Genomic DNA, 55,433 nt, shown 5'->3' with positions numbered 1-55,433 from the left:
ACTGTAGACGTCTGTACGAGGAACTATTTTTGGACGCGGGTTCGACTCCCGCCAGCTCCACCAAGTTACAAATAAACGCCTTTTACTGGGCGTTTTTATTATACTGATAATGTCTAGGTCTTATTTAGGTCTTAAAAAAAGACATAAAATATTAAAAAAGGTCATTTTACTGGCCTAATTTATTAAATATAGCATTAAGGTAATTAACACAAATTTCACGTTGTTCTGGAAACATATGCGTATAAGTGTCAAGAGTTTCAGTAACACTAGAATGTCCTAATCTTGATGAGATTAATTTAATATTCATATTTCCATTGATAAGCAAAGATGCGTGAGAATGTCGAAAGCCATGAAGTGTTATGTGTTTTAAGTTGGCTGCTAACATAGCTTTATCCGCAACTCTTCGTATAGTGGTTTCTGAGAGAGGTTTATATGATCCAAAAATAAACCAGTTGTCATTGAAGCCGTATTTTTTCTCTTCTTTCAATTTTCTCTTATTGAGAATTTCTATTATATTTTTAGATAAATCAATTACTCGGATTGAAGCTTCATTTTTAGGGCTTTTTAGTATGTATCCGCCTTTTAATGCTTTACGGCTTAGAGATTGATTTATATTTATAGACTTTCCGTTGTATTTGTCCCATGTAAGGGCGAACACTTCACCAGGACGGCAACCTGTATAATACATGAAGTTAAAGAAGTCAGAATATGCTTCTGGTACAAATTTAATAAATAAATTAAACTCTTCGATTGTGAAATAATTTTCTTCATCTTTATCTGCTGAAACTTCAATTTTTTTTCTCTTGAAATTACCTTGTACTTTAGCTGGATTTTTCAGTAAACCGTAATAAGTAACACCATATTCAAGTATAGTAGTTAACAAAGTGTGTAATTCCATTAGATAACTCTTTTTGAATTTTGCCATGACTTTAATATCTGGTTTGCCTTTCTGCTTAATGGTTTCTTTAACATATTCTTTAGAATACATCGTATCTTGCCATTGTCTAATAGTTAACGGTGTAATATTTTCAATCATTAAATCTTTGAAATAAGGTTCTATGTGTCCCTTTATTTTACTCATCTTGGTTACTAAGGTTGTCTCTTCATTGTTATTGATCATATCATTTTTGTACATAGTTAATAAAGTAGAAAATTTTACTCCACTTGCTGTTGTTTGGTTTAAATGGTTGGCAATAAAATCTTCTTCAGCTTTTTTAGCCAATTTGATAGTATCATAACGTTTGCTATTCTTTTGCCGTCTTTGTCCCGTGATGGTTGTGTAGTAGTATCTGAATCTGTATTTTTCGACTTCTTTATAAAGTGGCTTGCCTTCCTTGTCAAGTTTACCGGTTTTTACTTTTACTTTTACTTTCTCGATCATACGAAACCCTCCTTGTTAAATTCATATAAATTTGATACAATTTGGGTACAATAAAAAACTAGTTCGCAAAACAAATTTTTATTGTACCAGCGATATTAGTAGTATCGCAGATTCACTCCTTGTTAGCAGCATGGAGTGATTTTTAAATTTGCAAAATAAATGATTATAAATATAATTTTACATATATTACCTATTTTATAAAATGACCTAATGCAATAGAATATAATAGTGACGTCACGAGTATTTATAGTTGCCACAAACCCCAGAATGGAGAAACTATGAATCACTGTGTAGAAATTAAGTATATCGTTAACGAATTTTGTCATCAGATAACCGTCAATTATAGTAAACTAACTGTTGAAATAATAACAAATAGGGTTCTTTCTGATGCTGAGAAGGAATTTATAAGTAATGCTATCTCGAGATATTTCTTGGAGAACTGAAAAGTTCTCCTTTTCATGTTACCAATGGATTCGGCTAACTTCTACAACGCCTATAAATCTTATGTTATGTACTTTCATTGCCTCCTCAGTGAAATACAAATCTTCAATGTCAGGATCTTTAGCTTTTAATATTAGAAGGTCTTTTTCTTTTTTTACTTGTCTGATAATAGCATCATCATTATCTATTAATACAACTGCAATATCACCATCTTTTGCATAATTTTGCTTCCTAGCAATTACAATGTGCTGTATCCCCTTGAAAGGCATCATCGTATTGCTATTATCCAATAACGCAAAGTAATCGGTTGGTTTTGTTAAGTCTGACGGAAAGTCCTCTGTACCTATGATATTCGTATCATTCATAATGGGAAAATCACTCGATATATTTTTATATACTGGTAATTTAGTTGCCAATAAATCTTGTTTTTCATCTGTCAAATCTGATCTATAAATATCGAAATAGTCTGCGATAGTTTGTAATTTATCTACTCTTGGATATTTTTTACCAGAAAGCCATTCAGATATAGTAGTCTTGCTGACTCCAATGGCATGAGCAAGGTCATTTTGGCTTTTTTTATTTTTCATTAACTGATATCTTAAATTTTTTGCAAATACTTCTCTTGAATTTTCCATATAGCACCTCGCTTATATATTTTATATCACTTTAAGCAAATTAAATCAATGGTAATTAGTAAAAAATTACAACTTTAAGTTGACAATAAACTTTAAGCGAACTATAATGATGCTAGGAGGTGAGTTAATGATAAAAAATGCTCCAACATTTACATTGAAAGCTTGTCGAGTAAATAAGAATTTAACGATAGCACAAGTATCGAAATTCATGGGAGTTTCTGAGAAAACAGTTTGGAATTGGGAAAATTACAATACTATCCCTAATGGCAGCGAGTTGCGGAGACTGAGTGAATTATTCGGCATTAAAGAAGATCTTATTTTTTTAGGCGATAAGTTCGCTTTAAGCAAACACTTCGAGTTAGATATGCACAGCTTGCAAGTTTGAAAGGAGGTGTAATAATGCCACAGAAATCGAGGATACACACTGCATCGGAAAAATTGACAGTGCTCAATTTACTTGAGCAATCAACGGCTACTTTCCAAATACTTTTTGACTGCGGGCCGTGTAAAGCGTTGGAACTTAAAAAAAAGTAAAGCAGAAAATCATCGAGAGTGGGAAGCTGCTGCCATGTGAAGACAAAGTACCAACAGCAGCAGCTATAAAATATCTGATGATTGATGAAAATCGCATTCGAAAATTGGCAGCTATCGAAGCGGCCGAGCAACAAAAAAGAGATACCGCAGCCGTGGAAAGCTAGTATCTCAAAGTTGATAACATGTCATTATTATCAACTAAAGTATATCAATTAGAGCCGTAAAAGGCAAGGAGGATCTCATGCAAGAAAATAAAACACTCGATCAGTTAAATGCTGAAGGAAGAGAGTTTATCCAGGAGTCACTTAAGAATATAAAAGCAAACACATACAAAGGTATTATAAATGGTCATGCTGCAATGCGTGAAATAGTAGATGTGATTGATAAATATGATTTATCATTCAATCAAGCGCGGCGGTTGCTTATTGATACAGCTGACTTTCTAGGTGGCTGTAAGATGAAAACAAAGAAAAAAACTGTTTCTGATAATCAAAAACAGTTTGAAAATGGTGAAATCACTCTAAATGAATATAGAAAGAAGTGTGGTTTATCACCAATTGCTGAAGGTGACAAAAAACTCGAATTAATTAAAACAGAGTAATTTTGTAACAATAAGGCACTTTGGATTGTTCATCACCTAATCTTTTCATACCTTGATATTTCAATTTCATTGCATCACAGACAGATGGAATTAGTTCTGTTAATTCATCGTTGTCTATATGGATGTGAAAGTAATCATTCAATGTATGCACAAGTTCAAGCGAATTAATTTCATTATGTTTTTCACCAGCAAAAATAATATCGTATTTATGCATTAATTTCACAGCATCCTCGTCAGTTATTGCGCATTTACTAGCTTCTGATAATTCGATGAACACATCATGCAAGTCCATGATTTTATCATTCATATTTTCACCCCCTTTCCCAAATAAATTATAGCATTATTAAAAGGTGAAAGGTAGATAAACATAGCAAAGAAAGGAGCAGATGCTATGGACACTTATTTAACAAACAAGATATACAAGAGCGTTGCAGAGTTAAGCGTGCGAGAGCCAGTGAAATCATGATAGCAGTTAAAGAAGAATACGACATTGATGAATCTAGACTACCTAGAAGACACTGCATCCCGTCAAGTTACTTAGAAAAGTATTTGAAAAGCGCAGTACGCAAAAAAAGAGACGCTCTAACCGACAAAAGTGTAGCGTCTCAAGGTTGATAACTCTAACAAATTATCAACTAAAGTATATCAATTAGAGCCGTAAAAGGCAAGGAGTGTATGAATGGAAATCGCCATAGGATTGATTGCTCTAACATTTATTTGCTTAGCAAATTGTTTGATGCCTAATTATAAGGATATTCCATCTAATAGAAAACAGTTTGAAATTAGTTTTCTGTTAGCGGTGACAGGAATTATTCTGTTTGGGGTGTTTCTTGTAAGTATGTGTCTGAATCTTTAGAAATTCTAGCTATATCACCAATATGAATTTCTTTATCTAATTCATTATCAATCAAATTTAATTATTATAGCAATCTAGCAACGTATTATGTGACTTTATTGATTTATTCGGTCATTACAACAATTAAGCCTAAAAAGGCAAGGGGGTAAGTATGTTCATAGTATCATTAATAACATTCCTAATAGTTGGATTAAGCATATGGTTTGTAAAAAAGTTTACACCAGAGATTAAAAGCTGGTATCCATATTATGCAATTACAATCGGTATTCTTTTTCTAATTGTTGTAAGTATCACCTCAAAATGATTTTAACACAGCCATAAAAAGCAAGGAGGAATAGAATGGTCAAAACTGATGCGCGCTTTAATGACATCATACTTAATAAAACTTTGATGTCAATTGCAGAAGCGTTTGTAGTATTGAATGCTGATTGTCAAGCCGGCAGGCTTATAAAGAACCCCAATAAAAAGGAACTCTTTAGATTAAAAGCAGAAACAGCAAAGTCTATTATAAACAGTTATATAGACCATCTGAGTGAAGCTGAAATTGAGTAACTAACAAACTAACCTTATAAGGTAAGGAAGGAATGAAATGAGAGATAAATTAAAAAAACATATGGCAAATACATAGAATCTAAGTTAGCACTTATCATTTCGATAATCACACTATTGATTGTATTGACTAAAGATTTTCTGTTTTAAAAGAATTGCGTCAAGTAATTATCATAAAAATTTATGAAATTTTAATAATGAAGCCTTTAAGGCATGAAGGGAAGGAATATTATGGAACAGTTAAATACTGAAAAAATATTAAAAGACATGGAGGCCATCAAACACTCACTATCATTGATGGCTAAATGCGTGGATTCGATTACACTGGATCGCGCTGTTGATAAACTAAATGATGCGATTGAGCTTGTAAGCATCTACACAGAGGATAAGGATAATGATTGAGTTTAAACGTAAACCAATCGTCAAGAATTGGATCATTTTTGGGCTTACTATCTATTCATTAGGCACTACCGTGATGGTCGCATCTTGTAACCAAACTATTGAAACGCAGACATCACAAATCAGTTACTTACATAATCAGAATATGCAGCTGGCGCAGGAGCTCGATCAGCTGAAGCATAACGGTGAAATAATCGTGCCGGTAGATAAGCCTGCATTTGCAGAGCCACAGAAACAGCTTGTATCGCTCGGCATGTTTGATGTTACCGCTTATTGCCATTGCTCAATCTGCTGTGGCAGAGAGGGGCAATTAACGGCCTCAGGCACCTACCCAACAGCAGGTCGCACAATCGGAGTCGATCCTGAGATATTGCCCTATGGTACCGAGGTTGTTATTAACGAACATACATACATAGCCGAGGATACCGGCGGTGCGATGCAAGGCAAACATATTGATATTTTTATGGACAGTCACGAGGAAGCGTTGCAATTTGGTAGACAGTTGTTAGAGGTATTCAATTATGAGTAGGGTGGTGATTTACCATGATTGATATTATCAATCTTTCAGATTGGAAAAAGATGAAAGAGATTAAAGAAGTTTATGAAAGATACGATAAGCATATCAGCAAAGATGGCAGGGAGTTCAGGCTCTTGGTTGAGCAATACAACGAGGGATACTTTAACCATTTGCATGATGATTTCATCGCTCATGATAATGTTAAAGGATATAAATTGACGTCTGATCCGAAAGAAATTGAACGATCCTTAAACGATTACAAAAAAAGAGGTATCAATCAGTTGATTAAGTATTGCCGAGGGATGAGGGCAAGAGGAGAAAACATTAATTTACAGTTGCTGATCGAGGAAACTGAAGGTGGTATCTGAGGTAGCTTATGGCTGGCAAACCTAAGAAAAAGCTAGATTACGCTGGCTGGTCTGTGGATCTGTTTGACAATGACACCAAGATGGATAAGCTGCTTGATGCACAAGGCTGGAATGGATTCGGAATTTACTTTTATTTATGTCAAAAGGCGTATGGGTCTGAAGGATACTTTTATAAATGGGGCTATGACGATTGTGCATCTACGGCACGTAAGATGGGCGGCGGCATTGGTTCCGGTACAGTCAAAGAGACTGTGGACTACTGCTTACAAATTGGTCTTTTTGATAAAGGGCTGTTTGATAGGTGGGGAGTGCTAACCAGTAAAGGTATCCAACGGCGCTATTGGGCAGTTGCTTCAGAGCGTCGTGACAAAACTGTATATATGGAATATTGGCTTTTGCAAGATGAAGAATGCAAAGGTTGTTTTAAAGTCGCACTTTTTGACAATTATGAGCTTGCGAATGAACATGTTGACCTTGCGAATGATCATGTTAAGAGTCTAAAGGAAAGTAAAGTAAATAAAAGTAAAGTAAAGAAATCAAATGAGCGATTAAAAAATATTTTTGAGACATTTGAAATATCATTTGGAAATCCATTGTCACAGCTCGAATTACAAACTTTACATGATTGGCTGAACACATTTAATGATGAGGTTGTATTACTGGCACTTGAAACAGCCATCAGCAAAAAAGCAAAGTCATTTAAATACATTAACAAAGTATTGGCAGACTGGCAGGCAGCAGGTATTAAGGATGCCGAAAGTGCTAAGCAGCACATGAAAAAGAGACAGAAAGGAACCGTATATCAGAAAACAGCTGTACCTATACCGGATTGGTATAAAGAGCAGCAGCAAGAAATTGAAAGCTCAGACGACGAAGAATTGACTCCTGAACAAGTGGAGCAATTAAAAGCTGAGCTAGCCGAAATGTGGAAAGAAGAACACATAAGTAAGAAAGGAAAATAAAATGAAAATCAAATTGAACTCATCGGTATTTCATGATCCGATGCCATATAACACCATCACAGTGGATAAGGATAAAATCAAATTTCACTCATTCGACGGTGCCGGCATGGGCATCCTTCGAGCCGCAAAGATGAGTAAAGAAGCTGATGAACCGGCATCTTTTACTTTAAGCGCAAAAGATTTTGGGTTTATATCAAAACTCAGTGACTTCACGCTGGAATTCACGGACAACGTGATCAAGGTATCTAATACTAGACTCAAGGCAAAATTTGCCAATGTGATTGATTATCCTGTCTACACGCCAACGCTTAATGACATGGTAGATATTCAAGTCAAATTAGATGATTTGCTTCCAGGTACTCAATTTATTGGAAGTGACTCAACGTATCCACAGCTATCAGGGGTTAACATATTCTCTGATAAGATTGTAGCTTCTGATAGGACTATGTTTTACACTCACACCACTGATACCGGTCTTGATAATCCAATCAATGTGCCAGGAGAAGCATTTAAACATATACTTGATACCGAAACGATGAGGCTTCAGACAAACGGTAAGATGCTTGTATCAAAAACTGCCGGCCGCAGCTTTTATACAGTGTTGATAGAACAAAAGCTGCCAGACGTCAAAATGGATGATGAACCGCTGTTAAAAGCTAAGTTGCCTCGTGATGAGATGATTCAAGCATTGAAACTGATAAAAGAATATTCAAAATATGTAACCATCAGCACTAATAGTAAAGGTATCAAATTGTATGCCGGCGAACAAAGTAACGAACTGGCAATACAGGTCAATGCAGAAATAGAGGGTGAAGCCGCTGACCTATCTTATGATGTTGCTAGATTAATAAAGATTACTTCATTGATGAAAGAAGACGATGTATCGGTGATTTTTGGCGCCCGAATGTTAATCTGCGATGAGGGTATGCGCAATAATCGGTATGTGCTTGCAAGGTATATGATGCCTGTAAAAAAATCAGAAACTAAGGAGGAAAAATAAGATGGATGATTTATTTGAAATGTTAGATGAGGAAGAATTTGAGGTAGTAGAACCAAAGAAAGAAAAACCAAAGAAAGAAACAAGTAAAAAACCGGAAGCGAAGAAAGAACCACAACCGGTAGAAGTGAAAAAGTATAAATACCCATTTACACTGTATTATGCCGCTCAGAACATTGACGTTAGCCATATCTTTGAGGAGGGCAAGGAATATACCGCTGATGAGATTACCAGTGCTATGCTTAACCATCAGTTTTATGAGTTTTCTGGAAAAGTGTCTTATGACTTAATCGAAGCTGATAACGTACTTGTTCCAACCTTTCAGCAGCATAAAAAAGGTTAAACTATGAAAATAGAAAACATAAAGTATAAAAAACTCTTTGTCATTATAGGAACCGGCGGTACCGGCTCCTTACTGGCAAGAGATTTACCGAAGTTGCTTTTAAACACATCAAGTAAAATGGTAATCGTTGACGGAGATCAAGTTGAGCAAAAAAAATATGAAACGCCAAGCATTTCAACCACAAGACATTGGCGAAAACAAGGCGATAGCTCTTGCTAAGAAAATCAATACATTTCATGGCGAATTGTGCGAGGCGATTGATAAGTATGTGACTAGAAATGAACTGATTGAGTTTATCGATCAGCGCAAAGAATTTTATCCGATACTTATAGGCTGCGTTGATAATGATGCCACTCGCATTTTGTTAGAGCAAACCTTCAGGCATTTAAAAAATGCAGTTTACATAGACAGTGCTAATTCAGAGTATGACGGCAATGTCTACGCGGCATTGAATGTTAATCAAGTTACCTACGGTGCGATAAGAAGTGAAACCTATACACTGGAGAATAAAGATCATCCAGCAGAAAAGAGCTGTCAAGAACTTGCTGCCGGCAATATTCAGTATCTAGTGACAAATTTAAAGATGGCCACTTCTTTATTAGAACATTGCAGCTGCATCATGGCGAATGAGCTGAAAGAAGGTGTCACTGTTGTTAAGCAATTTGAGGAAATACATTTCTAAAAATATCAAACTCGGTGAAGGCGGACAAATCTTAAAATTTTTATTTGAACGCTGCTTAGATCAAGAGTTTGCAAAATCATTAATTGATAATTTAAGGCAAGCGGCAATTGATAATGATCTTGATGTGGATGATATGGGATATATCTTTGAAGATTTGGCATTTGCGTACCATTTAGAGCAGTATTTAGATATCGATTATGACATGTGCCCGATTCTGGCACTGATACTCAAGTGCATAGTAAAAGAGCCTGGAATTGTAAATGAGTATTGTAATCCAATTTATTTTTTGGCAGATGTCTACTTTAATCTTAGTGAGGATAAATCTCTATTAAACGCTGCTGAATGGCTTGAAAGCGAGATTGGCGGCGAATATCGAGAGGTGCTTGACATTATCACCAACCCCAGATTGAGCAAAAAGCAAGCAAGAGAAGAAATTGACAGGTTGGCAGATAATCAAAGCGATGCTGAACTGTATTATGTGCATATGAAATATCCGGAATCTGATGGTGGTGAGCATTACAACGAATTTGTGCAGGCAATGGATTTATTTAAGGCTATACAGGTCACTGACGATGACTTTGTCGTATGCTACTTGGACTACATGAGCGGCGAAGGAAACACACTCGTTGACCTTGATAAAGAAGACATGGCACAAATGCTAGATTTGATTAAGAGCATCACCAATGACCCAATAAACAACTATTCCGAATACAACACTATATTTTCGGCATTTGGTGATATAGGAAGTAGATATAGCCTAGTGGACACGATTATGAGTATTAAAAAAAGCGACGTGGAGGTGCTATTTTGAAAGAGATGATAATTAGAATATCAGACATTAACGAGGAAGCGGAAATACTTGAGGTAAACAAAATAAGTAATCAAGAATATTTTTTGAGCGCTCCATTAAAGGAGATAGTAAAAAAGATAAATGATTATACAACTAATCCATATGCAAACAACCATGCTAAACCATATTTACTACACTCAAGCATTATTGGCGCATCAGACGATTTCGGTAGTATTCTGATAAACCAGCCAGAGCATATTCGCATAGTAACATATAAGGATAAAGCTTATAAAATACATTTTCCCAACGCTTTATATATCATGTATCAAAATGCCGGCACTGTTGATAGTATCAAAGCATTTGCCTATAAACAGTTTGATGGGACAAATACAAAATTGTATAGATACCCAATGCCTAACATGCTTGGAAACAATATGATTTGCATTGGATCAGCACCGCGAAAAATCAGTGACTGTGACTATATAAAAGCTTTAGAAAATATAATTTTTACACAGTATACACACAACACGGTCAATGATATAAAGTCATTTAAAAACACTGTTGATTATTTTGCTTACCTGTCAGCAAACGAATTTCCGTATCACTTATTAATCACTGATAACAAGACTCTGAAAGATATCGTAAATGGATAATGAGTTAATCCTATTTGATCGTCTTAATGTCATCCGTGATGTAATCCATTTGCACGGTGAGGATAAATTTTATCTTAGCTTCAGCGCAACCAAAGGGCAAATAATGTATTTGGACGAAGATGAATATGTTGACACCAAATATGCTGTAATCATACCGAAAATAGAATTTGCTCCCAAATACCTATATTATTCAATCGAAAAAGAATTACCTGAATTTTTAGCAAAATATCAGAGTGGTATAAATATTCAGGTTGACACACTTTATCACATGAAACTAAGCATCCATGATATTGACGATCAATATAAGATAGCCAAATGTTTACAGCAAAATGAACTTGCTATTGAAAATGAAAAACGTGCAGTAGAAGAAATTAAAAATTTAAAGAGATTCATGTTAGAGAATATGGTGGTTTAAAGAAGTTGAGGACCAAAAGGTAGGTGAATATGAAAAAGAAAGATTTTGAAAATGCCATTGCCGAGTTTTTACTTGACCAGAAGTGCAGTGAGAAATCAGTAAACACGCTTAAGAAATACGAGCATGGTGTGCGCCGGTTTGTTGATATGCTGCCTGAGGACTTTGAGATTACTAAGTCACACACATTGGCATATAAGGAAATGCTGCTTGGTAGTGGATACAGGCCGGCAACGATCAGCTTGTATATTGTTGTTATGAATAAGTATCTAAAGTGGATCGGTGCGCCGGAGCTGCGTGTTAAGCAGCTGAAGGTGCAGCGCAAGAGCAGCTTGTCCGATGTGCTTACGCCGGAAGAATACAACCGCCTGTTAAGGAAAGCAAAGTCGAGAGATCAATTTGATACTTATCTCATTATGAAAGTGCTGGCAAACACCGGCATTCGCGTTGGCGAGTTGAAATACTTTACAGTTGAAAATTTGAAAAGCAATTATCTCCAGATTGACAACAAAGGAAAAATCCGCACTGTGCCCATCCGTCAGGACTTGGCGCGTGAGCTGAGGAAATACTGCCGGAACAGCAACATCAGAACAGGTACAATCTTCCCCGGCAAAGTCAAGGGTAAGCAAATGGCGGCATCAACCATCTGGCGGCGACTACAAAGGCTGGCCAGTGAGCTTAAGATAAAAAAAAGCAAGATTCACCCGCACAGTTTCCGACATTTGTTTGCCAAGCAGTTTTTAAAAGAAAACAGCAATGGACTTGCAGAGCTTGCTGATTTGCTGGGGCATGAGTCTCTGGAAACAACGAGGATCTATTTGGTATCGACGGATGAAGAAAAAAAGAAGAAATTAGAAGGTCTGAAGTACTGAAAAAACACCCTTGTTTTTATAAAAAGTATTGACGGCTGAAAAAGTGAAAATAAGCCCTGTATCGTGGGCTGAAAGTTAACAATCAAGCATGCAAGATAATTATGAGGTTATTTTGCATGGGAAAACACGGAGGAAATATGAAAAAGGAAACAATTAAAATTGGTGACGAAGTTATAATGAATGAAAAGTATCGAGTAGCAGATAAATATAAAAACACTGTATTCACAGTGCGAAGCGAACCCTTTAATATATGTGGAACTATTTGCGTTTTGCTTGAAGATTATAGTGGTGGCTATGCAATAGACGGATTAACAAAAGTAGAGAGGTAAAAAACATGAAAATTGAACATTTAATAGCAGACAATACTGTATTCCATTGCGATACACCAGAAAAGGCAATGGAGTTTATTAAAAAGGCTCATGAACTTGGGTATCATTGGTTAGGAAGTTGTGATAATGAAACCAATTTTGATTTAAATGGTAATGAGTCATGTTACAAGCTTTGCAATAATTGTGGTAAAAGCACTATATTTGTTGATTGTAAAGAATATTTTGATGCATGCGAAAAGGAAATCATAGAATATAAATTTGATAGAGAAGAAAAGAAAGATAAGCTTACACCACTTGAATACCTCATGCAGTATTGGGGTATTGAGGAAGGTGAAAAGTTTAATATTATTAATGAAGGTTCTAAATTGCCTGATAGTCCTTACTATTTTAAAAATGGTTGTTTATATGATAAGTTAGATAAACTTCATCGTTCAATCTACTATGGTTTTTTAAACGGTTCTTATAAAGTACAAAAAACACCGTGGAAACCTAAAGATCGTGAATTGGTTTGGTCTATTGATTGTGATGGAGATACTTATTCAACAAACTTTTTTGAAACATATAAAAATGATTTAGCAATGCTCAAATGTGGCTGGTATTTCAAAACTAAAGCAGAAGCAGAAGCCAACCGAGAACGAGTGTTAAAAGAGTATTCGGAGGTTCTCGGTGATGAATGAATTGATATATGAATATCAAGTAAACAGTGAGTTACAAAAGGCGGTTTTGACAAATGAAAATAATCATAAATAGGAAATATGGAGGCTTTTGGATCAGTAATATTGCATTAGAAGAATTGATGCAGAGAAAAGGTGAAACAATTTGTTTCTATGAAATGACATTCGATGATTCTGACAAATATACTTATACCAAAACAGATGCAAGTAACAATAATTTATTTGTTGCTGCAATATGCAATGATTTTGGCGATGTGTTCATTCCAGAAAATGACGAGCAATCGGACGAATTTTACAAATACATAATTCGTGGTAACGATTGGAGATGGCGAACGGATACCGATTTAATTAATTTAATAGTAGAAAAAGGCAGTGAATTCGTAAGTAGCCCTCTGTCTAGTTTAGAAATTGTTGAGATACCTGATGATATTGAATGGGAAATTGAAGAATACGACGGCATGGAATGGATTAGCGAGAAACACAGGTCATGGTATTGATACACAATGATGCGTGTGAGAGGCTAGCATGAATTATAAAGATGAAAGAGAGTATCTTGAAAATGAGCTGAGAAGTTATCGAAAAATCATTGATATGTGTTACAGATACGAGCAGGAAATAGAAGAAGCACAAATTGCTAAGTATGGTATATCAAGCGCATCGTATAAAGATGTGATTTACGAAAATGCGGGTGATCCATATAAAGTTAATATAAATGCTTTGAATGAGAGCATTAAGCTTAATACAGTCAGATTGCAAGCGTGGCAGCAGAGAAAAGAGTGGATCGAGGAAAGGTTATCTGTACTTGATGAAAAGGAGTACAAAGTAATCAAATACAAGTATATCGTAAGTGTTAAGGCAACTAATGCGTGGATAGCAAGTGTATTACCTTGCCATGAAAACACGATAAAGCATATTATTGACCGTTCTCTAGAAAAAATGTTAAAGTTTGTAGGTAACCACAAGTGATTTTGATGTATAATCGTAATCGAGGAAGGAAAAACCTACAAGGTTTGATCCTTGCACATAAGAGCCGAACACGGCTCTTTTATTTTTAGGTAGCCAATGCGCTACCTTTTTTATTACCCGGCAACCCCGGTGAAAGGTAAAACAACTATGATAGATAAAAATTTTGTCGAAGAAGTAAGGGCGAGAACTGGCGAACCAGTCTCAATGATATGGAGTACGGTCAGTATGATCTATAACATGTCAGCAAAGACATGCTATGGCATTGACTTTATTTATAACGAGATAATCAACATGCTTGATGATCGTGTTTGCTGGACATCAAGACAAGCTGCTAAGTTATTGTTAGCAGAATCATGAACAAAGATGTGCCTTGTTATAAATGCGATAATCGGAACATTGACTGTCATGGACAATGCCGGCAATACAAGATGTATCACGCTGAAAGATTGAAGATATTAAAGCAGCAGCAAAATCAGGCAGCAGCGGATCACGAGGTATCGAGCAATTGGTGCTATGACAGCAGGAGCAGAAGGATATCTTAATGGCTCAACCATTTGCTAAACGATTTTATAAAAGTAAACGCTGGCAACGTGTTCGTGACTATGTGTATAGCCGTGATAACGGACTATGCCAAGACTGTTTAAAAGCCGGAAGGATAACGCCGGGACTAGAGGTGCATCACTTAATTACATTGACTGCATCTAACATTGATGATGCGGACATCGCATTGAATCCGGATAAGCTAGTCACTCTGTGCTATGAGTGCCACAAAAAAAGACACTGGCATGATAGGAGCGCGTTAACTGCTGGATACAAGTTCGATGCTGACGGTAACATTATAGAGGATACTCCCCCCATTGACAGCTAGTGGGGGTACTTTATGGAGACCGTAGAGAGGAGGTCAAAAAAACCGCGTGAAAAAAACAGAGGAGGGGGGGTTAACAGAGAAAACCCTCAGAGATACAAGAATTAAGAAGAAGAAAACGAAATATGCGAAACTCTTTAAAGATGTAGCAGCAAACAAAAAAGAATTTGTGTTATCTATGATTTCACAGCTTGCATACATCGAAGTAGCGATGGAAGAACTACAAGCTGAAACTAACGAAAATGGTTATGTAGAAAAGTTTGAGCAAGGAAAACAAAGTTTTGTGCGTGAACACCCAGCAGCGAAAAGTTATAATTCTTTTGTTAAGAGTTATACAGCAATTATGAAATCGTTAATTGATATTGTTCCTGAAGCAAAGCAACTTGATGAGCTTCAGGAATTTTTAAAGAAAAAGAAATCATGACATATTTAGAAGAATATGCAAATGCTGTACTAAGTGGGGAAATAAACGCATGTCATAGAATTAAACAAGTGTATGCTCATCTATTAGATAAGCTTCAGCATCCGGAAAAATACAAGCCCTGGATATTTGACATAGAAAGAGCGAATGAACCCATTGAGTTTATTGAAACTTTCTGCAAACAGGCACAAGGTCGAAACAGAGGGAAACCGTTAAAATTAGAATTATTTCAAAAAGCCAAACATCAAGCTGTTTTTGGCTTTATACATGTAGAAACCGGTGAACGCCAATATCAAGAAGTGCTGGATATTCGTGGCCGTAAGAATGGTAAAACTACTGAGTTGGCAGCTGATGCCAATTATATGATACTTGGTGATGGCGAAGGATCACCAGAAGTTTATTTTATCGCTACAAAGTTAGATCAAGCAAAAAAAGGATTTTCAGAAGCTCATAAAATGATCATGCAGTCGGAGATGTTAAAGAAATATCTTCGCAAGCGTCAATCTGACATTTGGTGCGATATGAACTTCGGTACCATGCAAGCACTTGCTAGTAACAGTAATTCATTGGATGGATTAAATGGTCACTTTGTAGTTATTGACGAGTTGGCCGCTATACAAAAACGTGACCTTTACGACTTAATGAAGCAATCAATGTCAGCTCGTTTTCAGCCGTTGCTTAACTGCATTACTACAAATGGATTTGTTCGCAATTCCATTTATGACACTCAATATGCGTATGCGATCAAAGTCCTAGATTCATACGATCAAGGAAAGGTGATAGATGAACGCTTCCTACCATTGATTTATGAACTTGATGACCGGGACGAGTGGGATAAGGAAAGCTGCTGGATAAAAGCAAACCCAGGGCTTGGTACAATCAAGTCAATTGATAAATTAAGAGGATATGTTGAAAAAGCAAAAAGTGATCCAGCATTTAAGGCAACAGTGATGGTTAAAGATTTCAACATGACAGAAACATCTGCAAGCGCATGGTTAACATACAAGACATTAAATAACACGACAAAATTTGACCTTAACAAGATGGCATTTAGATATTGTATCGGTGGCTTTGACGGTTCAGACACCACAGATCTAACTAACGCTAAGGCCTTATGCATGCGGCCAAACGATAATCATTTATATTATGTATCAATGTATTGGCTGCCTGAAGAAACACTGATTCAGCGGAGCAATGAAGATAGCGCCCCGTATGAGTTGTGGGAACGTCAAGGCTATTTAAGGGTTTCAAAAGGTTATAAAATCAGTTTTTATGATGTGCTTGAATGGTATAAAGAGTTACGAGATGTACATGACATATACGTTCTCTATATCGGATACGATCCGTGGCATGTCGATGTATCAGTGTTGGAGGCCTTTAAAAATGAATTTGGTAGAGATGCTATGATACCGGTTCGGCAGGGAGCGAAGACATTAAGCAGTCCGATGAAATCTTTTAAAGCCGATCTTGATGCAAAACTCATTGTTTACAATGACAACCCAATTGACAAGATGTGCCTTGCGAATACAGAAATCAAGACAGATATCAATAACAACATACAGCCAGTTAAAGGACTTGATGTGCGCAAACGCATAGATGGCACAATTGGTTTTTTAAATGCTTATGTCGTTTATGGCGACAAGCGCGATGAATATCTGACATTAATCTAGGAAGGAGGTGAAGCATGGGATTATTTAATAGAATTGCTGAATTTTTTAATAAGTCAGAAACGGTGACACGATTCGAAATGGTGACATCAAACGGAAATGGTTTTTATGCATGGAACGGTAAAATGTATCAATCTGATCTTATACGTGCCTGCATCAGACCAAAGACAAAAGCAGTAGGCAAAGCATTAGCTAAGCATATCCGAACAGATGCTAACGGGGATATAAAAGTCAATCCAGAGCCATATATCAAGATGCTGCTAAAGTATCCAAATCCTTATATGACTTTCCAGCAGATGGTCGAAAAGGTCATGAATCAGTATCAATTAAACAACAATGCCTTTATTTATATCAACAGAGATAGTAACAATTATCCTACGGAGCTTTATCCGATACCAGCCATCAACTGTGAGGCATTATATGACAGTCATGGGTATTTATATCTACGTTGTATGATGATGAACGGGAAAACAGTAACCTATCCATATACGGACATTATTCATCTTAAAAACGACTATAACAACAATGATATTTTTGGTGACAGTCCAATCGAGGTATTGAAACCGCTGATGGAAATTGTTACTACAACTGATCAAGGTATTGTCAAGGCAATCAAAAACAGTGGCATTATTAAGTGGTTGCTAAAATTTAATAACTCGCTGCGGCCAGACGATATAAAAAGAAACACAAAGCAATTTGTTGACGATTATTTGTCCTTTGAAACAGATGCAATGGGAGCAGCCGGCATCGATAACAAGGTTGAGGCAATACAGATTGATCCGAAAGATTATGTACCAAACGCGGCACAGATGGATCGCACGATAAATAGGTTGTATTCTTTTTTTAACATCAATGAGAAAATTATCCAGAATAAATTTACAGAAGATGAATGGACTGCGTACTATGAAGGGTGTATAGAAGCGGATCTGATACAGCTGTCTCAGACATTCACACGAAGACTTTTTACACGCAGAGAAATCGGCACTGGAAATGAAATCGTTTTTGAAGCATCTAACCTACAATACGCATCTATGTCAACAAAATTAAACATGGTGCAAATGGTGGATCGGGGAGCAATGACACCAAACGAATGGCGCGCTGTATTAGGTATGACTCCAACAGAAGGCGGAGACAAGCCAATCAGAAGACTTGACACGCAAGTTGTTAAGGAAGGAGGTGAATAAAGATGGATATTGAAATTAAAGGTGTTATTTGCTCGGATGATGATGTATGGTACTATGAATGGTTTGGTGAAACGTGTACCAGTCCATCAATTGTCAGAAAATTGATTAAACAGGCTTCTGGTGATGATTTGATTGTCAAAATCAATTCCGGTGGCGGTGATGTGTTTTCTGCATCAGAGATATATACCGAATTGCGAAACTATCCTGGTAAAGTGCGTATCCAGGTACAGGGTCTAGCAGCATCAGCAGCATCTGTGATAGCTATGGCCGGGTATTGTGAAATCAGTCCGACAGCACTTATGATGGTGCATAATGTGTCATCATATGCATCGGGTGATTATCGGGTAATGGAGCATGAAAGAGATGCGCTAAAAACAGCAAATAAAACGATAGCTGCCGCTTATGTTGCAAAGACAGGCATGAGCGAAGCTGAAGCTCTTGAAATGATGGATCAGGAAACATGGATTGATGCACAGCGTGCAGTATCGCTTAAACTGGCCGATGAAGTGATGTTTACAGACAAGCATGCTTGGAGTATAACTAACTTTAAAAAGCCAGCATACAGCAACTCGTTAGTGAGCGTACCTGATGAAGTGCTAAATCGTATATTTAAAAACAATCAGCCGGAAGAAGCTGATTTTTTAGTGCAGCATCAGAAGAAAAAAGAAATTGAAGCAAAATTAAACTTATTAAAAATAGGAGGGAAAATCTATGAATAAAGAACAGTATTTAAACAAACGCAAGGAATTAATGAATGAAGCAAGCATGCTTCTTGATGCCGGAAAAACAGTCGAGGCAGAAGCTAAAGTACAAGAAGTAAAAGACTTGGACGGAGAGTTTGAAAATGCATGCAGAGCGGCGGCCAATATTGAAGCACTAAAGGACAATGAAGTTGTCACTAACATTAATAACAAAGGGACAAACCTTTCTGATGGAAAGCCATTTGCTGTGATGCATGAGGATAAGAAAGAAGATGACATCTACACGAATGCATGGGCTAAAACCATGATGAATTTACGCTTGACTGATGATGAGCAGACAAGAATGGATGAAGTTAATAAAAATCTAAACAATGATGTATTAACGACCGGAACACATGCAATCCTGATCCCAGAAACAATTGTTGCTGGCATCTGGAAAGAAGTAGGCGAAGTTTATCCTTTATACGCTGATGTATTAAAAACATCGGTTAAGGGTGCGCTGACTGTACTAAAATCAGAAACATCTTCTTCAGCCGCGTGGTATGATGAAGATACAGAGATTGAGGAAGGAAGCGAAACATTTGGTAAAGCTACGCTTCATGGCTGTGAACTGGCAAGAGATATTACCGTATCATGGAAATTGAAAGAAATGGCCGTTGATGAATTTATTCCATTTATTCAGTCAATGCTGGCTGAAAAGATGGGCGTAGCAGCTGCATATGGTGTGTTTAGTGGCAAAGGCAAAGCGGCATCAGAGTCAAGCGACAAAGACGAACCTAGAGGTATTAAAACCGCCCTGTTGGCACAAACAAATAAACCACAGGTCGTTGAGGTTGAGTCCACAGCAACGCTGACCTATGAAAATATCACCAATATGATTGCGAAGGTTAAAGGTATTTATAAAAAAGGAGCAAAATTTTATGCAACTAGTAACTTTATCTGGGGTACTCTGGCAAATGTAAAGGATACAACAGGCAGACCTTATTTTGTAGCAGATACAACAGCTGGCGGAGTAGGTCGTTTGTTTGGCTTCGTAGTCGAGGAGGACGATTCTGTGGATACATTGTTGTTTGGTAATGCTAACAAGGGATACCACCTTAATATCAATAAGCAAATGACGCTGGATCAGGAAGATCATAAAAAACTACGCACCACGGACTATATCGCCTATGCAATCATGGATGGCGATATTCGCACAGAAAAAGCATTTGCTTACTTGGAATTAAAAAAAGCTTAGCAACAACAGAAACGGCAGAAGTCACCTACATTAAAGGAAGCAATAACCCGGTGACTTTTGTTGTTGCTGAAGGCAATGTTTCTGCCATTAAAAATCACACAGCAACAGTAAATCCAGCAAACTATACTATCGAAAACGGAACAATCAGCTTCACAGTTGAATATCTTGAAACTTTATCAGTAGGTGAAAAGAATTTAACTGTCATCACTGACAAAGGTAATGTACCGCTGAAAATTATTGTGGTGGATACTGAATAATGGATCTGTTGGAAAAAGTAAAGTGTGTTCTGCGGATAAGCTGTGATGATTTTGACGAACCAGACATTAAACCGTTGATGGAGGCGTGCAAACGTGATTTAATTCGTAATGGTATCAAATATGATGATACTGATCCGCTTATCGAACAAGCAGTCAAGACGTATTGCAAAGCGTATTTTGGGAATAACCCAAATTCTGAAAAGTTACAAAAATCATACGACACGCAAGTAGCGTCATTGGCATTATCGAGGAGTGAATATGGAAACAACGATACAATTATTTAACGAAGTTAGTCTATCCTATGATGCGGACGGCAATGCCAATATTGCTGATAGCCGAACTGTTTTTGCTGAAGTATGTTCAATCGGTAGTAATGAATTTTACAAAGCAGCTGTCAACGGCTTAAAGGCATCAAAGATGTTCAGGGTTTTCTTTGCTGATTATCACAACGAAAATATGGTTTTATTTAACCATGAAGTACAAGCCGTTTATAGGACGTATTATGATGAAAAATCAGATAAATACGAACTATATTGTAATGAGGTTTAGCCATGAAAATTGATGTTGATGATTTAAGCAGCTCTGTGATGAGCGAATTAAACAAGTGGTCCGATGATAAAAGTAATAAAATCAATGAGCATGTCAAGAAGCGTGGAAAAGAAATGGTAGAGGCTATAAAAAGTGACGCTCCTAAAAAAACGGGTAAATATGCTAAAGGCTGGAAAGCAAAAGTTACGCTTGGCAAAGACTACGTCAAAATAAAGGGTGCAAATACCACGCGCCCAGAACTTACACACCTTTTGGAGAACGGGCACCGTACTGCTGGTGGTACTAAGATGACGCGTAAATTCCCGCACATCAAAAGAAATGAAGAAAAGTACAATGAACTCTTGTTAGAGGACATAAAGGGGGAATTTGAATGAACCCATTAGAACTAAGCAAGGCATTAGAAACAATCGGATTGCCAGTTGCTTATAACCTATTTAAGCAAAAGCAAACGAAAGACTATTTAATTTACACTTATTCTGCAACCATCAGCGGAAGTGATGAAGGTAGTGAATTGATTGAATACAGTTACACAATCGAACTCTACACAAGGAATAAAGAGGTATCAGTAGAAAACAAGATACTTGATTTGTTGACCGGTGTAGATGTCGAACAATCAGAAACAATTTATTTAGAGAGCGAGAAGCGTTTCCTGACATCCTTCACGTTCTCTTTTTTAATCATAAAGGAGGATTAAAACATGAGCAAACCTAAGAAAAAGGATGTAATACTTGGCAGTGGAAAGCTGTATCACAAAGAATTTACAGGCGTTATACCTGAAAATGAAGAAATTGAAACAGAAGAAAACCTTGTAGGTGCAATTAAAGGTGGTGCCACCGTAACATACACACCAACACTCAACGAAGAAACGAGTGACCTCAACGAAGTAACGGTAGTCATCTTCAACTCTGATGAAGCTATTTTTAAGAGTGGCTTGATGACTTTAATTGGTGATACCTTCAAACTGCTAACTTCGACCGCAAGAGTTTCAGAAAAAGATGGTGTCGAAACGGTGCTGATCGGCGGCGTAGGAAATCACGATGGTAAGACACACCTATTTCATTTTGTTAACAGCAACCCTTTGCGCCCAGTGCGGGCAACTGTGGTAGGTGTTAACCAAAAAGGATTTGAACTAGCGTTTAAGCAAGATGGCGCGACAGTCGTTGATTTAGAGGTAAAAGGTGAAGCGCTTGATGATGCCGGAACTAAAATAAAATTGCAATTAGGCAATAAAGTAGAGGTGGCAGCATAATGGATCGATTTTTTGATTTTACACATAACAACGAGCGGACACTTAAAGTAAAAATCAGTGATAAATATACGCTGCTGTTATTGCCGCCACAACTTAATTTACTTGAAGAATTAGAATCGTTTGATAAAGAAAAAATGAAGATGAGTGACATCAAGCAGCTGGTATTGAAAATTCTAAGAAACAACAAGGGTAAGCGAACAGTGAAAGAAACTGACATTGCGATTTTTTCAATGGACAACTTGTTTGAATTTATTAAATCGTATGTAGAATTTGTTGGTGAGGTAGCCAATGACCCAAACTAAAAATCCCTTATTATCCTACCGATAAGGATAGTGAGGGATATGATATTTCTACACTTAATTTTAAAATTGTCAGCGATTATACTGGACTAAACTTTTTGCAATTATGGGATTTGCGCATTGATGAATTTTTGCTCTACCAGCGTGATGCCTTTATCTATAATCTGGAAAAGACAGAAGCAGGGCAAGAATATTTGGAGAATGCCAAACGGTTAGAAATTGTTGATACAGATTATGAAGCAGTAGAAAGAGCGATAAAGGGAGGTGGTGGCATTGGCGAGTAAGGTTGAAGGTATCACCGTTGTATTGGGTGCTGATACCAACGGTATAACCAAGAGCCTAAAAGACGTTAACAAGGATTTATCCAACACTCAAAGAGAACTGCGTAATGTCCAAAACTTATTAAAACTCGATCCATCAAATACTGAACTTTTAGAGCGTAAGCAAAAGCTATTAGGTGAGCAGGTAGAAACAACAAAATCTAAACTAAATGCACTGACAGATGCACAAAAAAAGATGGTAGCCGAACAGGGCAATGTTGACAGTAAGGAATTCAGAGACCTACAAGATGAAATCGTAAAGACAAAAAGCAAACTTGAAAGCTATGAAAATCAGCTAAAAAACTGTAATGTGACACTTGAGAAGATGGGAGTCCATGTTGAAGCATTCAGCAAAAAGACCGGTGAACTAGGCAATGCCATGTTGCCAGTGACAGCGGCGATGGCCGGCATTGCTGCCGGAAGTATCGCAGCCATGAACGCAGTCGATGAAGGTTTAGACCGTATAATGACTGCGACCGGTGCAACTGGCGAACAAGCAAAACAGCTACAAAATGTCTATGAGAATGTGGCTCAGCAGATACCCGATGACTTTGCTAATATCGGCGGTGCGGTCGGTGAATTAAACACGCGATTAGGATTAAACGGTGATGAACTGGAAAACGCGTCTATACTGGCCTTACAATTTAGTAAAATCAATGGTGTCGATGTAGTCAGCGGTATTCAGTCGGTAACACGAATGATGAAAAATGCCGATATCCCGACTGAGGACTATGGAAAAACCTTAGACATGCTATCAAAGGCAGCGCAGATATCTGGCAAAGATGTTTTATCGCTGGCAGACGGCTATACAAAAAATGGTGCAGCACTCAAAGAATTAGGCTTTGCAAATGATGAAGCTATCGGAATGCTTGCTAAGTGGGAAGTGGAAGGTGTCAATGTCGAGTCAGCTCTTGCCGGCATGAAAAAAGCCGTTGTAAGCTTTACAAATGATGGTAAAGATGCAAAGGCAGAAATCGGTAATGTAGTTAACGAAATCAAATCGTTAGCGGATGCCGGCAATGACGTTGATGCCATATCTTTAGCAATGGAAACATTTGGCAACAAGGCTGGCCCGGAATTAAAAGATGCAATCGCTCAAGGTAAATTTGAGTATCAGGATTTCATTAATGAATTAGTTAACTCTCAAGGCACACTAGAGGGAACTTATGGCATGATAGTTGATGAGGTTGACGATACGCAGCTTGCAATGCAAACGTTTCAGCTTGCGTTGCACGATTTAGGGGAGATTATCGCTAAAACAATCGGACCGATTTTAAAGTCATTAGCAGATAAATTCAAACTGCTCATGGATAGATTTAACAGCATGCCGAAAGGTGCTCAGAAAATCATTATATTAATTGGTGGTATCGTGGCGGCCATCGGCCCCGCATTTATCGCGGTTTCGGGGTTGTCTGGAATGTTTGGCAAGCTGATATCGAATATTACGCCACTTGTTAACAAGCTTTTTCCTAGCCTTGCTGGTGCTATCTCGTTGCCGGCAGCACCGATACTTGCTATCATTGCAGCAATCGGCGCGCTTGTAGCAGCGTTCTTGTATTTGTGGAACACAAACGAAGAGTTCCGAGACAATATCCTTCAGTTATGGGAATTAATAAAACAAAGAATCAGCGAAATTCTCCAGTTCATTCAGGAGAATTTTTCTTTTGTGTTTGATGGTATTAAAGTAATCATCGATACCGCTCTAAAAATAATCATGGATTTAGTTGAGGTGTTCATAGCCTTATTCAGTGGTGACTGGGAAGGCTTGTGGATTGCCTTGCAGCAGCTCGTCGGAGATATAGTGAATGGTATCTGTAACTTGTTTGCTGTAATGTTCGACGGCATTATGGAAATATTCGGGAAGATTGTAGAATGGATCGTCAATAAAATTCAAAATATACTCAATGATATTGTTGGATTTGCATCTGACTTTTTAAATGCCGGTAAAAAGCTTTTTCAAAATGTATGGGAAGGTATGAAGTCAATTTGGAACGATTTAAGCAGTTGGGTATCTGAAAAAGTAAATTGGCTGTTAGATAAGTTGATGTTTTGGCGGTCAGCAAATGATGAGATGGCCGGTGGCTCAGGGTCAAAGAACGGTCGAGATGCTGATGGTAGCCATGCCGCAGGACTATGGAATGTACCGTTTGATGGCTATCGTGCAATCGTACATAAGGGTGAAATGATCGTTCCAGCTAAGCAGGCGGAAGAAATCCGCAACGGATCTGGAAAGGGCGGCATTAGTGTTACTCAAAACATTTACACCGATAAGCTTGATGAAGCCGGCATGGCTCGAAAGACGGCAAGGGAACTTAAGAAACTTGCGTTGGGGGTTTAGAATGTTAAAAAGTGAAAAATTAATTTACACCAATGAGAGAGGGGAATCAGTCGAGATAAGCTGGTTCTCCAACCTCATTTGTAAAAGTTTTACTGATGAATTGTCAGTGACTTATAACACTGTCAAAAATTCAAACCAAGACGGTGAAACACTTGTATCCCAGACGTTTGATACAAGACCGATTAGTGTTGACTGCTTTTATCAAGTCAATTTAAAAACCATCGAATTTGAACGAGAGTTAAAAAGAATATTTAACCCACGCTACACCGGCACTTTAAAGCACATTACAAAAAATTCCGAACGAGAGATAAAAGTAAAACTGGAAACGACACCGGTTATAAAACACAACGGTGGGTATGGCACGGTCATGCTTGATTTTGTGGCGCATGCACCTTTTTGGCAGGATGTACCGCGCACTGAATATCTGGCTTTTGTTGAGGCAACTTTATCTTTTCCAATCACTTTTATTGGTGGCATGAGTTTTGGGTTACGTCGTAACTCACTGGTCAGTAACATTGACAACATCGGCGATGTTGACTGTGGATTTAAAGTAACCTTTAAGGCATCTGGCGGTACCGTCAGCAACCCTTATATCAAAAAGGGTGATAAGTATATCCGCCTTAACTATGAGATGGCAAAAGGTGACTTAATCACTGTTGACATGCTTGGGCAATCACCGGTTATTTATCTAAACGAGCAAAAAGACAGCACTATATTAAAACGTAAGGAAACCGAGTTTTATAACCTTGATGTTGGATTAAATGAAGTTGAATACAATGCAGAAAGGAACGTTACGAACCTTGATGTAATCGTAACGTACAGACCACTTTACTTATGATGTACTTATATAGAAATTTTAAGCTTGTGGAGATTATTGCGGCTTATTTGTCGCTTGAATATGTACTGAAGCATCGCGGTGCCGGCACATTCACGTTAACGCTTAATGATGGTGATGTGGCAAGGTCTTTTTTTCAAAATGACATTTTAATGATTGGTGATGATGCTTTCATTGTTGAAAATATTCATGTATTTAGCGATGATGGTGCTAATACTTATGAGATATCAGGGCTGCATATAAACTCACTGCTTAGCCGCAGAGTAATTAAGGCGGTGACGTTTAAAACAAACGCAAGTTATGAAAGTCAGGTAGAAACACTGCTTAATGATACTTTTATAAATCCGGAAGACATGGACAGAAAGGTTGACGGATTTGTATTTAACGCACAAGGCATAGAAACATCCCCAGCAGTTGAATATACACTGGAGAATATGGAAGTAGCTGAGACGGTCAATACGGCTTTATCAAGGGCAGAATTAGGCTATACGATTGATTATATACCTGAAGAAGAGTTGTACAGCTTTAGACTTATTCAGGGTGAGGATAAGACTGATGATGTAATCTTTTCTGACCGCAACAACAACATCTCCAACAAAGATGTTTATCAACAGCAACAGGACACCAAAAATGTTGGCTACCTTAACAATGATGGCGTGCTAACAAGTAAAGGCGCTGCTGCTGGCATTGAACGACGTGAGTTTATCGTAGAGGGGGCAGACATAACAGTGATTGATGAGCGGCTTGCAGACAGCAAGCCGCTGATAAGTGCCGAGTTTGAGGTTATTGATAATGAACTCTATCAGTATGGCAGGGATTATAAACTTGGTGATGTCGTGACATTTGAAGATTACGAGAGTAATCTGATTGCTCAAAGGCCTTTGTTAGAGGTTTCCTTTTATTGTACTGATACGATAACTAGGACTACTACGTTCGGTGATAGTATTCCGACAATATTTGACAAGCTAAAAAAGAAAGGAAGGTGATGGGATGGAAAAATATTTTCCATTTGATGCACAACTCAATGACGGCGTACCCGATCGGCTCTATTATGCGGATGATTTCGCTAACCACTTCAAACCATTTTTTAGAAATGGAATCTTTGCAAGTCAAGGTGATGGCTTGATGGTTTTATCTCTTGACGAAAACATGTTTATATCGTTAATGGACGGCCGCTCAATCATTGAGGGACACGGATACCAGAACGATAATAAAGATGGTGTAAAGAAAATGCGCATCGCTAACTCAGATATAGCGCAGGATCGCATTGACATAGTGGTAAATCGTTTAAATAAAATCGACCGTATGATTACCACGATTGTCGTTAAAGGGGAGTTGTCAGATGCACCGGTGCCACCTGAAATCGTTAGAAATGATGATTACTATGACTTAAAGCTCGCTGAGGTTTATGTGCGCAGCGGAGTAGATAAGATACAACAAGCGGACATTACCGATTTTAGAGGTGATGAAGAAGCTTGTGGATGGGTTACCGGATTGATTGATAGCATCAATTCAACGGCATTTTTTAAACAATATCAAATAGCTTACGATGCATTTGTGCAGCAAACATATGCTCGCGCTGAGGATCTATTTAATGATATTCGTAATTTACTGGATACAGATCAAGCCACTTACTTATTGGGATTAATCAATGAATTAAAAACATACCCCAAAATTGAACCATATGTTTTGAAAGCTGAAAATTGGGCCGAAACAGAAGACGGATATACTTATACGATTTATGATAGCCGTTATACATATCTTGGGTCATATTGGGAGCTGATTGCTGAGCCAGATATGGATAAAGCTGAACAGAAATTGCTTACAAACGCAAGAATTTCAAGCATTGACGACAAACAAGATGGAAAGATAGTCATTAAAGCTTCAGGTATTAAACCAATAGATGATATTCATATTAGCATAAAGATTGAGAGGTTAAATTATGTTGCAGGGTAAAAATGTATTTGATTTTGAATCAGCTGGATATCCTGGAGATGTCGTTATGAGCTGCGAAGACTTAACGATTGAACATCCTGAATATTTAAAAATTGATGGTGCAACTCTTAAAAGAAGTGACTATCCATCCATTGAAAAAAAGTTTACCAGTCTGTATGTAAAACCAACATACGGAGCAATACGCCTGTGTGAATTAGCGGTCGATCATTACAGTACAGATTATAAAAGTTCGTTGGTAGTTGCTAGTTATAAAAACGATTTAGCTATTATAGGTATAAAGCGAAATGCTAGTTATAATTCTGATATCACTACATATATATCGCATGATGGAGGCTTAACTTTTGAAACTAACACATGTAAAAAGGTAAGTACACAATATGATTATTATGGTAAAACACCGGTTATTATTGGAGATTGCATAATCGTTTTCCATACAAGTACAACAACTTATAACAGCAGCGGTTATGTAGGATACATATGTTCTACTGATGGAGGAAAGACTTGGTCATCCAATAGCATTGATCATCCTAAAAATACTTCATACAGCAAGATGACACTGAAGGCTTTTTCATTCGGTGGTCGATTTATGCTGTATTTTAATTGTGGAACACCTACTTTATTAACAAAAGATCCTACAAACACAGAGCAAAGCATGCGAAACTGGGATGAAATAGATATAAGCACCTTAGCTAACACTTCAGTTATCTCAGAAATTAAGAATGGCAATAAGTTTATGATTGGCGGCATGTTTAATGGAATGTATAGAATATTAAATGATGATTATACCTATGTTGATGGTAACGAAATCGGTTTAACTAGCAGTCATTTTAGTCAAGATAAAATTTTTTATAATGACAATACGCAGGAATACGTTTGTATTAAGACTTCAGCAACTCAAACTGAATGCTATGTTAGTAAAAGTAAAGATTTGTTTAATTGGACGGAAGAAATTATGGAAGCACCAAAAGTTGGAACTGAAAGTTCGGACTATGGGTATTACTTCGATAGAATTCATGGTTCACATTTGTTCCAGAATACTAAACAAGGAGGTAATGTGCTATGTCGTGATTTTAATAATTATTCTAAAGTAGGAGCGATTGGATCAGGTGGTTCATTTAATTTTGGCATATATTATGAGCCAGAAACAAATCTGCCATATTTTATTTATTTAGATTCTGCGTCGTATGATACGAAAATTGAGTACAGAGTTAACAAAATATATCTTTATGATGTTGAACAGTATTTCACACTTCCTTCATGTAAAAAAATTGATTCTATAATCGGAGGAGGCAGTTATACAGAAGCCCAATATCCATTCATCCGCACAGAATAGGAGGAAACATGATCTATATATCAGAAGTAAACGGAATTGCAATGTTTACGGCATATCAACCAAATGGTGATTATTTTATGATCGATCGATATCCGGATTGCCCGTATCAGCATGATTCAAACCATATTGTAACGTGGAAGTGTGACATAAAAAATAAAAAATTATGGTATGAGGTCGAAGTTATTCAGCAGCCAACGCAACTTGACCGAATAGAAGAAATGGTGATCGAAACGAATATCGAAGTACAGTATTTGTCAGCCTTGCAGGAGCTTGGCGTATAATGGGAAAGGAGAAAATATCACAGAATGATTAAAAACAGTTTAAATATTTCGGGGGGGGGGTATAATAGTACATCATTAATTAGTGATTTTGTATCCCCGTGGTATCTATTGGCACAAGCTGGCAATCTGCGTCCATTCAGAAACTTGAATGATGAAACAGTCGTTGAACCATACAATGACAGTTTACGCAACTATATTTACACAGATAATTATTTAATAGTCTTGGGTCAAAGTTCCGATTCAACAACAATTTATATAACTATTTATGATCTGAAAACTTGGGAAAACATTTTACCTAAAAAGATATTATCAGGTTATTCAGTTAAAGGATATTTAGGATCAAGTATTATTGCTGCAATGACATATAAAGATGAGATTTATATGATAAATAACGACAGCACATCTTTGCTGCACATATATGTTGATTTAACTCAATCCGATAAATACACGTTAGAGACGGTAGCCATGCCAAGAAAAATCACGGCGTATATGCCTGTGTGCATGCTTGGTAATGTTGCATATATGTTTGGTGCTAGGACTGATAGCGGAACATCAAGCAGCGCCAATACGACATATACGAGCATCATGAAATTTGATGCAGCGACAAAGTCAACGACTGTATTAGGCATAAGCACGGGTGATATGGGGTTTAATGCAGGCGGTCAAAATTCGAGCAATAATCAAACTGAATCTGGCGTATATGGATGCTTTCCATACAGCGAAACCGAAATCATGATATTTGGAAAAAATGCAGACGCCGGAATAAAGAATACTCGGATGGTTTTATATAATACTTCAACGGGAGTATATAAAAATGTTTCAAGCGATGAAGACTATCGATATTTAACTAAATTAAGCATGCTGAATACCATATTCAACAGCTCAAATACATCTATACGTTCAGCTAATAGAGTGGTGGCTAGTGATGGCTTGGTTATGTACGAAACTAGTAATTCCATTGCAATATCATCGGAAGGCAGCACTAATACTAAATGGTATCTCGATACGAAACGAGGAGCTTATATTTATCTAAAAGAAAAAATCATTGTTGACACTAATGAGAAAAAGATATACAGTACGTGGCTGCCTGAAATCACTGCATCGCTTATTTATATTAATGGTACATACAGCAACACGCTAACCGGTTTTTCTTATCAATGGAAAAATGTTGACGGCAACTTAATTCAATTTCCGGAAGGTCAGTCATCGAATGGCATCGATTTACGAGCAGCTTGTGTCTATTCTTTGAATCGGAAAATGGTTAAAGCATTTTCTCTCGATACAACGGATCTGCGACTAAGAGCAGCTGGCGCATTTATGATCGATATGGTTGTAGTTGTTAAGAAAGGTGCTCAAGTTAAACCTTTTTCAGAATTTCCATCACCAATGCAAGTACGATTCGTGCGTCCGTCAAATCTTAGTATCATTGACATCGAACCTGACGGTGAAGGTTATTATGAAGTGCCGGAAGAATGTTATATGTATATGGCAATCGAAAATACTAGACCTCCGAAACCTTCAACTTATCCGCTAGACGGTTATCCGTATGCTAGTGAGCAGCCATTTAAAATTTTGGTACGATAAGGAGGTGCTTAAAATGTTAGAAAAATTAGATGGTTATGATGTAACGGCAGCTGAGCTGGATAAATTTATTGCTGGATTGACGGTGCCAGCATTTGATGTAGAGGTAATAAAAATAGAAAATATATACGAAGTGTACTGTAATGGTACACTTTTATATTTTTCGGAACTAGAAATTTTCGTAAATGAAGAGCGGCAACGGCTTGAGGATAACTGGCTAATTGAGCAGGCACAGATCCATTTTGCGGATAAAAAGATTGTGCCGGCATCCGGACCTGAGCCTTTACCGGAATTAACTGACAGGGAATTGTTAAACGAAACTCATGAATTGATTTTAGAATCGAATATCAACAGCGAATATATTGCGAGCCTCATCGAATTAGGCATATAACATATAAAGAAAGGAAAATAGAAAAAATGACAACGTATGAATTATTAGAAAGAACAATTAACAATAAAAAATCATCTGGTACGCTTACATCTACATATATCGCTAGTGTAAAGAAAAAGATGGATGTGTTTTTAGTAGCAGACCGTTTATCTGAAGACGAATATAACGCATTGCTGCAACTGATGGAGTAACAAAAAACGCGCTAGATATCGGTTTTCAACTGGCGATGATATAATTTTTCCATCGAGGACAAATTCCTCGAAAGGAGAAAAAAACAAATGAAACAATTAGATATTAATTATTTAAGCTTTGTTGCAATAGGAGTTTTTGAGACAATTGCAAGGAGCGAAACTTATCAATTGAAGGCGATTACGCCGAAAACAGTTTTTAATCAATGGAGGCATAGCAAAAATATAAATTACTCCAGTGATTATAGCAAGTCAATTGAAATCGGTATTGGAATGCTATCGTTCATCTCTTTATTTTCATTTTTAGCTATGGTCATAGATAACAAAGTATCAAGCGCAGCATTTGTTAAAGGCTATATTATGGCTATGCACTTTATGTTATTCTATGATAATAATTATTGGCTTAGAGAGATGCTTAACGATCTGACAAAATTAAAGGAGGTAAGATGTTTGGATATAAAATTGTAAAAGAAAAGGTAAAGCGCGATCCATTGCGCTTCAGCAAAAAAATCATGTATATTAGTTTTGCATTTCTGACGCTGTATGTCGCAGCGTCTTTTTTATTGGCTTACAGATCTATGACAACATTGGATAGCCAACTGACTATTTGTGTATTTGCCTTTTGGGGTACCGAGTGTTTTTCTAACGCATGGATCAAAGTAACAGAATTAAAACACAAAGAAAGTGAGGAAAAGAAAGATGGAATGGTTAATGAATAATTGGTTTATGTTAGTTGCACTTGTAGCGGTACTGGCAGTATGCTTCATGGCTGCCAAAAAGTGGCTAGGCAAGCCAACGGCTGAACAAATTGCCAACATTAAGGAATGGCTACTGCTGGCAGTCACAGAGGCAGAGAAACAGCTAGGAGGTGGCACCGGACAGCTTAAGTTAAGGTATGTTTATGATTGGGCCGTTGAGCGATTTGCTTGGGTTGCTGTTATTCCTTTTGGTACATTTGCTGAGTGGGTTGATGAAGCACTGCAAGAAATGAAAAAGCAGCTGGCTATTAACGCATCAGTGAAAGCATACATCGAGGAATAAATACATGAAAGACTTTTTAATGACAACGTACACGATTGTGCTACCGATCCTGATGGGTTATGTGGTTTGGTTACTAAAGGATCAAAAAAAGACACGAGATGCCAATAGCGCTGGTACTCTTTGTCTTTTGAGGGATAAGCTTATGTTTTATCATGATAAATATACGGATAAGGGCATGATACCACCTTATGCGTTGGAAAATTGGGAAAAGATGTATAAGGCTTATCGCGATTTGGGCGGCAATGGAATGATTGTTGGCATGGATTCAGAAGTTAGAAGACTGCCGTTGGAGCATTAAGTATGGAAAAGCTAATGTTTCCGATGCGAACGATAAACATCACTCAGGGAGTGAATGGTCAATACAGCCATCAAGGTACATACGCTATTGACATTGCCGGCAAGGATACAGGAATCGACGATGTATACGCTCCATGTACGATGATTTGTAGGTATAAAGACGTACCTGCTAATGGTAACGCTTGCTTCTTTGAAAGTACAGAAAAGGTGCAATTTGCAGACGGAACGATTGATTATGCGACGATGATGTTTATACATTGCAATGATGTATCTCATCTTCATTTAGGCCAAATAATCAAACAAGGCGAGGTATTTTACCGAGAAGGCACTGCAGGGCAAGCTACTGGTAACCACTGCCACATCGAGGTTGCAAAAGGACAATATACCAAGCTATATATAAAGAACGCACAAGGGCGGTTTATGCTGCCACAGAGCGTTCATCCGGCTTCAGCCTTTTTCATTGACGGCTGCACAGTTAAAAATGGTGATGGATATGTATGGAAAAAGACAACTGACAAGATCACGAACTGGATAAGCTGCGGTGATGCTAAGTGGCAATACCGCAAAGATGGAAAACTGATTAAAAATGACATGATTTGGGATAGCGAGTATGGCGCATGGTATGCGTTCGATAAAGACGGATATATGATCCGATCGGCTTTGTTTCAGTATCAGGGTAAATTCGTGTGGCTTGAAGAGTCGGGTAAAATGCTGAAAAACGGGGAACTAAAGTTAAAAGCAGATAATTCAGGTTATTTAAATAAGGCATAAAAATAGGCTTACTCTCAATTAAGAGGGTAAGCCATTTTTTATTTGTCTTTAGATGGTATATACTCTAATAAATCAGTGATATCACATTCCAATACTGCGCATATTCTTGCCACGGTTTCCAGATCAACTCTACTTACCGTGTTATTACAATAATTTTTTACTTGTGACCGCTGCATCTGCGCTAAATTGCAAAACTTGTTTTTACTCATGCCTGATTTATCTAGCAATTCGCCCAAATGTATTTTAACTACTCCAAAATCATTTATCATGTTTATCACCTTTACTATTTACAATAATTGTATCCGTGATATAGTTATTTTATAAGCTATATTGCAATATAGGTATTACGATATAGTCCTGAATAAATAATTTACCAGGGAGGGTGAGAAATGCGTAAAATTAAAAGGTTCGCCGATGTGAATCAGGCGGCGAAAGTTAGGAGATTAAACCAAATAATGAGGTTAGTGACAGTTCCTGATAAGGTCAACATGATTTATAATTATTACAATAAAAACAGCAAAGATGAGCAGTTATTATATTTAATGCGGGAAATTATACTTAAATCAATTGAATTACCAGCTAATTTAAAAGACATGCTTGTATAGCATTAGTGTCATTCGACAAAGTTTAATGACTCTTGATGCTATACTTGAACAAGCAAAGGGGAAAACATTATGAATGAAATAAAAACTGTGGATTTTTTGGAAAATTGCGAAAAGGATTTAATAAATCAGTTGTGCTTTAAGTGTCCTGAATTATCAATGGTGCAGATTGATACTATTCTCGAAATTTTCAGGGCTGAGATTGATAAGCAGCTGCAGTCTGGTAAATAATACCAGCACATTAACCAACGTCAACGGTTTATAATTATGACGTGGAGGTATCATGATTATGAAAAGTAGATTAAATGAGCTGGAATTTTGGGGTATGCAGTTTTTTTATGAATACTATGGCAAGGAATACGGCCATGATCAAAAGAAGGTTTTTGAGAGATTAACACAAGAGTTCGGCGCTGAAAAAGTAGCAGACTATAAACAAAAATGCGGAAATGAATTTGATAGGAAAATTGACATTTAAAATGATAAAGTTCATAGATTTTTTAGATAGGCAAAAGTATAGATACAATAAATCAACATTTTTATCGAATGATGGTATATACAGAGCTAAAATCATCAATCAGTATTTGCGCAAGTTTAAGGTATATTGTAACAAATACCCAGATACACTAAATGATTTAAAGCGGTATGAAGATGAAATTTGGGAATACGAGAGAAGAGCTGGTATCAAAAAGTATTTGTAAGTCTTAGTGTTGCTAAGGCTTTTTATTTGCAATCGTAAAATTATCGTTAAAATATAAATTCATAGGAAAAATAAATTTACATAAATTACCAATTTTATTACTATATCCATGAATGTTATAGAAATTGCTTATACTGAAAATTAGGATAATTTATATAAAACGTAAATGAAACCTTATGATTTAGGTAATTGTAGTAATTAACGATATTTTTATATTTTCTTAAATATATGAAAATTGGTAAATTCTGGTAATTCTGAAATGCTTAAATATGGTAGAATATTGATAAGATAAATATAAGATGAGTAAAAAGGGTGTGGAATCTATGTGTGGCAACGACCATCTAATATTTATTAACAAAAAGAGGTTGGCCGCCTCTTTTATTTTAGGTCTTAATTAGGTCTTGCAAATTATAATTTTTATTATTTTTGAATATATTTATATATAGACAAATATGATTAACCATATATTTTTAAACTTAATAATGTATTATAATGCGGTTATATATGGTTTTTTTATTTCCCACCAGCTCCACCAATAGAGAAAACAACGATATTTTGATCCTAAAAAACTGGATAACTCAAAATGTCGTTTTTTATTTGTCGGTTATTAAATGAAAATTTTATTATTCTCTTTTTTTATTTGATAAACAAACTAACTCTGCTTGTGCATTTGTTCTAAGATACATGTTTTATGAGAGTGCAATTAGTTTCCAACATGATATAGTAAATTTTTAAAGACATGGATTTCTTCATCATATGATTACTAAATTATTATTCAATACTTTATTCAGATATTTGGATAAAAACCTATTTTTAATAAATTCAAAGAAGTAGAATCATGGTCTATTTGTGAAATAGTAATTCTATTGGGCTTCTAGTACATTTAACATCCAAAATCATTTTTTTGAAGTAATATGTATTATTTTGCAGAAATGTTGAAATTATTTTTGGGTTTAGGAGGTAATTGCTTTACTTTTCTATTGATAAATATGTGTTTCTGCTACTAAATATTCTTGGCTCATCTTATTATGAACATTTTAGACTTCTTAATTTAAAGCTTTTTTTATTAACATTATTTTATTTTTCTTTGTCTATTAATATTCTGGTATACTATAATTGAGGTGAGGATTACATAAAATAAAGAAATGATTAATGTAGGGGTGTTTTAGAAAAATGAATATTTTTATTGTATATTTGTAACAGCTTTTGTTATATAATCATTTAATAGGAGTATTAGGAAAGGACGAATAAAATGCAAGCAAATTTCAAAGGTTTAGTTAGACTACATGTACTTCCGATTACAGAACCATTATTACCAATGTATGAAGCTATAATAAATGCTATTCAAAGTATTGAAGAATCAAAAAAAGTAGATGGAAAGATTCATGTGATAATAGAAAGAGCAAATATGTTGAATTTTGATGAACAATGGGAATCGGATATAGAAAATATAATTATAAAAGATAATGGTATAGGGTTTACTGATAAAAATTTTGAATCTTTTAATACTTATGCCACCGAATCTAAAATTGAAAAGGGATGTAAGGGTGTTGGCCGAATTATGTGGTTAAAAGCTTTTAATAATGTAAATATCACTAGTGTTTATCAGAAAAATGATAAAAAATATATGCGTTCTTTTAAATTTGATTCTGAAAAAGAAGTGTTTGATCAAAATAATATAGAAGTTGAAATGAACACACCATTTGAAACTGTTATCAGTTTGAATAAAATGAGTAACAAGTATAAAAAAAATAATTGTCCCAAAAAGTTGGAAACTATTGCAAGAGAAATCTTAAACCATTGCTTCGCATATTATGTTTTTAATAAAGCTCCTGAAATTATAATAAGCGATGAGTCAGAAACAATTTCTTTATCAGAAATATATAATAAACATATAAAAAAGGATGTAGTGACAAAAGAGTTAATAATCAAAAATATTAAATTTATCATAATTCATTCTAAAAATTATTTAATTAATAAAAGAAAACATAGCATAAATTTTTGTGCAAATGATAGAGTAGTACTGAGTAAAGGGTTGTCAAAGATGTTTAGTAATATACCTGATGCATTAGAAGATGCACAAGGTGAGTTTTCTTATAATGCTTATATTTTGTCAGATTTTCTGAATGAACATGTTAATAGAGAAAGAACAAACTTTGATTTAGATAAAGATAATAATCTTTTTGATGGAATAGGATTAGCGGATATTGACGAAAATATTAAACCCATTATAGAAGAATATTTGTCAGAGTCAATTGCGATTGGAAAAGGTAAAAAAGAAGAATACATTAAGAATTATATCAATATGGAGAATCCTAGATATAGAATGTTATTGAAAAATAATCCCAATTTAATTGATAGCATATCATTGACAACAGATAAAGAAAAATTAGATATTGAATTATTTAAACAAGAGCAGGCATATAGACTAACTTTAAAAAAAGAAGGATTAGAATTAGAAAAGGAAATGAAAAAAGAGATTACGAATTATAGAGAATATACTGATAAAAGAGTTCGATATGCCGCAAAGTTGTCAGAAGTAGGTAAAAGTGATTTAGCAGATTATGTGATGAATAGAAAAATTATATTAGATGTTTTTGATGAGAATTTAGAATCTATTGATGATGACCATAAGAAATATGCATACGAGAGAAACATACATGAATTAATATTTCCTATGATAACAACTTCTGACGATATTGATTATTTAAGACATAATCTTTGGATTATTGATGAAAAGTTATCATATCATCATTATCTAGCTTCAGATAAAAAGCTAAATAGTATACCAGAGTTGCAAACAGATAGTTTAAAAGAACCGGACATTATTATATTTGATTCTCCATTTGCCTTTACGGATCAAGAAGTAGAACCTTATAGAAATATAACAATTATTGAATTTAAGAGACCTGGTAGAACGAATTATGACAATGAAGATAATCCAATAGAACAAGTAATAACATATATGGATAATATAATAGAAGGAAAGATTAAAGATCGAAAAGGTCGATATATGGGTGATACAAAAGATGTTCGTTTCTATTGCTACATTATATGTGATTTAGATCCAACAATTAAGGCGCAAGCTAAAAGAAATGATTTTAAAATGACACCTGATAGATTAGGTTTTTATAAATATAATGATAATTATAATGCATACATGGAAATAATATCATACACAAAGATAGTCAAAGATTCTAAATTGAGAAATAAAATACTTTTTGATAAATTATTCAATCAAACTATATGATTATTAATTATATATAAGTATGAAGATGGGTTCATTTAAAAATTAAATTAAAGAAGATAAATTATGATCACTGGACATCAGTTCCAACGAAGTGCTTCAATATTTGATTATACGTATACCTATTTGTAGGTTTTTTTATATATAATATATATTTGAATTTTAAAAATGGATAATATTGAGGTTATCTTGTGATACGAAATGTTCATTTACTAAACGTACATATGAGTTTAATAGGTGTGAATAGTAAATGTAATTTTAAAATGAAATTATGATGTTGAAATAATAGAAATATTCTCAATATATATTTTTTTAAAATAGGAAGTGGATTAATCATGAACATATTAAGAAAAGCATGTTAAAAGTAGAAAGTTTAAGCTATTGATATTTTCAAATGTTTAAGTTAAAAATGATTTTATGAAATAAATTGCTCATTCTTGTATATCTAAGTATAATTTACATAACCAGTCTGTTTAAAAACACGCATTAAGAGAGGATGTGCAATATGAATACCATTTTCCTAATCTGCCGGGCAATCACCGTCGGCATCATCGTTGGCTTTTTTTGCGGAGGTTTGAAATTAATCTTCAAAAAGAAGCCTTCAGAAACAAACAACGCGGCTGCCCGCAAATTCATAAATCAACTGTCAGTTATACTTAAATATATCACTTTTCTGGTGCTTGCCATTGGTCTGGTGTGGTGCTGTTACTTCCTGCTTCTTGGTATTGCAAATCCAGAATTGGCTGAATATGCGAATAACATGTCTTCATTGATCGTCGCCATCCTTACCGTTATTTCTATCATTTTTGCTTTTGTGGAATTCATGCGGCGTACATAATTAAAAAGGAGTCATGCTATCTGTGTTAATCAGAAAGCTGGCACCTATTTTACTTAATGGATCGTGCTGGCACACCAGCCACTACTGTGTATGAGGGAATATCATGAATCACTGCAGCACCGGCTCCTATTATCACACCTTTTCCTATCACAAGTCCATCAATAATTGACGCTCCTATGCCAATGAATGACTTTCTGCCGATTCGGGTGTGGCCTGCAATAGCTGCATGAGGTGAAATATTCACTAAATCACCTATTATACAGTCATGTTCAACTATAGCCCCATTATTAATTATACAGCCTTGTCCAATCGCTGCGTTAATATTGATGACAGCATTAGCTAATATCGTACATCCCGTTCCGACTTCTGTGAAAGGACTAATCACGGCCGTCGAATGAACAATAGTTGCTATTGGTATCGTCAGCAAAGTTAAAATTGATAATTTGTATTCGCGTAAATCATTGTCGCCAGTAGCTACAATAACTTCATCATAAGCTGTAAGAAATTGATTAAGCATAATATCCTGCTCCTTATAAAGCTGAAATCCAGAAATCTTTCGATATTCTTTTTCTTTAAAAGCAAGAAAGTTGATTTCTTTATAAACCCCCATTGCCAAAGCACATTCAAGCGTCACCAAACCTTGATCACCAGCACCCCATATTAATAACCGTTTCATAACATTCACCTATCTAAAACTGACCGAATCTATAAAATTCAAAGGGACTCCCTTTAAGATTTCATCTGCTTTATCAAGTCTGTCTGTTTCTAAGAATGCAATAGGCATATGAGCATCATAACCATAAAGGACTTTGCAACCATATTCACTGATGATTTCCCAGAATTCTCTAAATGGATAAGGATAACGTTCAACAATCTGACTGCCCATCTGATAGATCTTTTTACCATAATGAAAGCCATTCAGATTAATTTCTAAAGGCACATCATAGTCAATGCTTGCTTTGGCAATCCGGTGTGCCGCTTCAGCACATACCAAATTAAAGCTGCGCCTGCCAAGCATATAATAATCTGGATGAGCAACATAAGTAATAAAACCTTTTGCAAGAGCTTTTTCAATCTGCATAGCATAAATTAAAACATCTTCATCAGTGCAGCAGCAATCGTATTCATACCCTATATATTTACAATGCTGTCCCAAAATCATGTAATCGCAATCTTTTTTCATTTGCATCAAATACTCATAATGATTTTCGAGATATTCGATTTCATAGCCAACTTTAATATCAATCCAGCCATGTAATTCATTTTGAAGTCTTCTGATTGAACTGATGTATTCCTCTTTCTGTTCATAAAACATACGGCATTCCGGCAGTCTCATTTCTACATAAGGAATATGTTCGCTAAATCCCAGTAAATCAATGCCAGCTTCTTTAGCACAGCTAATATATTGTATATCCAAGCCGCAGGCATGCCCGCATCGTGCTGTATGTGTATGCAGATTAAAGTTTTGCTTTTTCATTTTGTTCTCCTCGCTTTCAGCTAACAATAATTCAATATAAACTGCTAATTATTAATTACTACATACAGCACCCCGCCTTTCAAATAAAAAAAACACATTCCAAACAGGAACGTGTTTAAACGCGGTACCATCCTGATTCGCACTATAAAAAGTACGCATCTTACTTAAGGTATAACGCCCCGGCGAAGTCATCTACTTATTTTCAATGACTCTACTAAACAAGTGGAATCCATGATAACCAATGTACCCAACTTTCACCGCCATGGGTTCGCTTTCCATTTTCATTATCACTTAATCTTGTCTCTCTGTATTTAATTTTATTATAAGCATGAACGGCTGGCTTGTCAATCATGCATGGCAGCTTCACTTTATTTATTTGAAAAACTCCTCATTAACTTATAAAACATTTATTTCACAAAAGGATATGTTATATTGTTAACAAACAGGAGGGAAATGTGATTATGAAAAAATTATTTATGGGCTTTTTAGCTTTAATGCTCGTTAGCGGGTGTACATCAAAACCAGCTGAAAATCCACAACAGCCAGAAGTCAATGAACCATCAGATACCGTATATTCTGCTGACATCGTGATTATTGGTGCTGGCGGCGCGGGTATGGCGGCAGCCATTGAGGCATCTGATGCCGGCGCAAATGTGGTAATTCTGGAGAAAATGAGTTATGCAGGGGGAAATACGATTCGTTCTGAAGGTGGATTAAATGCCGCTGAAACAGTATTCCAAAAAGAAAAAAACATTGAGGACAGCGTACAGTCAATGATCGATGATACTTATATTGGCGGCAAAGAGATCAATAATATGGAGCTGGTTACCTATTTTGCTGAAAACAGCGCAGCAGCCATCGATTGGCTGACATCAATTAATATGGACGTCAGTGATGTTGCACAGGGCGCGGGCGCTACTTATCCAAGAATGCATCGTCCGGCTGACGGTTCAAAAATCGGCGGCGTCTTGGTACCAGTATTAATGAAAAATTTAGAAGAACGTCAAATCACGATTCTATATAATACGACAGCTACGGAATTACTGAGTGAGAATGGTGAAGTAAATGGTGTTAAGGCAGTTGATAAGAATGGCGAGGAATTAGTCTTCAATGCCAATGCGGTGATTATTGCCACTGGCGGTTTCGGCGCTAATGAAGACCTTTATGTAAAATATCGTCCTGATTTAAAAGGCTTTACTACTACGAATCATCCAGGCGCTACGGGAGACGGTATTGTAATGGCAGAGGCAGTTGGTGCAGATACAGTAGATACGGATCAGATTCAGACAAATCCAACGGTTGAAGTTACGACCAATACCGTTATTTCAGAATCTGTTCGCGGTAAGGGAGCAATCTTTGTTAATCAAGACGGCAAACGCTTTATCTCTGAAATGCTGACTCGTGATGTGCTGTCTACTGCTATTTTGGAACAGCCTGGCAAATATGCGTATATGATTCTGGATCAGAATACGATGGATAGCATGAAGGCATTACAGGAAAATTATGAAAAGGGCATCATTACTAAGGGTGAAACCTTAGCAGATCTTGCTGGCGTACTTGAAATTGATGCTGATGTTCTTGAATCAACAATTGCTGTATGGAATGAAGCGGTAGCCAATAAGAATGATGCAGAGTTTGGCAGAGAGACTGGCTTAGACGTTGATTTATCACAGGCGCCTTATTATGCCATTAAAGTATCACCAGCTGTGCATTATACCATGGGCGGTATTAAAATCAATACATTAACTGAGGTAATCAATGTTGACGGCGATAGCATCAAGGGCTTATATGCCGCTGGTGAAGTTACCGGTGGTCTGCATGGCGGCAACCGCTTAGGCGGCAACGCTGTTGCGGATATCATGGTATTTGGCCGTCAGGCAGGTATCCAGGCCAGTGCCTATGCTGAAACTAAGGATAAAAAAGACTTAGTGCTGCCAGAAACTAAAGCAGCCCAACCGACAGTTAAAGGTGACTTCAAAGACGGAACTTATGAGGCATCAGCTAAAGGCCGCAACGGTGAGCTGAACGTACAGGTTATCGTGACAGACGGCAGTATCAGTGAAATCAATGTTTTACAGCATTCAGAAACTGCCGGTATCTTTGACGGTGTAGTTCGGGATATGCTGCCTGAAGTAATTCAGAAGCAATCGGTTGAAGTGGATACAATCGGCGGTGCTACAATCTCATCCAATGCGGTACTGGAAGCTATTGCTGCCGCGTTAGCACAGGCTAAATAAGCTTATCTTATAAGAATCTGTGGCAAAGAGGCAGGAGTTCAACTGTCTCTTTTTGTTTCTGTAAATCAAGAAATGATTAAAAGACAAATTCTGGTTCTATCTTTTACAGCCAGTTCAGCTTATAATTAAAGTATTCACAAATCATTATAAATCGATAATCAGGGGGAGGCACTATGCGGTTAAAATTAAAACTGGCACAAAAAATATCTTTATTAGTTATTGTGCTGATCATCTTTTCGATTGGAATCTCGGTATCAATATCAGGACAATGGTATATCCAAAGAATGGAAGATAATTTAGAACAAAATACATTAAATGTAGTAAAAATCACCGCTCTTTCACCGATCATCATCGAAGGCATTGCATCAGGCAAAGATGACGGCTCCATTCAAACCTTTATTGAAAAGACCCAGCAATCATTAGAACAAATCGATGTCATGGTTGTTGCGGATAAGAATGGGATACGTTATGGTCATACAAAATCAGATCGGGTAGGAGAGATGTTTTCGGCTGAAGATAACGATCGGGCGGTATTATACGGCGAAACCTATGTATCAGTAGGCCCGGGTACACTGGGTGATTCGATGCGCGCCTTTACGCCGATTCTTGATGCGGACGGTACAATTTTAGGCTTTGTGATGGCTGGAACTCTTTTGGATTCTATTGTTGTCGCTAAACAAGTGATTTATTTTATGACGCTGTTATTCATCTTGGCGGGTTCAGGTGTTGGCATTTTAGGGGCTTTATTCCTGTCTCATTTTGTGAAAAAAAGCCTGCTGAATTATGAACCGGAAGACATAGCCCGCTTATACTTGGAAAATCAAGGTATCCTCGCGGCTGTTCATGAGGGGGTTATTGCCATTGATCAAAATGCTAAAATAACTTTAATTAATGATACTGCCAGACAATATTTGATGCTTAAGGAAAACTGCATCGGCCAGCCGATTCAGGAAGTATTTCCGCTATCGAAATTACCGGAAGTATTAGAAAGCGGTGAACCAGCATTAAATGTTCAATATGCATTAAATGAGCGCATCGTCGTATCGAATAACGTTCCGATTATCAATGATAAGCATATTCAGGTGGGGGGCGTCAGCTCATTCCGTGACCAGACGGAAATGACGAAGCTTGCGGAGGAAATGACCGGAGTAAAGAAAATTGTTGATTCACTCCGTGCTACAACCCATGAATTTAAAAATAAGCTGCATGTCATTTTGGGTTTTATTGAAATGGATCAGAAGGCAGCGGCTAAGGAATACATCGGGAATATCAACAATGAACTGCAGGAAACCATCAGCGTAATTTTAAATAACATTCATGAACCAACCATCGCCGCTTTATTGATTGGCAAAAGTCAGCGCTGCCATGAGTTAAAAATTCAATGGACTCTTGATGAGAACAGCTTTTTCTCAAACAGCTTGGACATTAATGTTAATTCACTGGTTATCATGCTTGGTAATTTTATTGATAACGCTATGGATGAATTAGATACATGCTCGCAAAGCAATAAGCTGATTGAGGTATTGATTAATGATGAAGCAGATCGGCTGATCCTGCAAGTTAAAGATAATGGCCGTGGGATTAAGGATAGTTCACCGCTCTTTGAAAAGGGCTTCACAAGTAAAGAAGGCAGCCGCGGTTATGGTCTTTATCTGGTAAAAGAACAAGTAGACGCGTATCAAGGGAAACTTATGGTGGATTCAGCACCGGGGAAAGGCAGCTGCTTTAGAATAGAGATTGAGGGGGCAAGAAAATGATTCGGGTAATGATTGTAGAAGATGATCCAATGGTCGCACATATCAACACTGAATATATTAATCGGGTTGAGAATTTTCAGGTTGTTAAGCATGTCAGCAATGGCATGGAAGCTTTAAATTATTTAAAAAGCGGCGCTAAGATTGATTTGATCATCCTTGATGTTTATATGCCAAAGATGGATGGTATTAAAATGCTTGAAGAACTGCGGCTTACTTATCATGAGGTTGATGTAATTTTTGTCACTGCCGCCAAGGAGAAGAAAATTATTCAGCGAGGACTGCAGCTGGGCGCGGTTGATTATTTAATTAAGCCATTTACTGCAGAGCGGATTACCGCCGCTTTGGAAAAGTATATGAGCCGCTATGAGTTGTTTACCTTGGCAACCGATGTCAATCAAAGTGAAATTGACCGTCTGTTTGAAAAACCTTCCGTTCAGCAATTACCTAAAGGCATTCATCCTATTACGCTTGAACGGATTCAGACATATCTGGCAAACAGTGATGAAAAGGTGATTGATACACATAAAATGGTAAAGGAATTTGCTTTTTCCATGGTTACGTTAAGAGTCTATCTTGATTATTTGGTGACGCAGAATGAATTGGAAAAGGAAACACAATATGGGAATGTCGGCCGTCCTTCCTATGTGTATAAGAAATTAAAATAGCATTAAACCATTTTTGAATTTTACTTAACCATTGAAATTTCATTAAAGAGCTATTATTCTAAAGGAGAATATGAAAATTAGAGGATGATTTTATTTCGCGTAGCAGCACAATGGATTATACTTATGTGCAAGTTGCCGATACGATTGTTAAGTAAAGAAATAGAAGATCGAGAGCCTATACTTCTGGAATTCATAAGGATAATTATCCTTAGCATGTAATGACAATTGATTATCTTATACAGAAAAGAAATGGTATTTGGCATGTGAAGATTATTGATTTTATTAATAAAAAAGAATTGTTTTAAAATATCAGACGAACTTATCTCTATGTGCGCATAATAACATATTTCGCACATATAAATATGCGCATAATAACATTGGAGGATGATTACATGATAGTAAAACATACTCATCGTACTAAGGCTAGTGATAAACTGAGACAGTTACTAATTAGCTGCTTGTTACCGGCACTGATAACAGGGTGTGCTCAAACGCCGAGTGAAACAGTGAAACCAGAAAATTTACCGGTTATTAATCAGCCTGAAAAGCCAGCAGAACCGGAACCATTTGAACCAATCGACATGGGTACGATACTCAGTATTACTAATGAGCCTATCGCGATTCAATTAGATGGTGAAAATAAAGCCCAATTGTTCATTCAAGAGCCGACATTGTTATGGGATAGCAATGATGCCCAACGGTTCAATGAGGAAATGAATTTGCTGGCACAAACATGCAGAGAAGAATTAACCTATCATGAAAATGGTGATTGGCATACGGCTAGTCTTTTAAACACCCAATACTATGTCAATGATGATATACTTTCCATCGTTGTGAAACTGGATCGTTTATTGGCTAATGCTGGAGTTGGTCCAAGTGTCTATAGAACCTATAACTTTTCTTTGACATCACATGAATTACTTTCTAATGCAGAGGTATTAAACCTGGTTCATGTTTCTGCTGATGATTTTCAAGAAGCACTGGATCGACAACTTGAAAAAGATTACTTACCATGTTCCTCACCTGTTAATGAAGATGGTGTCAGAGCAAAGCCGTGTTATGGTGAGTATGTTGGCGGCTTGGGTAGTAAATACGGCGACACATCATTGATTTATATCAAAGATAAAGAGGTTCATATCTTTATAAATGTTGTACAAGGAATGGCTCAGGAAAATGTAGATATAACCGTATATAAACTTTAATATTGATTGCCTGCCTATCCGAAATATAACAAATGGTATCAAAGAAGGATGCATGGCGGCCTGAATAGATGGCGAAAGGAGCTTATCATGAAAAAATATGAATATGTTACTGTTGAGTATAATGTGAAGGAGCTGCGTGAATCACTCACCGTTAAACATCGTGAAATTATCGATTTGTATGCGTCAAAAGGCTACCGTTATGCAGGTATGATACCTATTGAGCTAGGAAATCCTACACACATTAGAAAGCTGGATTTGATTTTTGAAAAGGATGAACAAGAATGAGCTTCTATATCAAGTCTGCCGTGGTATTTCTGTTGGCATTTTAGGCGGTATGAAATTCATCATAAAAAAAGAATATTTTAAGCAGTGCGATCAGACAACGTGAAAGTTAATCAATCAATTTGCGGCTAACTAAAATACGTTACCTTTCTGATACTGCTGCTATTTTGATTTGGAGATGTTGAACCGGAAATAGCAGAATATGCCAACAATATATCCGGATTGATTTTATCTTTTTCACCTTTATTTCAATTATTTTTACTTTTGTGGAATTTATGCGGTGAAGTTGATTTCAAACAGATGAAAGCTCTCTATCAATGAGCATTCCTTCAACTGTTTTTTTTTGAGGCTTGCAATTTCTCACAAATAGCATATAATAGTTCATAAAAGAACTAATATTTAAAAGGAGAAATTTCATGTTAACAGCAATGATTGTATATATTATTGCCGGTCTGGGTGCTGGTATTGGTACCGGTCTGGCAGGCTTATCAGCGGCGGCGGTAATTTCACCGATGCTGATCACCTTCCTTGATTTCCCTGCTTATGAAGCTGTGGGTATCGCGCTAGCTTCCGATGTGCTGGCATCCGCGGTCTCAGCGTATACTTATGGCAAGAATAAAAATCTGGATATTAAAAATGGTTTAATCATGCTTGTCTCTGTCTTAATTTTTACGGTTATCGGCAGTTATATCGCTTCCTTAGTTCCGAATACGGCGATGGGTAATTTTTCTGTCTTTATGACCTTTTTATTAGGGGTTAAATTTATTGTCAGACCAGTCATGACGACGAAAGAGAAGCTGGCGAATAAGGATGCGAAAACTAAAGCGATTCAATCCATCTTATGCGGTATCATGATAGGCTTTATCTGCGGCTTTATCGGTGCCGGCGGCGGTATGATGATGCTGCTGATCTTGACCAGTGTTCTTGGTTATGAACTTAAAACGGCGGTTGGTACCAGTGTCTTTATCATGGCTTTTACCGCGTTTACCGGGGCCGTTTCCCATATGGTTATCGATGGCCTGCCTGATCTGACAGCGCTGGTTGCCTGTATCCTTGCGACCTTTATCGGCGCCAGAGTCGCGGCGGTCTTTGCCAATAAAGCTGATCCTAAGGTATTGAACCGCGTTACCGGCGTGGTGCTAGCAGTGCTTGGAATTGCCATGATTGCCGTAAAAGGCTTTTAATTAAATAACATCAGAATCATAAATTAACTCAGTGCAGCGCTGAGTTTTTTTGTCTTTACATTATTTGTAAATATTATAAAGGCGGGTCTTAGTGTATGATGCTTTACAGTAGGTGCTGGTTAAAATGTCTACAATATTATGGACAAGCCTTGGTACGCTTTTTTCATATTGATAATGGTATTATGAAATTGGCTAAAGAGGACATTCAGCGAGCCAGGTAAAACCCTATTGGGAGGTGATTAAATGAAATTAAGTGACAGACAGAAAAGTATCATGAAAAGCTTATTGGAATCCCATGACTACCAAACGACTGAACAGATTGCCAGACAGCTGAATGTATCAAAGAAAACCATCTATCGGGAACTTGATGAGTTAAGGAATTTACTGCGGAATGAAAATATTGAATTTGATTCAAAGATCGGCGCTGGAGTACGGATTGATCTTGATCAGGCTACGCGGAATCAATTGACGCTGAAGCTTGCGACCGACAGCTCACTTCCCTTGGATCAGCGTCGGTATGAGATTTTAATAGATCTGCTTCAGAACGCTCCCCAGCTGACATCGATTAAAAAACTTTCAGATTACTACTTTGTTTCACGATCTTCCATTCAAAATGATTTGAAATACATTGAGGAATGGATTCACTGTTATGATCTGACCTTGATTAGAAACAGTTTGGGAACAGGCATTGACGGCAGGGAAATTGATATCCGAAAGGCGCTGACAACCGCAATTATTAAATATCATTCAGGGACAGCCACTATGCAGACCAGTGCTTCAGAACGCATTGATGCTGATACTCGTACCATCCTGGTTCAGCAATTCAGTGAACAGGTTGTGGTATATGTGGAGAATTTGATTCATGAAGCTGAGAATCAGCTGCACAGTGTGATTGGTGATCCTTATTATATCAACATTCTGACGCATATTCTGATTCTGATCAATCGCGTCCGCAGCGGTAAACAGCTGGATCATAAGCCGAATGGCATCAATGAGGTAGATTTGCATGTGTTCCGCATCGCTGTTGAGATGTCAACCAAGATTAAGCTGCATTTGAATTTGGAGATTCCGGATTCAGAAATCTATTATATTTATCAGCATTTGGATACAAGCGGATATGGGATTGAGCCATCAATCAGCAATAAGGATATTGAATTTACCAACATTAATTCAAAGGTAAAAGAATACTGTCATGATATTATCGCCGCGATGAGTCAAGTGACTGATCCGCAGATTGTCAACGACAATTATTTAAAACGTTATTTACTGCTGCATCTGCATTCAATGATTGGCAGACAGAAATACCAGATTGAGATCAGCTGTCCGCTGCTTACGGCAGTAAAAAATGATTATCAGGAATTATTCGCCAAGACAGTTCAAGCCGTCAGTGAAATTACTCAGCGTTATTATCCGCAATATCATATCTCGGAAGATGAACTGGCTTATCTGACCTTATATATACAAGGTTCACTTGAGGTTGTACAGCTTAAAAAACTGCGGGTAATCGTTGTCTGTTCCAGCGGCATCGGAACTTCGCATCTGCTGATGGCAAGGATCAAAAAGACCTTTCCAACTTGGGAGGTGGTAGATATGATTGCCGCTTCAAAGGTAAATACGCTGGATCAATTGCCGGAGAAGATTGATCTGATCGTATCAACGGTAAATATCGCGGATTATAAGCTGCATATTCCGCTGGCATTTGTTTCCGTATTATTTAATGAAAATGACATAAAGAATGTGAAATCGGTACTAGAGAATAGGTAACCAGGGAGGGAAAGCATGGAAGAGCTTAGTATTCGTTCAGTTTTAAATGAACAGCGCATTGACCTGCATCTTAAAGGTCAAACGAAGGATGAAGTATTGGATGAAATGGTTGATCTGCTGTTTAAGGATTCGGTTCTGTCATCCAAGGAGCAATTTTTAAAGGATGTGTATTATCGTGAAGGAGAAGGGATTACGGGAATCGGTGATGGTATTGCGATACCGCATGGCAAATCTGATTCGGTGCTGCATACCGCGGTAGCCATTGGCCGCAGTGACCATGATCTAGAGTGGCGTTCAATTGATGATAAACCAGTTCGGTTAATTATCATGCTGGCGATTAAGTCAGTGGATAAGACTGTTCATATGAAGCTTTTGTCAAATGTGGCAACTTCATTGTGTCAGCGTGATGTGATTGAACAGATTTTCGTCAGTGAGGATAAGCAAGAAATTATTGAGCTCTTCGAGCAGAAAGGAGGGAAAGAATGAGAATCGTTGGTATAACGGCATGTCCGACCGGTATTGCCCATACTTACATCACCAAGCAGAAAATTGTTGAGGCAGCGAAGGAATGCGGATTCCCATGCCATATTGAAACACAGGGAACGATTGGCGTTGAGGATGAATTAACCGCCCAGCAGATTGCGGAAGCGGATGTGGTAATTCTGGCGGTGGATGTGAAGATATCAGGTGAAAACCGTTTCGCGGGTAAGCCGATCGTACGCTGCCGTACTGAAGATGTGATGCGGAATACAGTGGGTTTTTTAAAGAAAATCGAAGCTAAATTAAATTCGAGAAAATGAGGAGAAACAATATGAAAATGAATTTTAAGGAGATTAAACGTCATGTGATGACCGGTATATCCTTTATGGTTCCGGTTGTTGTCGGCGCGGGCTTATGTCAGGCATTAGGGGTAATTCTAGGCGGTCCTAATATCGCGGATCAAACGGGTACGTTCATTTATTTTATTTATAAAGCCGGTAATATGGCAATGGGTACGATGATCATACCCGTTATCGCAGCTGCCATCGCCTATTCAATCGCTGATCGTCCAGGTATTGCGCCGGGCTTAGTTGTAGGTTTGGTCAGTGCTGAGGTAAAGGCAGGTTTCCTTGGCGGTATTTTGGGTGCATTCTTTGTTGGCTGGCTCGTTAATTTGATGAAAAAGCATATCAAGCTGCCAAAAACGATGCAGGGCTTAATGCCGATACTGATTATTCCATTCTTTGCGTCATTGATTTCAGGGGTTGTGATGTTTACTGTTTTAGGTGTACCAATTGCGGCATTCATGAAGGCATTTACCGATTTCATTGCCAGTTTATCTTCCGGCTCTAAGTTTGTTTACGGTGCTGTTATGTCAGCCGGCAGCGCGTTTGACTTCGGCGGTCCAGTGAATAAGACCGTTTCATTATATACAACCGGTATGCTGGCGGACGGCATCTTACAGCCAAAGGCATGTCACATGGTTGCCTGTATGATACCGCCGATGGGCGTATTGGTTGCCTGGGCATTATCTAAAATTTTCCATAAACCAATTTGGACGAATGATGAAAAAGAAAACCTAAAAGCATGCGGTCCAATGGGCATCTGTATGATTACGGAATGTGTCATTCCATTGGCAATGAATGATTTATGGCGGGTTGTTGTTTCATCAGTCATCGGCGGTTCAATTGCCGGCGGCTTATGTATGATGTGGGATGTACAGTCACCGGTAGCCCATGGCGGCTGGTTTGTTATTCCTTCCTTTACTCATGCTGATAAATTTGTCATCGCATTAGTTTTAGGCAGTCTGATTATGGGAACCGTATTATTCTTATTAAAACGCCGTCTGAGTGAGGAACAGGTAATCAATGGCAGTGATTATGATCCAAATGAAAATCAGGAAGCGGCAGATGTAAATATTGAATTCTAATTGACATGGCTGCCTGAAAAAAGGCAGCCGCTTTATTAAAGCAGAAAGGAAATAATCATGCTTATCACAATGAAAGAATTATTAAAAGTTGCTTCAAAACATCATTTTACGATTGGTGCCTTTAATGTTACCGAGGTCTCAAATTTCAAATGTGTTTTTGAAACGGCGGAAGAACTGCAGGCACCGACGATTATTGCGGTAGCTGCCAATGAACTGGACTTCTGTGAAAAGGAATACTATCAGTATGTGCGGGAGAAATTGATGAACTCACAAGTACCCTACTGTCTGCATCTGGATCATGGCCGCTCATTGCAGGATTGTCTTCGCGCCATACAGGCCGGTTTTACATCAGTAATGTTTGATGGCTCACATCTGCCTTATGAGGAAAACGTGGCTCAGACTAAAGCGATTGCGAAAATTGCGCATTGCATCAATGTATCTGTCGAGGGTGAGCTTGGTACGATCGGCAATACCGGCAATAGTGATGAAGGCGGCGCGGATATTGTCTATACTCAGCCGGAAGAGGTTGTGGACTATGTCGCAAAAACCGGCGTCGATACACTGGCCATTGCCATTGGTACGTCTCATGGTTTATATCCAGAAGGCTTTAAACCAGTATTACAGCTTGATCTGCTTAAGCGCATCAGGGCGGTCAGCGATATCCCATTGGTGCTGCATGGCGGTTCTGGTCAAGATGATGAACAGGTGCGTCAGGCATCCAAGATCGGTATTCAGAAAATTAATGTTGCCAGTGAATATAAGGCAGCGTATTCATATGAATTAAACCGTATTATCACAGAAACAAAAGATTTTAAATTTGCTATTACTATGCCAAAAGCAATGGCAGCTGCCAAAGCGGTAGTCGCCCATAAGATGAATGTTTTTGGCTGCATCGATAAGGCTTATCTATATTATGAGAATTTAAGGCGGGGTGAAGAGGCATGAAAGTAGTAATGATTCATACAAGTCCGGTATCACTGAATGAATTAAAAGCATTGTGCGCAGAAATCATACCGGATGTGGAATTAGTAAATATCATTGATGACAGTCTGCTTGATGAGGTGAAGAAGAATGGCGGTCTGACGCCTGCTATTATCAGCCGCATGTGTCAGTATGTGCAGATTGCTGATAAACTGGCACCGGATTTAATTTTCAATCAATGCTCCTCGGTGGGTGAAGCCTTTGATCTTGCGAAGCGGTGCACATCAAGGATGACTTTAAAAATTGATGAAGCGATGGCTGAAAAAGCGGTATCCCTAGGTACAAAAATCGGTGTCATCGCCACTGTGGCATCAACGATGCTGCCAAGCTGTAATCTTGTGAAAACCAAGGCTGAGACTGCGGGTAAGAATGTGGAAGTAAGGGAATATTTGGTAGATGGCGCTTTGGACATTTTAATGAAAGAGAAAAATGTGGAAAAGCACAATCAGCTTGTTTTAGCACAGATTCAAAAAGCCGCAGAAGAGAATGATGTCGTGGTATTGGCACAGGGATCAATGACTTCCTTGCTGCCTTATCTTGACGGGATAGCCAAGCCAGTGCTGACCAGTCCGCGATTGGCAATTGAGCGAATTAAGCAAATGCTGGAAGGAGAAATAAAATGAGTGAAAAACATTATTTTCAGCGTGTAAAGGAACAGAGTGAAACCCGCTTCTGGATCAATAATGTGACTGAAAAAGAAGCGCATTGGGCGATTGATGAAGGAGCGGTGGGCTGTACTCAGAATCCATCATATGTCTATAAGATGATGAATCATCCGGATATGCAGGAAAAGGTTGAAGCCTTGATTAAAAAATATGTTGGTGAGGAATCCGATGCCAATGAAATTCTAATCAAGATTCAGCGTGATTTAGTTAAAGATATTGCGGCTGTCTTTCTAGATCAATATGAGGCCAGTCAGGGCCGCTGCGGTTATGTGAGTATTCAAGGCGATCCTTTCCATGAGGATGCGGATACGATTATCGCGCACGCACTGTTTAATCGTCAGGCAGGCCCTAATATTATGGCTAAGGTACCGGTTACTGAGGAAGGCTTAAAGGCCATTGAGGTATTGGTCGCGCAGGGTGTACCGATCAATGCGACTGAGGTTATGTCTGTCCGTCAGGCATTGGATGTCTGTGAGGTATATGAACGAGCAACCCATGGCATGAAAAACAAGGCGCCGATTTATTATTCACACATCACCGGTATTCTTGATGAGTATTTAAAAAAGGTTGTCGAAACAGAAAAGATTGAGATATCAGCGGACACACTGTGGCACGCGGGAATCTGTGCGGCTAAGAAAACTTACTGGCTCTGCCGCCAGAAAAATAAGGAAGTTGGTTTTATCGGCGGCGGTGCTCGCGGTTTGCATCATTTCACGGAAATGGTGGGCGCGGATGCGAATATCACGATTAATTGGCAGGGGACAGCCGATAAGCTGATTGCCGAGAATCCAATGGTTGTGCAGCGCTTCTTTATGCCGACGCCGGATCGTGTGGTCGATGAGTTATGCACGAAGCTGCCTGATTTTAGAAAGGCTTATTTTGTGGAAGCTATCAAACCATCTGAATATGAAGATTTTGGTCCGGTAGTCTTGTTCAGAAGCAGCTTTGAAGATGCCTGGTTAAAGGCATTGGATAAAATCAGATCTTATCAATGAAGATAAGATGGATATTCATTGATCTTGACGGGACGCTGTTGGATCAGCATAAGCAGCCGGGCAGTAAAGGCTTATTGGCAATCAAGGCTCTAAAGCAAAAAGGTCTGCATATCGGTTTAGCAACCGGGCGCAGTGTTGATATCGTGCTGAAACTGTTGAAATCATGGCAGCTGGTCAATCAGATTGATGTAATTATCGGCATGAATGGCGCCCAGATCTATTCGCTCAAAGAGGCAGTTTGTTTCCGCCAGCATCTATTAAGCGCTGAACAGCTGAATGCGATTATCACTTTTTGTCTGCCTTACAATATTAATTATTATCTTTATGATATGATGAAGCAGAAGGCATACCTGCACAGGCTGGATGATTATGGTAAATACATCATCTCTATAAATCAGTCAACATATGATATTCAAGTGCAGCCAATCATTAATAATTACGAAAAACTGCTTGTATTATGCGAGCCGTCAACAAGCAAAGCGGTTATCGATTCACTTCAATCGTTTACTGATTTGCGGGTGATGCAGACACTGCCGTTTTGTCTGGAAATCGTCAGCATCGAAAACTCAAAATGTAACGCTGTCCGACAAATCTGTGAACATGAGGGCTGTTCCTTGCGTGAGGTAATGGCATTTGGTGATGAAATGAATGATTTAGATTTATTATTGGAGTGTGGTATTGGCGTGGCGATGCTTAACGGCAATGAGCAAATCAAAGCCAGTGCTGACTGCTGCACAGAATATGATAATAATCATGATGGTGTCGGTGAATTTTTATATCAATACTTTCTTATATGAAAAAGGTCTGCTTTTGGGCAGATCTTTATTTTAGCGTATTAAATGACAATCATTGAAATTATCTTGACTTAATAAGAATTAGATTTTGAATGAATACTTTGCTTAAATTCACTTAATTTAATAGTAAAAAGTTCAGCTTTTTTGTATAATTAATCATATAATATCATAAGGAAGCAGGGGATTTTATGAGAAAAGCAGGAATATTGCTTGCCGTTTCATCATTGCCAAGTAAAACGGGTGTAGGCGATTTTGGACCGGCATGTTATCAATTTATAGATGATTTAAAGGCATGTGGAATGCAGTGCTGGCAGTTTTTGCCGCTGAATCCGCTCGGCTATGGTAATTCGCCCTATCAGCCTTATTCATCATTTGCCATTGATGATCTCTATTTGTCACTGGATTCTTTAAAAGC

At 37.4% G+C, this 55,433-nt stretch carries 75 protein-coding genes and 1 other RNA gene (2 of these 76 only partly in view); 70 read left to right on the top strand and 6 right to left on the bottom strand.

Annotated elements, in window-relative coordinates; translation table 11 throughout:
* Positions 1–63, top strand: a transfer-messenger RNA (tmRNA) gene (ssrA, locus tag DAHG_RS20850); it begins 317 nt to the left of the window's first position.
* A 103-nt stretch (positions 64–166) separates the two neighbouring features.
* Here ssrA and DAHG_RS04550 read toward each other — a convergent pair.
* Positions 167–1,381: a site-specific integrase gene (locus DAHG_RS04550; RefSeq protein WP_022937146.1), complete on the bottom strand. Its 1,215-nt coding sequence runs from the start codon at positions 1,379–1,381 to the stop codon at positions 167–169.
* 461 nt (positions 1,382–1,842) lie between these two features.
* The gene (locus DAHG_RS20455; RefSeq protein WP_022937144.1) at positions 1,843–2,457 is read right to left on the bottom strand and encodes a LexA family protein; all 615 of its coding nucleotides are present in this window, start codon (positions 2,455–2,457) and stop codon (positions 1,843–1,845) included.
* 127 nt (positions 2,458–2,584) lie between these two features.
* On the opposite strand from DAHG_RS20455, the gene DAHG_RS18780 reads away from it, so the two are divergent.
* Positions 2,585–2,842, top strand: a complete 258-nt coding sequence (locus DAHG_RS18780; RefSeq protein ID WP_022937143.1) for a helix-turn-helix domain-containing protein — start codon at positions 2,585–2,587, stop codon at positions 2,840–2,842.
* Between the two features lie 390 nt (positions 2,843–3,232).
* Positions 3,233–3,592, top strand: a complete 360-nt coding sequence (locus DAHG_RS04525) for a hypothetical protein (protein WP_022937141.1) — start codon at positions 3,233–3,235, stop codon at positions 3,590–3,592.
* Here DAHG_RS04525 and DAHG_RS04520 read toward each other — a convergent pair.
* On the bottom strand, positions 3,579–3,899 hold the full coding sequence (locus DAHG_RS04520) for a hypothetical protein (RefSeq protein ID WP_022937140.1): 321 nt from the start codon (positions 3,897–3,899) through the stop codon (positions 3,579–3,581). The genes DAHG_RS04525 and DAHG_RS04520 overlap by 14 nt on opposite strands.
* A 372-nt stretch (positions 3,900–4,271) precedes the next feature.
* On the opposite strand from DAHG_RS04520, the gene DAHG_RS21100 reads away from it, so the two are divergent.
* The 47 genes from DAHG_RS21100 to DAHG_RS18750 all read left to right on the top strand — a co-directional run bounded on the left by DAHG_RS21100 (position 4,272) and on the right by DAHG_RS18750 (position 33,722).
* Positions 4,272–4,448, top strand: coding sequence for a hypothetical protein (locus DAHG_RS21100; protein WP_022937139.1), 177 nt, complete (start codon positions 4,272–4,274; stop codon positions 4,446–4,448).
* Between the two features lie 339 nt (positions 4,449–4,787).
* Entirely contained in the window at positions 4,788–5,000 is a 213-nt protein-coding gene (locus DAHG_RS04505; protein ID WP_022937137.1) for a hypothetical protein, read from the top strand.
* Positions 5,001–5,228: 228 nt separating this feature from the next.
* The gene (locus tag DAHG_RS21095) at positions 5,229–5,399 is read left to right on the top strand and encodes a hypothetical protein (RefSeq protein WP_022937136.1); all 171 of its coding nucleotides are present in this window, start codon (positions 5,229–5,231) and stop codon (positions 5,397–5,399) included.
* A 73-nt stretch (positions 5,400–5,472) separates the two neighbouring features.
* Positions 5,473–5,925 (top strand): 3D domain-containing protein, encoded by a 453-nt coding sequence (locus DAHG_RS20450; protein WP_205408099.1) that lies wholly within the window; start codon positions 5,473–5,475, stop codon positions 5,923–5,925.
* Positions 5,926–5,939: 14 nt separating this feature from the next.
* Entirely contained in the window at positions 5,940–6,281 is a 342-nt protein-coding gene (locus DAHG_RS04490; RefSeq protein WP_022937134.1) for a hypothetical protein, read from the top strand.
* An 8-nt stretch (positions 6,282–6,289) separates the two neighbouring features.
* Positions 6,290–7,243, top strand: a complete 954-nt coding sequence (locus tag DAHG_RS20445; protein WP_022937133.1) for a DnaD domain protein — start codon at positions 6,290–6,292, stop codon at positions 7,241–7,243.
* 1 nt (position 7,244) lies between these two features.
* Positions 7,245–8,243: a hypothetical protein gene (locus DAHG_RS04480; protein ID WP_022937132.1), complete on the top strand. Its 999-nt coding sequence runs from the start codon at positions 7,245–7,247 to the stop codon at positions 8,241–8,243.
* A 1-nt stretch (position 8,244) separates the two neighbouring features.
* Entirely contained in the window at positions 8,245–8,583 is a 339-nt protein-coding gene (locus DAHG_RS04475) for a hypothetical protein (RefSeq protein WP_022937131.1), read from the top strand.
* A 3-nt stretch (positions 8,584–8,586) separates the two neighbouring features.
* A complete protein-coding gene (locus DAHG_RS21840) occupies positions 8,587–8,802 on the top strand; it encodes a ubiquitin-activating E1 family protein (protein WP_235696026.1) in 216 nt (71 codons plus the stop codon).
* A complete protein-coding gene (locus DAHG_RS18765; RefSeq protein WP_235696025.1) occupies positions 8,741–9,265 on the top strand; it encodes a ThiF family adenylyltransferase in 525 nt (174 codons plus the stop codon). Before DAHG_RS21840 ends, DAHG_RS18765 begins: the two co-directional genes overlap by 62 nt.
* Entirely contained in the window at positions 9,225–10,076 is an 852-nt protein-coding gene (locus tag DAHG_RS04465; RefSeq protein WP_161650504.1) for a hypothetical protein, read from the top strand. The genes DAHG_RS18765 and DAHG_RS04465 overlap by 41 nt, the downstream gene beginning before the upstream one ends.
* Positions 10,077–10,081: 5 nt before the next feature.
* Entirely contained in the window at positions 10,082–10,708 is a 627-nt protein-coding gene (locus DAHG_RS04460; protein WP_034456625.1) for a hypothetical protein, read from the top strand.
* Positions 10,701–11,123 (top strand): restriction endonuclease subunit S, encoded by a 423-nt coding sequence (locus DAHG_RS04455; protein ID WP_022937127.1) that lies wholly within the window; start codon positions 10,701–10,703, stop codon positions 11,121–11,123. The genes DAHG_RS04460 and DAHG_RS04455 overlap by 8 nt, the downstream gene beginning before the upstream one ends.
* A 29-nt stretch (positions 11,124–11,152) precedes the next feature.
* Complete coding sequence (locus DAHG_RS04450) at positions 11,153–11,992, top strand: tyrosine-type recombinase/integrase (RefSeq protein ID WP_022937126.1); 840 nt, start codon at positions 11,153–11,155, stop codon at positions 11,990–11,992.
* Positions 11,993–12,129: 137 nt separating this feature from the next.
* Complete coding sequence (locus tag DAHG_RS21580) at positions 12,130–12,321, top strand: hypothetical protein (protein WP_026880811.1); 192 nt, start codon at positions 12,130–12,132, stop codon at positions 12,319–12,321.
* A gap of 5 nt (positions 12,322–12,326) precedes the next feature.
* Positions 12,327–12,998, top strand: a complete 672-nt coding sequence (locus DAHG_RS04440; protein WP_022937124.1) for a hypothetical protein — start codon at positions 12,327–12,329, stop codon at positions 12,996–12,998.
* Between the two features lie 53 nt (positions 12,999–13,051).
* The gene (locus DAHG_RS04430) at positions 13,052–13,492 is read left to right on the top strand and encodes a hypothetical protein (protein WP_022937123.1); all 441 of its coding nucleotides are present in this window, start codon (positions 13,052–13,054) and stop codon (positions 13,490–13,492) included.
* A 28-nt stretch (positions 13,493–13,520) separates the two neighbouring features.
* Positions 13,521–13,961: a hypothetical protein gene (locus DAHG_RS04425; protein WP_022937122.1), complete on the top strand. Its 441-nt coding sequence runs from the start codon at positions 13,521–13,523 to the stop codon at positions 13,959–13,961.
* Between the two features lie 147 nt (positions 13,962–14,108).
* Entirely contained in the window at positions 14,109–14,318 is a 210-nt protein-coding gene (locus DAHG_RS04420; protein ID WP_034456526.1) for a hypothetical protein, read from the top strand.
* Positions 14,319–14,502: 184 nt separating this feature from the next.
* Positions 14,503–14,829, top strand: a complete 327-nt coding sequence (locus DAHG_RS04415; protein WP_022937120.1) for an HNH endonuclease — start codon at positions 14,503–14,505, stop codon at positions 14,827–14,829.
* 46 nt (positions 14,830–14,875) lie between these two features.
* Entirely contained in the window at positions 14,876–15,250 is a 375-nt protein-coding gene (locus tag DAHG_RS04410) for a hypothetical protein (protein WP_022937119.1), read from the top strand.
* Complete coding sequence (locus DAHG_RS04405; RefSeq protein WP_022937118.1) at positions 15,247–16,917, top strand: terminase large subunit; 1,671 nt, start codon at positions 15,247–15,249, stop codon at positions 16,915–16,917. Before DAHG_RS04410 ends, DAHG_RS04405 begins: the two co-directional genes overlap by 4 nt.
* 14 nt (positions 16,918–16,931) lie before the next feature.
* A complete protein-coding gene (locus DAHG_RS04400; RefSeq protein ID WP_022937117.1) occupies positions 16,932–18,098 on the top strand; it encodes a phage portal protein in 1,167 nt (388 codons plus the stop codon).
* A gap of 2 nt (positions 18,099–18,100) precedes the next feature.
* Entirely contained in the window at positions 18,101–18,817 is a 717-nt protein-coding gene (locus tag DAHG_RS04395) for a head maturation protease, ClpP-related (RefSeq protein ID WP_022937116.1), read from the top strand.
* Complete coding sequence (locus tag DAHG_RS04390; protein ID WP_022937115.1) at positions 18,810–20,036, top strand: phage major capsid protein; 1,227 nt, start codon at positions 18,810–18,812, stop codon at positions 20,034–20,036. The genes DAHG_RS04395 and DAHG_RS04390 overlap by 8 nt, the downstream gene beginning before the upstream one ends.
* A 50-nt stretch (positions 20,037–20,086) precedes the next feature.
* Positions 20,087–20,293, top strand: a complete 207-nt coding sequence (locus DAHG_RS04385; protein ID WP_022937114.1) for a X2-like carbohydrate binding domain-containing protein — start codon at positions 20,087–20,089, stop codon at positions 20,291–20,293.
* Positions 20,293–20,577, top strand: a complete 285-nt coding sequence (locus DAHG_RS04380; protein ID WP_022937113.1) for a head-tail connector protein — start codon at positions 20,293–20,295, stop codon at positions 20,575–20,577. Before DAHG_RS04385 ends, DAHG_RS04380 begins: the two co-directional genes overlap by 1 nt.
* Entirely contained in the window at positions 20,552–20,842 is a 291-nt protein-coding gene (locus tag DAHG_RS18760) for a hypothetical protein (protein ID WP_022937112.1), read from the top strand. The genes DAHG_RS04380 and DAHG_RS18760 overlap by 26 nt, the downstream gene beginning before the upstream one ends.
* 2 nt (positions 20,843–20,844) lie before the next feature.
* Positions 20,845–21,216 (top strand): HK97 gp10 family phage protein, encoded by a 372-nt coding sequence (locus tag DAHG_RS04370; RefSeq protein WP_022937111.1) that lies wholly within the window; start codon positions 20,845–20,847, stop codon positions 21,214–21,216.
* On the top strand, positions 21,213–21,536 hold the full coding sequence (locus tag DAHG_RS04365) for a hypothetical protein (RefSeq protein WP_022937110.1): 324 nt from the start codon (positions 21,213–21,215) through the stop codon (positions 21,534–21,536). Before DAHG_RS04370 ends, DAHG_RS04365 begins: the two co-directional genes overlap by 4 nt.
* Positions 21,537–21,539: 3 nt before the next feature.
* Positions 21,540–22,091, top strand: coding sequence for a hypothetical protein (locus tag DAHG_RS04360; RefSeq protein ID WP_022937109.1), 552 nt, complete (start codon positions 21,540–21,542; stop codon positions 22,089–22,091).
* Positions 22,091–22,393: a hypothetical protein gene (locus DAHG_RS04355; protein ID WP_022937108.1), complete on the top strand. Its 303-nt coding sequence runs from the start codon at positions 22,091–22,093 to the stop codon at positions 22,391–22,393. Before DAHG_RS04360 ends, DAHG_RS04355 begins: the two co-directional genes overlap by 1 nt.
* 95 nt (positions 22,394–22,488) lie before the next feature.
* Positions 22,489–22,674, top strand: coding sequence for a hypothetical protein (locus tag DAHG_RS04350; protein ID WP_022937107.1), 186 nt, complete (start codon positions 22,489–22,491; stop codon positions 22,672–22,674).
* Positions 22,664–25,048, top strand: a complete 2,385-nt coding sequence (locus DAHG_RS04345) for a phage tail tape measure protein (protein ID WP_022937106.1) — start codon at positions 22,664–22,666, stop codon at positions 25,046–25,048. Before DAHG_RS04350 ends, DAHG_RS04345 begins: the two co-directional genes overlap by 11 nt.
* Position 25,049: 1 nt before the next feature.
* A complete protein-coding gene (locus DAHG_RS04340; RefSeq protein WP_022937105.1) occupies positions 25,050–25,886 on the top strand; it encodes a phage distal tail protein in 837 nt (278 codons plus the stop codon).
* On the top strand, positions 25,883–26,869 hold the full coding sequence (locus tag DAHG_RS04335) for a Gp37-like protein (protein WP_022937104.1): 987 nt from the start codon (positions 25,883–25,885) through the stop codon (positions 26,867–26,869). Before DAHG_RS04340 ends, DAHG_RS04335 begins: the two co-directional genes overlap by 4 nt.
* Before the next feature lie 4 nt (positions 26,870–26,873).
* Positions 26,874–27,839 carry a hypothetical protein gene (locus DAHG_RS20440; RefSeq protein WP_022937103.1) on the top strand — a complete coding sequence of 322 codons (966 nt, stop codon included), beginning with the start codon at positions 26,874–26,876 and terminating at the stop codon, positions 27,837–27,839.
* Complete coding sequence (locus DAHG_RS04325; protein WP_022937102.1) at positions 27,826–29,172, top strand: hypothetical protein; 1,347 nt, start codon at positions 27,826–27,828, stop codon at positions 29,170–29,172. The genes DAHG_RS20440 and DAHG_RS04325 overlap by 14 nt, the downstream gene beginning before the upstream one ends.
* An 8-nt stretch (positions 29,173–29,180) precedes the next feature.
* Entirely contained in the window at positions 29,181–29,453 is a 273-nt protein-coding gene (locus tag DAHG_RS04320; protein ID WP_022937101.1) for a hypothetical protein, read from the top strand.
* Positions 29,454–29,477: 24 nt separating this feature from the next.
* Positions 29,478–31,037 carry a hypothetical protein gene (locus tag DAHG_RS04315; RefSeq protein WP_022937100.1) on the top strand — a complete coding sequence of 520 codons (1,560 nt, stop codon included), beginning with the start codon at positions 29,478–29,480 and terminating at the stop codon, positions 31,035–31,037.
* A gap of 13 nt (positions 31,038–31,050) precedes the next feature.
* A complete protein-coding gene (locus DAHG_RS04310; RefSeq protein ID WP_022937099.1) occupies positions 31,051–31,425 on the top strand; it encodes a hypothetical protein in 375 nt (124 codons plus the stop codon).
* A 26-nt stretch (positions 31,426–31,451) separates the two neighbouring features.
* Positions 31,452–31,616, top strand: coding sequence for a hypothetical protein (locus tag DAHG_RS21090; protein ID WP_022937098.1), 165 nt, complete (start codon positions 31,452–31,454; stop codon positions 31,614–31,616).
* 87 nt (positions 31,617–31,703) lie between these two features.
* Positions 31,704–32,081 (top strand): hypothetical protein, encoded by a 378-nt coding sequence (locus DAHG_RS04300; RefSeq protein ID WP_022937097.1) that lies wholly within the window; start codon positions 31,704–31,706, stop codon positions 32,079–32,081.
* Entirely contained in the window at positions 32,060–32,332 is a 273-nt protein-coding gene (locus DAHG_RS04295; protein WP_022937096.1) for a hypothetical protein, read from the top strand. The genes DAHG_RS04300 and DAHG_RS04295 overlap by 22 nt, the downstream gene beginning before the upstream one ends.
* Entirely contained in the window at positions 32,313–32,654 is a 342-nt protein-coding gene (locus DAHG_RS04290; protein WP_022937095.1) for a hypothetical protein, read from the top strand. Before DAHG_RS04295 ends, DAHG_RS04290 begins: the two co-directional genes overlap by 20 nt.
* Positions 32,655–32,796: 142 nt before the next feature.
* On the top strand, positions 32,797–32,952 hold the full coding sequence (locus DAHG_RS21720; protein WP_205408098.1) for a hypothetical protein: 156 nt from the start codon (positions 32,797–32,799) through the stop codon (positions 32,950–32,952).
* 2 nt (positions 32,953–32,954) lie between these two features.
* Positions 32,955–33,722, top strand: a complete 768-nt coding sequence (locus tag DAHG_RS18750; RefSeq protein ID WP_022937093.1) for a hypothetical protein — start codon at positions 32,955–32,957, stop codon at positions 33,720–33,722.
* Between the two features lie 38 nt (positions 33,723–33,760).
* Here DAHG_RS18750 and DAHG_RS04275 read toward each other — a convergent pair whose 3' ends face one another.
* Positions 33,761–33,991, bottom strand: a complete 231-nt coding sequence (locus tag DAHG_RS04275) for a helix-turn-helix domain-containing protein (protein WP_022937092.1) — start codon at positions 33,989–33,991, stop codon at positions 33,761–33,763.
* A gap of 120 nt (positions 33,992–34,111) precedes the next feature.
* On the opposite strand from DAHG_RS04275, the gene DAHG_RS04270 reads away from it, so the two are divergent.
* The 5 genes from DAHG_RS04270 to DAHG_RS04250 all read left to right on the top strand — a co-directional run bounded on the left by DAHG_RS04270 (position 34,112) and on the right by DAHG_RS04250 (position 39,106).
* On the top strand, positions 34,112–34,327 hold the full coding sequence (locus DAHG_RS04270; protein ID WP_022937091.1) for a hypothetical protein: 216 nt from the start codon (positions 34,112–34,114) through the stop codon (positions 34,325–34,327).
* A gap of 69 nt (positions 34,328–34,396) precedes the next feature.
* On the top strand, positions 34,397–34,555 hold the full coding sequence (locus tag DAHG_RS21085) for a hypothetical protein (protein WP_022937090.1): 159 nt from the start codon (positions 34,397–34,399) through the stop codon (positions 34,553–34,555).
* Between the two features lie 58 nt (positions 34,556–34,613).
* A complete protein-coding gene (locus tag DAHG_RS04260; protein ID WP_146211902.1) occupies positions 34,614–34,799 on the top strand; it encodes a hypothetical protein in 186 nt (61 codons plus the stop codon).
* 1,474 nt (positions 34,800–36,273) lie between these two features.
* Positions 36,274–38,271, top strand: coding sequence for an ATP-binding protein (locus tag DAHG_RS04255; RefSeq protein ID WP_022937088.1), 1,998 nt, complete (start codon positions 36,274–36,276; stop codon positions 38,269–38,271).
* 502 nt (positions 38,272–38,773) lie between these two features.
* Positions 38,774–39,106, top strand: a complete 333-nt coding sequence (locus tag DAHG_RS04250; RefSeq protein WP_022937087.1) for a hypothetical protein — start codon at positions 38,774–38,776, stop codon at positions 39,104–39,106.
* A 49-nt stretch (positions 39,107–39,155) separates the two neighbouring features.
* Here DAHG_RS04250 and DAHG_RS04245 read toward each other — a convergent pair whose 3' ends face one another.
* On the bottom strand, positions 39,156–39,782 hold the full coding sequence (locus DAHG_RS04245) for an acetyltransferase (protein WP_022937086.1): 627 nt from the start codon (positions 39,780–39,782) through the stop codon (positions 39,156–39,158).
* A 9-nt stretch (positions 39,783–39,791) separates the two neighbouring features.
* Positions 39,792–40,583: a PHP domain-containing protein gene (locus tag DAHG_RS04240; protein WP_022937085.1), complete on the bottom strand. Its 792-nt coding sequence runs from the start codon at positions 40,581–40,583 to the stop codon at positions 39,792–39,794.
* A gap of 461 nt (positions 40,584–41,044) precedes the next feature.
* Between DAHG_RS04240 and DAHG_RS04230 the strand changes: the two genes are divergently transcribed.
* The 15 genes from DAHG_RS04230 to malQ all read left to right on the top strand — a co-directional run.
* On the top strand, positions 41,045–42,820 hold the full coding sequence (locus DAHG_RS04230; protein WP_022937083.1) for a flavocytochrome c: 1,776 nt from the start codon (positions 41,045–41,047) through the stop codon (positions 42,818–42,820).
* A gap of 173 nt (positions 42,821–42,993) precedes the next feature.
* Entirely contained in the window at positions 42,994–44,577 is a 1,584-nt protein-coding gene (locus tag DAHG_RS04225; RefSeq protein WP_022937082.1) for an ATP-binding protein, read from the top strand.
* Positions 44,574–45,242, top strand: coding sequence for a response regulator (locus tag DAHG_RS04220; protein ID WP_022937081.1), 669 nt, complete (start codon positions 44,574–44,576; stop codon positions 45,240–45,242). Before DAHG_RS04225 ends, DAHG_RS04220 begins: the two co-directional genes overlap by 4 nt.
* Positions 45,243–45,634: 392 nt before the next feature.
* Positions 45,635–46,444, top strand: a complete 810-nt coding sequence (locus DAHG_RS04215) for a hypothetical protein (RefSeq protein ID WP_022937080.1) — start codon at positions 45,635–45,637, stop codon at positions 46,442–46,444.
* An 87-nt stretch (positions 46,445–46,531) separates the two neighbouring features.
* Positions 46,532–46,729 (top strand): DUF4177 domain-containing protein, encoded by a 198-nt coding sequence (locus DAHG_RS04210; RefSeq protein WP_022937079.1) that lies wholly within the window; start codon positions 46,532–46,534, stop codon positions 46,727–46,729.
* Positions 46,730–47,142: 413 nt separating this feature from the next.
* Positions 47,143–47,910: a sulfite exporter TauE/SafE family protein gene (locus DAHG_RS04205; RefSeq protein ID WP_022937078.1), complete on the top strand. Its 768-nt coding sequence runs from the start codon at positions 47,143–47,145 to the stop codon at positions 47,908–47,910.
* A gap of 243 nt (positions 47,911–48,153) precedes the next feature.
* Positions 48,154–49,674 carry a BglG family transcription antiterminator gene (locus tag DAHG_RS04200; RefSeq protein ID WP_022937077.1) on the top strand — a complete coding sequence of 507 codons (1,521 nt, stop codon included), beginning with the start codon at positions 48,154–48,156 and terminating at the stop codon, positions 49,672–49,674.
* 15 nt (positions 49,675–49,689) lie between these two features.
* Positions 49,690–50,160, top strand: coding sequence for a PTS sugar transporter subunit IIA (locus tag DAHG_RS04195; RefSeq protein WP_022937076.1), 471 nt, complete (start codon positions 49,690–49,692; stop codon positions 50,158–50,160).
* Positions 50,157–50,474 carry a PTS fructose transporter subunit IIB gene (locus DAHG_RS04190; protein WP_022937075.1) on the top strand — a complete coding sequence of 106 codons (318 nt, stop codon included), beginning with the start codon at positions 50,157–50,159 and terminating at the stop codon, positions 50,472–50,474. Before DAHG_RS04195 ends, DAHG_RS04190 begins: the two co-directional genes overlap by 4 nt.
* 11 nt (positions 50,475–50,485) lie before the next feature.
* Positions 50,486–51,583, top strand: a complete 1,098-nt coding sequence (locus DAHG_RS04185; RefSeq protein ID WP_022937074.1) for a PTS fructose transporter subunit IIC — start codon at positions 50,486–50,488, stop codon at positions 51,581–51,583.
* Between the two features lie 57 nt (positions 51,584–51,640).
* Positions 51,641–52,528, top strand: coding sequence for a ketose-bisphosphate aldolase (locus DAHG_RS04180; RefSeq protein ID WP_022937073.1), 888 nt, complete (start codon positions 51,641–51,643; stop codon positions 52,526–52,528).
* Positions 52,525–53,187 carry an aspartate/glutamate racemase family protein gene (locus DAHG_RS04175; protein ID WP_022937072.1) on the top strand — a complete coding sequence of 221 codons (663 nt, stop codon included), beginning with the start codon at positions 52,525–52,527 and terminating at the stop codon, positions 53,185–53,187. Before DAHG_RS04180 ends, DAHG_RS04175 begins: the two co-directional genes overlap by 4 nt.
* Positions 53,184–54,224, top strand: coding sequence for a transaldolase family protein (locus tag DAHG_RS04170; RefSeq protein ID WP_022937071.1), 1,041 nt, complete (start codon positions 53,184–53,186; stop codon positions 54,222–54,224). Before DAHG_RS04175 ends, DAHG_RS04170 begins: the two co-directional genes overlap by 4 nt.
* Positions 54,221–55,021: a Cof-type HAD-IIB family hydrolase gene (locus DAHG_RS04165; RefSeq protein WP_022937070.1), complete on the top strand. Its 801-nt coding sequence runs from the start codon at positions 54,221–54,223 to the stop codon at positions 55,019–55,021. Before DAHG_RS04170 ends, DAHG_RS04165 begins: the two co-directional genes overlap by 4 nt.
* 185 nt (positions 55,022–55,206) lie before the next feature.
* Positions 55,207–55,433, top strand: partial view of a 4-alpha-glucanotransferase gene (malQ, locus tag DAHG_RS04160; RefSeq protein WP_022937069.1) — the 5' portion only. Its footprint extends 1,213 nt past the window's final position; only the first 227 of its 1,440 coding nucleotides appear in the window; its start codon is at positions 55,207–55,209; its stop codon lies off the right edge, out of view.

The sequence above is a fragment of the Dielma fastidiosa genome, assembly GCF_000313565.1.
In the GTDB taxonomy this organism is placed as follows: Bacteria; Bacillota_I; Bacilli_A; order Erysipelotrichales; family Erysipelotrichaceae; genus Dielma; species Dielma fastidiosa.
The sequence above is the reverse complement of the archived record's forward strand: the minus strand, read 5'-3'. Positions and strand labels throughout refer to the sequence as shown.

Bases quoted from the DNA above. Each gene is read 5' to 3' on its own strand.
- DAHG_RS04550 (WP_022937146.1), bottom strand. From the start codon at position 1,381: ATGATCGAGAAAGTAAAAGTAAAAGTAAAAACCGGTAAACTTGACAAG.
- DAHG_RS20455 (WP_022937144.1), bottom strand. From the start codon at position 2,457: ATGGAAAATTCAAGAGAAGTATTTGCAAAAAATTTAAGATATCAGTTA.
- DAHG_RS18780 (WP_022937143.1), top strand. From the start codon at position 2,585: ATGATAAAAAATGCTCCAACATTTACATTGAAAGCTTGTCGAGTAAAT.
- DAHG_RS04525 (WP_022937141.1), top strand. From the start codon at position 3,233: ATGCAAGAAAATAAAACACTCGATCAGTTAAATGCTGAAGGAAGAGAG.
- DAHG_RS04520 (WP_022937140.1), bottom strand. From the start codon at position 3,899: ATGAATGATAAAATCATGGACTTGCATGATGTGTTCATCGAATTATCA.
- DAHG_RS21100 (WP_022937139.1), top strand. From the start codon at position 4,272: ATGGAAATCGCCATAGGATTGATTGCTCTAACATTTATTTGCTTAGCA.
- DAHG_RS04505 (WP_022937137.1), top strand. From the start codon at position 4,788: ATGGTCAAAACTGATGCGCGCTTTAATGACATCATACTTAATAAAACT.
- DAHG_RS21095 (WP_022937136.1), top strand. From the start codon at position 5,229: ATGGAACAGTTAAATACTGAAAAAATATTAAAAGACATGGAGGCCATC.
- DAHG_RS20450 (WP_205408099.1), top strand. From the start codon at position 5,473: ATGGTCGCATCTTGTAACCAAACTATTGAAACGCAGACATCACAAATC.
- DAHG_RS04490 (WP_022937134.1), top strand. From the start codon at position 5,940: ATGATTGATATTATCAATCTTTCAGATTGGAAAAAGATGAAAGAGATT.
- DAHG_RS20445 (WP_022937133.1), top strand. From the start codon at position 6,290: ATGGCTGGCAAACCTAAGAAAAAGCTAGATTACGCTGGCTGGTCTGTG.
- DAHG_RS04480 (WP_022937132.1), top strand. From the start codon at position 7,245: ATGAAAATCAAATTGAACTCATCGGTATTTCATGATCCGATGCCATAT.
- DAHG_RS04475 (WP_022937131.1), top strand. From the start codon at position 8,245: ATGGATGATTTATTTGAAATGTTAGATGAGGAAGAATTTGAGGTAGTA.
- DAHG_RS21840 (WP_235696026.1), top strand. From the start codon at position 8,587: ATGAAAATAGAAAACATAAAGTATAAAAAACTCTTTGTCATTATAGGA.
- DAHG_RS18765 (WP_235696025.1), top strand. From the start codon at position 8,741: ATGAAACGCCAAGCATTTCAACCACAAGACATTGGCGAAAACAAGGCG.
- DAHG_RS04460 (WP_034456625.1), top strand. From the start codon at position 10,082: ATGATAATTAGAATATCAGACATTAACGAGGAAGCGGAAATACTTGAG.
- DAHG_RS04455 (WP_022937127.1), top strand. From the start codon at position 10,701: ATGGATAATGAGTTAATCCTATTTGATCGTCTTAATGTCATCCGTGAT.
- DAHG_RS04450 (WP_022937126.1), top strand. From the start codon at position 11,153: ATGAAAAAGAAAGATTTTGAAAATGCCATTGCCGAGTTTTTACTTGAC.
- DAHG_RS21580 (WP_026880811.1), top strand. From the start codon at position 12,130: ATGAAAAAGGAAACAATTAAAATTGGTGACGAAGTTATAATGAATGAA.
- DAHG_RS04440 (WP_022937124.1), top strand. From the start codon at position 12,327: ATGAAAATTGAACATTTAATAGCAGACAATACTGTATTCCATTGCGAT.
- DAHG_RS04430 (WP_022937123.1), top strand. From the start codon at position 13,052: ATGAAAATAATCATAAATAGGAAATATGGAGGCTTTTGGATCAGTAAT.
- DAHG_RS04425 (WP_022937122.1), top strand. From the start codon at position 13,521: ATGAATTATAAAGATGAAAGAGAGTATCTTGAAAATGAGCTGAGAAGT.
- DAHG_RS04420 (WP_034456526.1), top strand. From the start codon at position 14,109: ATGATAGATAAAAATTTTGTCGAAGAAGTAAGGGCGAGAACTGGCGAA.
- DAHG_RS04415 (WP_022937120.1), top strand. From the start codon at position 14,503: ATGGCTCAACCATTTGCTAAACGATTTTATAAAAGTAAACGCTGGCAA.
- DAHG_RS04405 (WP_022937118.1), top strand. From the start codon at position 15,247: ATGACATATTTAGAAGAATATGCAAATGCTGTACTAAGTGGGGAAATA.
- DAHG_RS04400 (WP_022937117.1), top strand. From the start codon at position 16,932: ATGGGATTATTTAATAGAATTGCTGAATTTTTTAATAAGTCAGAAACG.
- DAHG_RS04395 (WP_022937116.1), top strand. From the start codon at position 18,101: ATGGATATTGAAATTAAAGGTGTTATTTGCTCGGATGATGATGTATGG.
- DAHG_RS04390 (WP_022937115.1), top strand. From the start codon at position 18,810: ATGAATAAAGAACAGTATTTAAACAAACGCAAGGAATTAATGAATGAA.
- DAHG_RS04380 (WP_022937113.1), top strand. From the start codon at position 20,293: ATGGATCTGTTGGAAAAAGTAAAGTGTGTTCTGCGGATAAGCTGTGAT.
- DAHG_RS18760 (WP_022937112.1), top strand. From the start codon at position 20,552: ATGGAAACAACGATACAATTATTTAACGAAGTTAGTCTATCCTATGAT.
- DAHG_RS04370 (WP_022937111.1), top strand. From the start codon at position 20,845: ATGAAAATTGATGTTGATGATTTAAGCAGCTCTGTGATGAGCGAATTA.
- DAHG_RS04365 (WP_022937110.1), top strand. From the start codon at position 21,213: ATGAACCCATTAGAACTAAGCAAGGCATTAGAAACAATCGGATTGCCA.
- DAHG_RS04360 (WP_022937109.1), top strand. From the start codon at position 21,540: ATGAGCAAACCTAAGAAAAAGGATGTAATACTTGGCAGTGGAAAGCTG.
- DAHG_RS04355 (WP_022937108.1), top strand. From the start codon at position 22,091: ATGGATCGATTTTTTGATTTTACACATAACAACGAGCGGACACTTAAA.
- DAHG_RS04340 (WP_022937105.1), top strand. From the start codon at position 25,050: ATGTTAAAAAGTGAAAAATTAATTTACACCAATGAGAGAGGGGAATCA.
- DAHG_RS04335 (WP_022937104.1), top strand. From the start codon at position 25,883: ATGATGTACTTATATAGAAATTTTAAGCTTGTGGAGATTATTGCGGCT.
- DAHG_RS20440 (WP_022937103.1), top strand. From the start codon at position 26,874: ATGGAAAAATATTTTCCATTTGATGCACAACTCAATGACGGCGTACCC.
- DAHG_RS04325 (WP_022937102.1), top strand. From the start codon at position 27,826: ATGTTGCAGGGTAAAAATGTATTTGATTTTGAATCAGCTGGATATCCT.
- DAHG_RS04320 (WP_022937101.1), top strand. From the start codon at position 29,181: ATGATCTATATATCAGAAGTAAACGGAATTGCAATGTTTACGGCATAT.
- DAHG_RS04315 (WP_022937100.1), top strand. From the start codon at position 29,478: ATGATTAAAAACAGTTTAAATATTTCGGGGGGGGGGTATAATAGTACA.
- DAHG_RS04310 (WP_022937099.1), top strand. From the start codon at position 31,051: ATGTTAGAAAAATTAGATGGTTATGATGTAACGGCAGCTGAGCTGGAT.
- DAHG_RS21090 (WP_022937098.1), top strand. From the start codon at position 31,452: ATGACAACGTATGAATTATTAGAAAGAACAATTAACAATAAAAAATCA.
- DAHG_RS04300 (WP_022937097.1), top strand. From the start codon at position 31,704: ATGAAACAATTAGATATTAATTATTTAAGCTTTGTTGCAATAGGAGTT.
- DAHG_RS04295 (WP_022937096.1), top strand. From the start codon at position 32,060: ATGTTTGGATATAAAATTGTAAAAGAAAAGGTAAAGCGCGATCCATTG.
- DAHG_RS04290 (WP_022937095.1), top strand. From the start codon at position 32,313: ATGGAATGGTTAATGAATAATTGGTTTATGTTAGTTGCACTTGTAGCG.
- DAHG_RS21720 (WP_205408098.1), top strand. From the start codon at position 32,797: ATGTTTTATCATGATAAATATACGGATAAGGGCATGATACCACCTTAT.
- DAHG_RS18750 (WP_022937093.1), top strand. From the start codon at position 32,955: ATGGAAAAGCTAATGTTTCCGATGCGAACGATAAACATCACTCAGGGA.
- DAHG_RS04275 (WP_022937092.1), bottom strand. From the start codon at position 33,991: ATGATAAATGATTTTGGAGTAGTTAAAATACATTTGGGCGAATTGCTA.
- DAHG_RS04270 (WP_022937091.1), top strand. From the start codon at position 34,112: ATGCGTAAAATTAAAAGGTTCGCCGATGTGAATCAGGCGGCGAAAGTT.
- DAHG_RS21085 (WP_022937090.1), top strand. From the start codon at position 34,397: ATGAATGAAATAAAAACTGTGGATTTTTTGGAAAATTGCGAAAAGGAT.
- DAHG_RS04260 (WP_146211902.1), top strand. From the start codon at position 34,614: ATGAAAAGTAGATTAAATGAGCTGGAATTTTGGGGTATGCAGTTTTTT.
- DAHG_RS04255 (WP_022937088.1), top strand. From the start codon at position 36,274: ATGCAAGCAAATTTCAAAGGTTTAGTTAGACTACATGTACTTCCGATT.
- DAHG_RS04250 (WP_022937087.1), top strand. From the start codon at position 38,774: ATGAATACCATTTTCCTAATCTGCCGGGCAATCACCGTCGGCATCATC.
- DAHG_RS04245 (WP_022937086.1), bottom strand. From the start codon at position 39,782: ATGAAACGGTTATTAATATGGGGTGCTGGTGATCAAGGTTTGGTGACG.
- DAHG_RS04240 (WP_022937085.1), bottom strand. From the start codon at position 40,583: ATGAAAAAGCAAAACTTTAATCTGCATACACATACAGCACGATGCGGG.
- DAHG_RS04230 (WP_022937083.1), top strand. From the start codon at position 41,045: ATGAAAAAATTATTTATGGGCTTTTTAGCTTTAATGCTCGTTAGCGGG.
- DAHG_RS04225 (WP_022937082.1), top strand. From the start codon at position 42,994: ATGCGGTTAAAATTAAAACTGGCACAAAAAATATCTTTATTAGTTATT.
- DAHG_RS04220 (WP_022937081.1), top strand. From the start codon at position 44,574: ATGATTCGGGTAATGATTGTAGAAGATGATCCAATGGTCGCACATATC.
- DAHG_RS04215 (WP_022937080.1), top strand. From the start codon at position 45,635: ATGATAGTAAAACATACTCATCGTACTAAGGCTAGTGATAAACTGAGA.
- DAHG_RS04210 (WP_022937079.1), top strand. From the start codon at position 46,532: ATGAAAAAATATGAATATGTTACTGTTGAGTATAATGTGAAGGAGCTG.
- DAHG_RS04205 (WP_022937078.1), top strand. From the start codon at position 47,143: ATGTTAACAGCAATGATTGTATATATTATTGCCGGTCTGGGTGCTGGT.
- DAHG_RS04200 (WP_022937077.1), top strand. From the start codon at position 48,154: ATGAAATTAAGTGACAGACAGAAAAGTATCATGAAAAGCTTATTGGAA.
- DAHG_RS04195 (WP_022937076.1), top strand. From the start codon at position 49,690: ATGGAAGAGCTTAGTATTCGTTCAGTTTTAAATGAACAGCGCATTGAC.
- DAHG_RS04190 (WP_022937075.1), top strand. From the start codon at position 50,157: ATGAGAATCGTTGGTATAACGGCATGTCCGACCGGTATTGCCCATACT.
- DAHG_RS04185 (WP_022937074.1), top strand. From the start codon at position 50,486: ATGAAAATGAATTTTAAGGAGATTAAACGTCATGTGATGACCGGTATA.
- DAHG_RS04180 (WP_022937073.1), top strand. From the start codon at position 51,641: ATGCTTATCACAATGAAAGAATTATTAAAAGTTGCTTCAAAACATCAT.
- DAHG_RS04175 (WP_022937072.1), top strand. From the start codon at position 52,525: ATGAAAGTAGTAATGATTCATACAAGTCCGGTATCACTGAATGAATTA.
- DAHG_RS04170 (WP_022937071.1), top strand. From the start codon at position 53,184: ATGAGTGAAAAACATTATTTTCAGCGTGTAAAGGAACAGAGTGAAACC.
- DAHG_RS04165 (WP_022937070.1), top strand. From the start codon at position 54,221: ATGAAGATAAGATGGATATTCATTGATCTTGACGGGACGCTGTTGGAT.